This window comes from Haloarcula terrestris (genome assembly GCF_031624315.1).
Lineage (GTDB): Archaea > Halobacteriota > Halobacteria > Halobacteriales > Haloarculaceae > Haloarcula > Haloarcula terrestris.
In genome coordinates, this window is record NZ_JAMQOM010000001.1 from 550,789 (window position 1) to 605,422 (window position 54,634).

General features: G+C 65.3%; 59 protein-coding genes and 1 tRNA gene (2 of these 60 running past the window's edge). 29 read left to right on the forward strand and 31 right to left on the reverse strand.

Annotated elements, in window-relative coordinates:
• From NDI54_RS02970 to NDI54_RS02990, 5 genes are all read right to left on the reverse strand, one after another.
• A protein-coding gene (locus NDI54_RS02970) for a DUF7855 family protein (RefSeq protein WP_310894990.1) crosses the window boundary here: on the reverse strand, positions 1–16 show its 5' portion. It extends 317 nt beyond the left edge of the window; 16 of the gene's 333 nt are visible here — the first part of the coding sequence; the start codon lies at positions 14–16; its stop codon lies beyond the left edge, outside the window.
• Between the two features lie 168 nt (positions 17–184).
• Positions 185–457: a DUF7854 family protein gene (locus NDI54_RS02975; protein WP_310894991.1), complete on the reverse strand. Its 273-nt coding sequence runs from the start codon at positions 455–457 to the stop codon at positions 185–187.
• Position 458: 1 nt separating this feature from the next.
• Complete coding sequence (locus NDI54_RS02980) at positions 459–3,986, reverse strand: LAGLIDADG family homing endonuclease (RefSeq protein WP_310894992.1); 3,528 nt, start codon at positions 3,984–3,986, stop codon at positions 459–461.
• Between the two features lie 164 nt (positions 3,987–4,150).
• Positions 4,151–4,223, reverse strand: a tRNA-Pro gene (locus tag NDI54_RS02985).
• Positions 4,224–4,278: 55 nt separating this feature from the next.
• Positions 4,279–6,153 (reverse strand): SLC13 family permease, encoded by a 1,875-nt coding sequence (locus tag NDI54_RS02990; RefSeq protein ID WP_310895144.1) that lies wholly within the window; start codon positions 6,151–6,153, stop codon positions 4,279–4,281.
• Between the two features lie 140 nt (positions 6,154–6,293).
• Here NDI54_RS02990 and NDI54_RS02995 point away from each other — a divergent pair, with 140 nt between their 5' ends.
• Positions 6,294–6,467 (forward strand): hypothetical protein, encoded by a 174-nt coding sequence (locus NDI54_RS02995; RefSeq protein ID WP_310894993.1) that lies wholly within the window; start codon positions 6,294–6,296, stop codon positions 6,465–6,467.
• Positions 6,468–6,500: 33 nt separating this feature from the next.
• On the opposite strand, the gene NDI54_RS03000 is transcribed toward NDI54_RS02995, so the two are convergent.
• The 3 genes from NDI54_RS03000 to NDI54_RS03010 form a co-directional block, all read right to left on the reverse strand.
• Positions 6,501–8,639 (reverse strand): midas domain-containing protein, encoded by a 2,139-nt coding sequence (locus tag NDI54_RS03000; RefSeq protein WP_310894994.1) that lies wholly within the window; start codon positions 8,637–8,639, stop codon positions 6,501–6,503.
• Positions 8,640–8,717: 78 nt separating this feature from the next.
• The gene (locus NDI54_RS03005) at positions 8,718–10,763 is read right to left on the reverse strand and encodes a DEAD/DEAH box helicase (protein WP_310894995.1); all 2,046 of its coding nucleotides are present in this window, start codon (positions 10,761–10,763) and stop codon (positions 8,718–8,720) included.
• A 139-nt stretch (positions 10,764–10,902) separates the two neighbouring features.
• Positions 10,903–12,585, reverse strand: coding sequence for a histidine kinase N-terminal 7TM domain-containing protein (locus NDI54_RS03010; RefSeq protein WP_310894996.1), 1,683 nt, complete (start codon positions 12,583–12,585; stop codon positions 10,903–10,905).
• A gap of 125 nt (positions 12,586–12,710) precedes the next feature.
• On the opposite strand from NDI54_RS03010, the gene NDI54_RS03015 reads away from it, so the two are divergent.
• On the forward strand, positions 12,711–13,064 hold the full coding sequence (locus NDI54_RS03015; RefSeq protein WP_310894997.1) for a hypothetical protein: 354 nt from the start codon (positions 12,711–12,713) through the stop codon (positions 13,062–13,064).
• A gap of 221 nt (positions 13,065–13,285) precedes the next feature.
• Here the strand turns inward: NDI54_RS03015 and NDI54_RS03020 are convergent, their stop codons facing one another.
• Genes NDI54_RS03020 through hisH form a run of 3 tightly spaced genes read right to left on the reverse strand, consistent with a single transcriptional unit; the run spans position 13,286 to position 15,095 of the window.
• Positions 13,286–13,594 (reverse strand): hypothetical protein, encoded by a 309-nt coding sequence (locus NDI54_RS03020; RefSeq protein WP_310894998.1) that lies wholly within the window; start codon positions 13,592–13,594, stop codon positions 13,286–13,288.
• Positions 13,578–14,423, reverse strand: coding sequence for an SDR family oxidoreductase (locus NDI54_RS03025; RefSeq protein ID WP_310894999.1), 846 nt, complete (start codon positions 14,421–14,423; stop codon positions 13,578–13,580). The genes NDI54_RS03020 and NDI54_RS03025 overlap by 17 nt, the downstream gene beginning before the upstream one ends.
• Positions 14,424–14,447: 24 nt before the next feature.
• Positions 14,448–15,095 (reverse strand): imidazole glycerol phosphate synthase subunit HisH, encoded by a 648-nt coding sequence (hisH, locus tag NDI54_RS03030; RefSeq protein WP_310895000.1) that lies wholly within the window; start codon positions 15,093–15,095, stop codon positions 14,448–14,450.
• A 170-nt stretch (positions 15,096–15,265) separates the two neighbouring features.
• Here hisH and NDI54_RS03035 point away from each other — a divergent pair, with 170 nt between their 5' ends.
• Positions 15,266–15,631: a hypothetical protein gene (locus tag NDI54_RS03035; RefSeq protein ID WP_310895001.1), complete on the forward strand. Its 366-nt coding sequence runs from the start codon at positions 15,266–15,268 to the stop codon at positions 15,629–15,631.
• Positions 15,632–15,658: 27 nt separating this feature from the next.
• On the opposite strand, the gene NDI54_RS03040 is transcribed toward NDI54_RS03035, so the two are convergent.
• The 3 genes from NDI54_RS03040 to NDI54_RS03050 form a co-directional block, all read right to left on the reverse strand.
• Positions 15,659–16,246, reverse strand: coding sequence for a uracil-DNA glycosylase (locus NDI54_RS03040; protein ID WP_310895002.1), 588 nt, complete (start codon positions 16,244–16,246; stop codon positions 15,659–15,661).
• Between the two features lie 65 nt (positions 16,247–16,311).
• Positions 16,312–16,863 (reverse strand): endonuclease dU, encoded by a 552-nt coding sequence (locus NDI54_RS03045; RefSeq protein WP_310895003.1) that lies wholly within the window; start codon positions 16,861–16,863, stop codon positions 16,312–16,314.
• Positions 16,860–17,045: a DUF5786 family protein gene (locus tag NDI54_RS03050; RefSeq protein ID WP_137683272.1), complete on the reverse strand. Its 186-nt coding sequence runs from the start codon at positions 17,043–17,045 to the stop codon at positions 16,860–16,862. The genes NDI54_RS03045 and NDI54_RS03050 overlap by 4 nt, the downstream gene beginning before the upstream one ends.
• A gap of 154 nt (positions 17,046–17,199) precedes the next feature.
• Here NDI54_RS03050 and NDI54_RS03055 point away from each other — a divergent pair, with 154 nt between their 5' ends.
• Together NDI54_RS03055 and NDI54_RS03060 are read left to right on the forward strand one after the other, a co-directional pair.
• Positions 17,200–17,811 carry an MBL fold metallo-hydrolase gene (locus tag NDI54_RS03055; RefSeq protein WP_310895004.1) on the forward strand — a complete coding sequence of 204 codons (612 nt, stop codon included), beginning with the start codon at positions 17,200–17,202 and terminating at the stop codon, positions 17,809–17,811.
• Positions 17,812–17,860: 49 nt separating this feature from the next.
• A complete protein-coding gene (locus tag NDI54_RS03060) occupies positions 17,861–18,766 on the forward strand; it encodes a hypothetical protein (RefSeq protein ID WP_310895005.1) in 906 nt (301 codons plus the stop codon).
• Between the two features lie 51 nt (positions 18,767–18,817).
• On the opposite strand, the gene NDI54_RS03065 is transcribed toward NDI54_RS03060, so the two are convergent.
• Positions 18,818–18,967, reverse strand: coding sequence for a 50S ribosomal protein L40e (locus NDI54_RS03065; RefSeq protein ID WP_004960523.1), 150 nt, complete (start codon positions 18,965–18,967; stop codon positions 18,818–18,820).
• Between the two features lie 206 nt (positions 18,968–19,173).
• Here NDI54_RS03065 and NDI54_RS03070 point away from each other — a divergent pair, with 206 nt between their 5' ends.
• Positions 19,174–20,247: an enolase-like domain-containing protein gene (locus NDI54_RS03070; protein ID WP_310895006.1), complete on the forward strand. Its 1,074-nt coding sequence runs from the start codon at positions 19,174–19,176 to the stop codon at positions 20,245–20,247.
• 169 nt (positions 20,248–20,416) lie between these two features.
• Here NDI54_RS03070 and NDI54_RS03075 read toward each other — a convergent pair whose 3' ends face one another.
• The gene (locus tag NDI54_RS03075; RefSeq protein ID WP_310895007.1) at positions 20,417–20,932 is read right to left on the reverse strand and encodes a DUF367 family protein; all 516 of its coding nucleotides are present in this window, start codon (positions 20,930–20,932) and stop codon (positions 20,417–20,419) included.
• A gap of 87 nt (positions 20,933–21,019) precedes the next feature.
• Here NDI54_RS03075 and NDI54_RS03080 point away from each other — a divergent pair, with 87 nt between their 5' ends.
• The gene (locus NDI54_RS03080; RefSeq protein ID WP_310895008.1) at positions 21,020–22,738 is read left to right on the forward strand and encodes a redoxin domain-containing protein; all 1,719 of its coding nucleotides are present in this window, start codon (positions 21,020–21,022) and stop codon (positions 22,736–22,738) included.
• Complete coding sequence (locus NDI54_RS03085) at positions 22,735–23,115, forward strand: nuclear transport factor 2 family protein (protein WP_310895009.1); 381 nt, start codon at positions 22,735–22,737, stop codon at positions 23,113–23,115. Before NDI54_RS03080 ends, NDI54_RS03085 begins: the two co-directional genes overlap by 4 nt.
• Before the next feature lie 30 nt (positions 23,116–23,145).
• Here the strand turns inward: NDI54_RS03085 and NDI54_RS03090 are convergent, their stop codons facing one another.
• From NDI54_RS03090 to NDI54_RS03100, 3 genes are all read right to left on the reverse strand, one after another.
• Positions 23,146–23,853 (reverse strand): class I SAM-dependent methyltransferase, encoded by a 708-nt coding sequence (locus tag NDI54_RS03090; RefSeq protein WP_310895010.1) that lies wholly within the window; start codon positions 23,851–23,853, stop codon positions 23,146–23,148.
• Positions 23,854–23,964: 111 nt separating this feature from the next.
• Entirely contained in the window at positions 23,965–25,347 is a 1,383-nt protein-coding gene (gene serS / locus NDI54_RS03095) for a serine--tRNA ligase (RefSeq protein ID WP_310895011.1), read from the reverse strand.
• 83 nt (positions 25,348–25,430) lie between these two features.
• Positions 25,431–25,874: a universal stress protein gene (locus NDI54_RS03100; protein WP_310895012.1), complete on the reverse strand. Its 444-nt coding sequence runs from the start codon at positions 25,872–25,874 to the stop codon at positions 25,431–25,433.
• 107 nt (positions 25,875–25,981) lie between these two features.
• Here NDI54_RS03100 and NDI54_RS03105 point away from each other — a divergent pair, with 107 nt between their 5' ends.
• Together NDI54_RS03105 and NDI54_RS03110 are read left to right on the forward strand one after the other, a co-directional pair.
• Positions 25,982–26,890 carry an MBL fold metallo-hydrolase gene (locus NDI54_RS03105; RefSeq protein WP_310895013.1) on the forward strand — a complete coding sequence of 303 codons (909 nt, stop codon included), beginning with the start codon at positions 25,982–25,984 and terminating at the stop codon, positions 26,888–26,890.
• Positions 26,891–26,925: 35 nt separating this feature from the next.
• Complete coding sequence (locus NDI54_RS03110) at positions 26,926–27,873, forward strand: mechanosensitive ion channel family protein (RefSeq protein WP_310895014.1); 948 nt, start codon at positions 26,926–26,928, stop codon at positions 27,871–27,873.
• A 47-nt stretch (positions 27,874–27,920) separates the two neighbouring features.
• Here the strand turns inward: NDI54_RS03110 and NDI54_RS03115 are convergent, their stop codons facing one another.
• Positions 27,921–29,168, reverse strand: a complete 1,248-nt coding sequence (locus NDI54_RS03115; protein WP_310895015.1) for a magnesium transporter — start codon at positions 29,166–29,168, stop codon at positions 27,921–27,923.
• Between the two features lie 176 nt (positions 29,169–29,344).
• Between NDI54_RS03115 and NDI54_RS03120 the strand changes: the two genes are divergently transcribed.
• The 3 genes from NDI54_RS03120 (at position 29,345) to NDI54_RS03130 (ending at position 32,675) form a co-directional block, all read left to right on the forward strand.
• Positions 29,345–31,252, forward strand: coding sequence for a cation:proton antiporter domain-containing protein (locus tag NDI54_RS03120; RefSeq protein ID WP_310895016.1), 1,908 nt, complete (start codon positions 29,345–29,347; stop codon positions 31,250–31,252).
• A 275-nt stretch (positions 31,253–31,527) separates the two neighbouring features.
• The gene (locus NDI54_RS03125) at positions 31,528–31,995 is read left to right on the forward strand and encodes an NUDIX hydrolase (protein WP_310895017.1); all 468 of its coding nucleotides are present in this window, start codon (positions 31,528–31,530) and stop codon (positions 31,993–31,995) included.
• Between the two features lie 281 nt (positions 31,996–32,276).
• Positions 32,277–32,675, forward strand: a complete 399-nt coding sequence (locus tag NDI54_RS03130) for a hypothetical protein (RefSeq protein ID WP_310895018.1) — start codon at positions 32,277–32,279, stop codon at positions 32,673–32,675.
• 96 nt (positions 32,676–32,771) lie between these two features.
• Here NDI54_RS03130 and NDI54_RS03135 read toward each other — a convergent pair whose 3' ends face one another.
• From NDI54_RS03135 to NDI54_RS03145, 3 genes are all read right to left on the reverse strand, one after another.
• Entirely contained in the window at positions 32,772–33,905 is a 1,134-nt protein-coding gene (locus NDI54_RS03135; RefSeq protein WP_310895019.1) for a thiolase family protein, read from the reverse strand.
• Positions 33,906–34,027: 122 nt separating this feature from the next.
• Positions 34,028–34,498: a pyridoxamine 5'-phosphate oxidase family protein gene (locus NDI54_RS03140; protein WP_310895020.1), complete on the reverse strand. Its 471-nt coding sequence runs from the start codon at positions 34,496–34,498 to the stop codon at positions 34,028–34,030.
• 102 nt (positions 34,499–34,600) lie between these two features.
• Positions 34,601–36,211 carry a YegP family protein gene (locus tag NDI54_RS03145; RefSeq protein ID WP_310895021.1) on the reverse strand — a complete coding sequence of 537 codons (1,611 nt, stop codon included), beginning with the start codon at positions 36,209–36,211 and terminating at the stop codon, positions 34,601–34,603.
• Between the two features lie 91 nt (positions 36,212–36,302).
• Here NDI54_RS03145 and NDI54_RS03150 point away from each other — a divergent pair, with 91 nt between their 5' ends.
• The 4 genes from NDI54_RS03150 to NDI54_RS03165 all read left to right on the forward strand — a co-directional run bounded on the left by NDI54_RS03150 (position 36,303) and on the right by NDI54_RS03165 (position 39,290).
• Entirely contained in the window at positions 36,303–37,652 is a 1,350-nt protein-coding gene (locus NDI54_RS03150; protein ID WP_310895022.1) for an ATP-binding protein, read from the forward strand.
• A gap of 84 nt (positions 37,653–37,736) precedes the next feature.
• The gene (locus tag NDI54_RS03155; protein ID WP_310895023.1) at positions 37,737–38,012 is read left to right on the forward strand and encodes a hypothetical protein; all 276 of its coding nucleotides are present in this window, start codon (positions 37,737–37,739) and stop codon (positions 38,010–38,012) included.
• A 44-nt stretch (positions 38,013–38,056) separates the two neighbouring features.
• Positions 38,057–38,932, forward strand: coding sequence for an MBL fold metallo-hydrolase (locus NDI54_RS03160; protein ID WP_310895024.1), 876 nt, complete (start codon positions 38,057–38,059; stop codon positions 38,930–38,932).
• A gap of 61 nt (positions 38,933–38,993) precedes the next feature.
• A complete protein-coding gene (locus tag NDI54_RS03165; RefSeq protein ID WP_310895025.1) occupies positions 38,994–39,290 on the forward strand; it encodes a hypothetical protein in 297 nt (98 codons plus the stop codon).
• A 21-nt stretch (positions 39,291–39,311) separates the two neighbouring features.
• On the opposite strand, the gene NDI54_RS03170 is transcribed toward NDI54_RS03165, so the two are convergent.
• Entirely contained in the window at positions 39,312–40,262 is a 951-nt protein-coding gene (locus tag NDI54_RS03170) for a DUF5787 family protein (RefSeq protein WP_310895145.1), read from the reverse strand.
• Between the two features lie 232 nt (positions 40,263–40,494).
• Here NDI54_RS03170 and NDI54_RS03175 point away from each other — a divergent pair, with 232 nt between their 5' ends.
• The 5 genes from NDI54_RS03175 to NDI54_RS03195 are packed head-to-tail and all read left to right on the forward strand — an operon-like array spanning position 40,495 to position 43,418.
• Positions 40,495–41,724: a translation initiation factor IF-2 subunit gamma gene (locus tag NDI54_RS03175; RefSeq protein ID WP_310895026.1), complete on the forward strand. Its 1,230-nt coding sequence runs from the start codon at positions 40,495–40,497 to the stop codon at positions 41,722–41,724.
• Positions 41,724–42,101 (forward strand): twitching motility protein PilT, encoded by a 378-nt coding sequence (locus NDI54_RS03180; RefSeq protein WP_310895027.1) that lies wholly within the window; start codon positions 41,724–41,726, stop codon positions 42,099–42,101. The genes NDI54_RS03175 and NDI54_RS03180 overlap by 1 nt, the downstream gene beginning before the upstream one ends.
• A gap of 3 nt (positions 42,102–42,104) precedes the next feature.
• Positions 42,105–42,683: a DNA-directed RNA polymerase gene (locus NDI54_RS03185; RefSeq protein ID WP_004516007.1), complete on the forward strand. Its 579-nt coding sequence runs from the start codon at positions 42,105–42,107 to the stop codon at positions 42,681–42,683.
• Positions 42,683–42,880 carry a transcription elongation factor subunit Spt4 gene (gene spt4, locus NDI54_RS03190; protein ID WP_310895028.1) on the forward strand — a complete coding sequence of 66 codons (198 nt, stop codon included), beginning with the start codon at positions 42,683–42,685 and terminating at the stop codon, positions 42,878–42,880. Before NDI54_RS03185 ends, spt4 begins: the two co-directional genes overlap by 1 nt.
• 1 nt (position 42,881) lies before the next feature.
• Entirely contained in the window at positions 42,882–43,418 is a 537-nt protein-coding gene (locus NDI54_RS03195; RefSeq protein WP_310895029.1) for a GTP-dependent dephospho-CoA kinase family protein, read from the forward strand.
• A gap of 20 nt (positions 43,419–43,438) precedes the next feature.
• On the opposite strand, the gene NDI54_RS03200 is transcribed toward NDI54_RS03195, so the two are convergent.
• Both NDI54_RS03200 and NDI54_RS03205 read right to left on the reverse strand, forming a co-directional pair.
• Complete coding sequence (locus NDI54_RS03200) at positions 43,439–43,594, reverse strand: rubrerythrin-like domain-containing protein (RefSeq protein ID WP_004590163.1); 156 nt, start codon at positions 43,592–43,594, stop codon at positions 43,439–43,441.
• Positions 43,595–43,682: 88 nt separating this feature from the next.
• On the reverse strand, positions 43,683–44,714 hold the full coding sequence (locus NDI54_RS03205) for a THUMP domain-containing protein (protein WP_310895030.1): 1,032 nt from the start codon (positions 44,712–44,714) through the stop codon (positions 43,683–43,685).
• An 87-nt stretch (positions 44,715–44,801) separates the two neighbouring features.
• On the opposite strand from NDI54_RS03205, the gene NDI54_RS03210 reads away from it, so the two are divergent.
• Both NDI54_RS03210 and NDI54_RS03215 read left to right on the forward strand, forming a co-directional pair.
• A complete protein-coding gene (locus NDI54_RS03210; protein WP_310895031.1) occupies positions 44,802–45,191 on the forward strand; it encodes a DUF7473 family protein in 390 nt (129 codons plus the stop codon).
• 113 nt (positions 45,192–45,304) lie between these two features.
• Positions 45,305–45,559 (forward strand): HalOD1 output domain-containing protein, encoded by a 255-nt coding sequence (locus tag NDI54_RS03215; RefSeq protein ID WP_310895032.1) that lies wholly within the window; start codon positions 45,305–45,307, stop codon positions 45,557–45,559.
• A 30-nt stretch (positions 45,560–45,589) separates the two neighbouring features.
• Here the strand turns inward: NDI54_RS03215 and hisG are convergent, their stop codons facing one another.
• Positions 45,590–46,438 carry an ATP phosphoribosyltransferase gene (gene hisG, locus NDI54_RS03220; protein WP_310895033.1) on the reverse strand — a complete coding sequence of 283 codons (849 nt, stop codon included), beginning with the start codon at positions 46,436–46,438 and terminating at the stop codon, positions 45,590–45,592.
• A 66-nt stretch (positions 46,439–46,504) separates the two neighbouring features.
• Complete coding sequence (locus NDI54_RS03225; protein ID WP_310895146.1) at positions 46,505–47,647, reverse strand: MFS transporter; 1,143 nt, start codon at positions 47,645–47,647, stop codon at positions 46,505–46,507.
• Between the two features lie 213 nt (positions 47,648–47,860).
• On the opposite strand from NDI54_RS03225, the gene NDI54_RS03230 reads away from it, so the two are divergent.
• The 3 genes from NDI54_RS03230 (at position 47,861) to NDI54_RS03240 (ending at position 51,625) form a co-directional block, all read left to right on the forward strand.
• Positions 47,861–49,159 carry an amidohydrolase gene (locus NDI54_RS03230; protein WP_310895034.1) on the forward strand — a complete coding sequence of 433 codons (1,299 nt, stop codon included), beginning with the start codon at positions 47,861–47,863 and terminating at the stop codon, positions 49,157–49,159.
• A 139-nt stretch (positions 49,160–49,298) separates the two neighbouring features.
• On the forward strand, positions 49,299–50,303 hold the full coding sequence (locus NDI54_RS03235) for a hypothetical protein (protein ID WP_310895035.1): 1,005 nt from the start codon (positions 49,299–49,301) through the stop codon (positions 50,301–50,303).
• 44 nt (positions 50,304–50,347) lie between these two features.
• Positions 50,348–51,625, forward strand: coding sequence for an adenosylhomocysteinase (locus NDI54_RS03240; RefSeq protein ID WP_310895036.1), 1,278 nt, complete (start codon positions 50,348–50,350; stop codon positions 51,623–51,625).
• Positions 51,626–51,939: 314 nt separating this feature from the next.
• On the opposite strand, the gene NDI54_RS03245 is transcribed toward NDI54_RS03240, so the two are convergent.
• Positions 51,940–52,092 carry a hypothetical protein gene (locus NDI54_RS03245; protein WP_310895037.1) on the reverse strand — a complete coding sequence of 51 codons (153 nt, stop codon included), beginning with the start codon at positions 52,090–52,092 and terminating at the stop codon, positions 51,940–51,942.
• Positions 52,093–52,337: 245 nt separating this feature from the next.
• On the opposite strand from NDI54_RS03245, the gene priL reads away from it, so the two are divergent.
• Positions 52,338–53,414: a DNA primase regulatory subunit PriL gene (gene priL / locus NDI54_RS03250; protein WP_310895038.1), complete on the forward strand. Its 1,077-nt coding sequence runs from the start codon at positions 52,338–52,340 to the stop codon at positions 53,412–53,414.
• Here the strand turns inward: priL and NDI54_RS03255 are convergent.
• Complete coding sequence (locus NDI54_RS03255) at positions 53,411–53,620, reverse strand: DUF7472 family protein (RefSeq protein WP_310895039.1); 210 nt, start codon at positions 53,618–53,620, stop codon at positions 53,411–53,413. The genes priL and NDI54_RS03255 overlap by 4 nt on opposite strands.
• Before the next feature lie 128 nt (positions 53,621–53,748).
• On the opposite strand from NDI54_RS03255, the gene NDI54_RS03260 reads away from it, so the two are divergent.
• A complete protein-coding gene (locus NDI54_RS03260) occupies positions 53,749–54,387 on the forward strand; it encodes an SWIM zinc finger family protein (RefSeq protein WP_310895040.1) in 639 nt (212 codons plus the stop codon).
• 29 nt (positions 54,388–54,416) lie between these two features.
• Here NDI54_RS03260 and hjc read toward each other — a convergent pair whose 3' ends face one another.
• Positions 54,417–54,634, reverse strand: partial view of a Holliday junction resolvase Hjc gene (gene hjc, locus NDI54_RS03265; protein WP_310895041.1) — the end only. The gene runs 301 nt beyond the window's last position; only the last 218 of its 519 coding nucleotides appear in the window; its start codon lies beyond the right edge, outside the window — the gene reads right to left on this strand; its stop codon occupies positions 54,417–54,419.

The following is a 54,634-nucleotide window of genomic DNA, read 5'->3' on the forward strand; positions in this document are numbered from 1 at the left end:
TAACGACGAGTAGCACTGGCTGATGGTTGTTATTATTACTATAAAATTTTACTGAATTGAATGAGATCTAGTGTGAATGTATAGTGGTGTGTGACAGAAAATAAGGTACCACCCGAACTCAGCAGTTAGGACCGGGGCAGAATATTATACGGGGCATACCGACAGCGACCACAGCGGAAAAATCCTATTCGACGGCCGCGACGGTGAATTCCCCGGGGTCTGAGACGAGGTCCCGCACCCGGTCGCGGGCCGCTGTCTCGGACGGCGCGAGGACGACGAGCCCGTCCACGGCGTCCCCGCCACTGGCCCGGTAGGCCTGGAGGTCACCCTCGAACTCGGTCGCGTAGGTCCGCAACGTTCCGCGAACGTCCCGTTCGAGGTCAGCTAGCGACTGCGACCCGGCCTCGAACTCGGCCAGGGCCGCCTCGATGTTGCGGAGCGCGGAGATCCGGTCCATCTCAGGTCGTCCGGAGGTGGTCCGTCCGAGGCTCGTACACCTCGCCTTTCTGTTTCAGCTTGTCGATCTCGTGTTCGGCCTTGGACTCGTCGATACCGACCTCCTCGGCGCGCTCGATGACCACGTCGGCGGGCGCGCCCTCGTCGTACTCGTCCTCGATGTCCGCGATGATGCCCTTGATGTTCTGGATACGGTCGCGCTGGGTCTTGGACTGCCCCGTCTCGACCACGTCGGCGTCGAACTCACCGGTCTCGGGATCGACGCCGATCTCCTTCAGGCAGTAGTGGGCGATGTCGACTGCGCGGTCGGCGTCGGCCTCGTCGACGGTGTCCGACAGCCGAATCCGGGCTGACGCTTCTGCCAACCGGACCAGCGCCTCCAGTTTCCGGGCGGTGACCGGTACTGGCGCGTCCTCGTCCTGCCCCTTCATCCGCAGGTCCACGTAGAAGTCCTCGATACGGCTCTTTGCCTCCTCCGTCATCGTCGGGAAGCAGTTCCGCTTGGCGTAGGCGACGTACTTCCGGAGGAGGTCCGGTTCGATGGTCGGCGCGACCTCCTCGGTGACAGTGCCGACCTCCTCCTCGCTGAAGTTCGAGGTCGGGTTCTCCGTCCGGTGGGTGTGGAGTTCGCCGGCGTAGTTGGTCTGGATGATGTGCTCGGCGAGGTTGCGGTCTTTCTCCTCGTCGGGCTTGTCCGTCACGGTGAAGATGAGGTCGAACCGGGAGATGAGCGCCGGTTCGAGGTCGATCTGCTCCCCGATAGGTTCGTACTGGTCGAAGCGGCCGTACTTGGGGTTGGCCGCGCCCAGCAGCGAACAGCGGGATTTGAGCGTCGCGTTGATTCCGGCCTTCGAGACGCTGATACGCTGTTGCTCCAGAGCTTCGTGCATCGCGGACCGGTCCTCCGGACTCATCTTGTCGAGTTCGTCGATAGCGGCGATCCCCTGGTCGGCGAGCACGAGCGCGCCCGCTTCCAGCGTCCACTGCTGGCCGTCGCCGAAGTCGTCTCTAACAGCCGCAGCGGTAAGGCCCGCACTCGACGACCCTTTGCCTGAGGTGTAGACAGAGCGTGGCGCGATATTCTCGATATATGATAACATCTGGGAGTTATGCGAGACAACGCCGTTAGTGAGGTAGTTGTGTGTGCCCTCGATTTCGAGGTCGTAGACCCACTTCTCATCGTGTTCGACGGGTTCTATCGATTCGATCCGGTCCCATGCGATATCACCTTCGACGAGTGCAGTGAGTGCATCCAAGTCTCGCCGGAGTGAACCCGTTCCGCCTCCGTCGCTAACCGCAGTGTCGCTGAGTGGCGTGTCACTGTCCATTTCGGCCAGTCGCGTCTGGAACGTGTCGAGAACCGATTCGAGACTGTCGCGGCTCGGGTTTCGGCGTCCCCGCTCGTAGTGTTGGTACGTCGAACGCGGAAGGCCGCACTCGGATTGTGTCAGTCCGAGTGCCTCCCGGATGCGACGGAGCTCCGGACCTAGATTGGGGACAGTATCGAGGTTCGTATTTCCGCGTGTGCCCTCGAATAGCTGGCATGCCTCGGTCTTTCGCTCTGTAACAAACCCGATCTTTTCGGCGTAGTCGTGGACGGAGTTCCCGGAGATTCGAAGCCGATAGCTGCCGTTGTTCCGGGGTTGGAGCTGTGCCGTAATTCCCTGTGTGACGAGCAGGGTTCGAACGTCTTCCAGCAGCGGTTTACTCATCGAAGCAACGGTAATCTCCCGCTGTGATGTCGAAACGTGTCCCTCTCCCTCGATATATCCTCGAACGAATCCGATGACAACCTCGTCGCTCGCACGCATGATGTCTGGCGGAACACGTCTCTCAGCCGATGACGCGAGCAACGTTTCGTCCAGAGATGCGAGGAAGCTCACGAATTCGCCTGCCGAGCACGACAGTTCGCGGGCAGTCTTCCCCTCGTGTGACTCTCGTTCTGTAACGTTGAGATTCAGTGTCTCCAGAACGGATTTCGCGTCATCGAGCACTTCGCGGTCGTTATTGGTTATCGAAACATACCCTGTGTTATCCGGACGCTGTTCGACGTACCCCTCGGCAACAATATATCCGATCAGCCGGGCCAGTTCGGGCGTCCACTGCCCTGGAAGCTCAAGATCGATTCTGTTGTGGGCCTGTGATTGCCGGAACGTGACATCCAGTTCGTCACATGCATCTGTGGACAGCTTCCGTGGAACTGCGATGTGTGTCCCGCTCTCTAATGTCTCGGCTTTCCTGGCCTGGAACCGGCCGTCAGATTGGACGAACAGTGGATGTGACGGAGTTACATCGAGTTCACGACCGGTCGTGGTTCGTATCCGATACAGCGTCTCCGGTGCGTCGCGCTTCCAGACCTTGGTCGCGTTTTGGGTGGCTATTGTTCCATCGGGTTGGAGTGACGGGACATCGAAATCAACAGTGTCCCACACCCCGTCGTCGACTGGTTTGGGATCATCTAAGTTCGATTCGACGACCTCTCGTATCGGCCGTTCGCGGCCGTCTGCAAGTGTCACCCGCGTATCACCACGGACGCATTTCCCTGTTCCTGGGTCTCCTATCAGCAACATATGGAGGTCGCCACGTATCCGTGAACCGTCAGGAAGCTCCTTGGTCACGCCCGAAAAGAGCTGGAGCATCATCGCGAGCTTCTCCTTCTCGTAGCCATAGATGGAGGGCGCGATAGCCCCGACCATCTTGTCGTAGATGTCGGCTTCGTTGGAGAGTTCGACGATCTCTTTCTTGTCGGCGTCGGTGATCTCCATGTCCTCGAACTGCTCATCCTCGATTTCGACGCTGACGCCCTCCATGTAGATGTCGAACATCGGGGACTTCTCGTTGTCGTTGCCCCGCTGGTCGAGCTTGAGAACCCCGGTCACGCGGACGTGGTCGCCAGCGGTGACGTGGCCGGTGATGTCGTCCTCGATATTGATGTCGATAGACTGGGGCGTTTCGCCGCCGCGCAGTCCCTCGGGGGACTCCTGCACGCGGAGCTTCTGGGCGTCGATGAACTGGGACTGGTCGGTGTTGAGCCGGAACGGCCCCTGGCGTTCACAGCCCTGGCAGTCGTGGGGTTCCTGGAAGTCGCCGGCGGTCTGGGGGATGCGCGTGAGCGTGCCACAGCGCTGACACTCGAAGGCCGCCTCGATGACCTTCGGCCGCACGTCGGTCGCTTTCCGGATAATGCCCCGGATAGCGACGAGATTACCGTGGTGTTCGTGGCGCAGGTCGCGGATGTCCTCCGATTCGGGGAGGTTCCGGACGCGGACGTGGGCCTGCCCGAGCGACACGTCGACGGGGAGGTCGTACAGTCGCAGGGCCTCCTCGGCGTACTCCTGAATCTGCTCGGGCTTCGTGCGGTAGTCGTCGGCCAGGTCCGGGTCGAAGCGATAGAGGTCGTCCCAGTCGATGTACAGCGACTTCTGGTCGTTGGGATATTTCTGGGCGAGTTCACCGATCTCGTTGCGGTAGTAGTTGCGGTAGAACTCCTCGAAGCGGTCGATGAGTTCGGTGTTCTCGGCGGTCGCCATCTGAGTGGACAGTGGTTATGCCCACTGGCCTAAGAAGGTTCGCAAACCGGGGTGGAACTGAAGCGCCGACCCATCGGGTCGGGAGACGGCAGTCGAGTCGGCTGCGAAACGAAGGGGTGAGCAGAGGGATGCGACTGGTCGAACGGTGGTCGGAGAAAACGCGATGGGATCGCCCAGATTTGAACTAGGGGCGCGGGCACCCAAGGCCCGAAGGTTACCAAGCTACCCCACGATCCCGTATCACCCACTCGACCCGACAGCGAGTAAAGCGTTTCGTTGCGAACCGCCCGTGTCATGCGGGAGCGAGGCCCCAGAAGTACGCGATGCCGAGTGTCGTCACGACGGCGAAGACGGCCTGGAGCGGCGCGCCGACCCGCAGATAGTCGGTGAAGCGGTAGCCGCCAGGACCATAGACGAGGAGGTTCGTCTGGTAGCCCACCGGCGTCATGAACGCCGTCGAGGCGGCGAAAGTCACGGCGAGGACGAACGCGAAGGCGTTGGCGTTCAGTTGCTGGGCGGTCTCGATGGCGACGGGGATCATCAGGACCACGGAGGCGTTGTTCGAGATGATGTTCGTCAACAGCGCCGTGACGAGGTACATCAGTCCGAGGACGACGGCGAGGCCGCCGCCGGCGGTGAGGACGCTGCCGGCACCCATGACGAACAACTCGGCGAGCAGGTCGGCACCGCCGGTCTCCTGGAGCGCGATGCCCAGCGGGATAACGCCGGCAAGGAGGAAGATCACGTCCCACTGGACGGCGTCGTACAGTTCCTGCGGGCGGAGACAGCGGGTGAGGACCATCGCGAGCGCGCCGCCGAGCGCCGAGATGACGATGTGGATGGGTGTCAGCGCCGCAACGCCGACGACGGCGGCGACGATACCGACCGCGACGGGGATCTTCGACCGCCGGAAGTCCGGCCGCTGGACCTCCTGGGCGACGATGAAGTCGTTGTTGCGGTTAAGTCGCTCGATGCTCTCAGGGGTGGCCTGCACCAGGAGCGTATCGCCGATGCGGAGTGTGACGTGGTCCATCCGCTGGCGGTAGAGTTCCTGGCCGTGGCGAAGCGCAAGCACCGTCGCGTCGTAGCGCTGGCGGAAGTTCGTGGAGACGAGCGTCTCGCCGATGAGCGCCGACCCGGGGGCGACGACGACCTCGACGAGGTTCGTGCGCTCGTCTGCGGTCTCCAGTTCCGCGTCGTCGACCTCGACTTCGGGAATCACGTCCAGCCCTTCGACATCGAGGAGGTCGACGAGCGTGTCCCGGCCCGTCCGAACGGCGAATACGTCGCCGGCCCGAATCGCTTTCTGGCCGAACGGTTCGAGGAACGTGCGTTTCTCGCGGACCAACTGGACGATGTCCACGTCGAACTCAGAGACCCTGAGCGCCTCCTCGACAGTCTGCCCGATGAGCGGGGAGTCCTCGCGGACGACGACCTCGGTGAGATACTCGCCCATCTCGAACTCCTCGGTGAGGTCCTCTTTGGCCGCGATACGCGACGGGACCAGATAGCGTCCGACGGTGAGTAGGTAGATCGTCCCGACGATGGTCACGATGATCCCGAGTTGCGTGAACTCGAACATGCTGAACGGGCGACCGATCAGTTCCGCCGAGAGCTGCGAGGCGAGGATGTTCGTCGAGGTGCCGATGAGCGTCAGCATCCCGCCGAACATCGAGGCATACGACAGCGGCAAGAGGAGTTTCGAGGGGGAGAGCTTCCCTTTGTGCGCGATATCGGTCACCATCGGAAGGAGGATGGCGACGGCGGCGGTGTTGTTGATGAACCCGGAGATTGGCGCGACCAGCCCGACGGTCGCACTGAGCTGTTTCGTTTCGCTGTCTCCGGTCAGCGAGGCGATTTTCGCACCGAGAATCTGGACGATGCCGGTCCGCTGGACGCCGTCGGAGAGGATGAACATCGCAAGCACCGTTATCGTCGCTGTCGAGGCAAAGCCAGAGAGCCCGCGGTCCAGCGGCGAAACTCCGTCGCCAGCCTGATGTAACACGTACACCGGCTCAGCAAGCAGCCCGACATCGGCCGCGAGCATCGTCACCGGTTCGGCCAACATCAAGGAAACCATGACGCCGATGGCGGTCACGTCGACGGGTAGCGCCTCTGTCGCAAACAGCACCAGCGCAGCGACGATGACCGCGAACACGAACAACATCCCCGGCGTGACAGGTGGCAGCGACACGTCTGGCACCTGCGCCCCCAGTGACAAAAGGATGGGTCGTTTGCGAGCGGTGGCGGTTCACAGCCCGCCGCTGGCAGCCGACGTTTATCCCCCTGCGGACCGAACGAGCAGTAATGAGCCTCTTCAACGACCTCGGCCGCAAAGTCGAGGAGCTGAAACAGGAGGTCGGGAACGCCTCGGACGACGAAGCCACCCACCGGTGTCTCGAGTGTGACACGCTCCTCTATGCGGACCACGACGAATGTCCCGAGTGTGGGAGCACGTCGATCCTGGCCCGATCTGACTAACAACAGCGAGGACCCGCGCCGGAGTCATGTCGCTCACCGCGTCGGCCCGTCGCGTCCAAGGTCTCCGAGCAGAGCGTCGTAACTCCGGCCGAACACCGCCTGCTTTCTGAGGGACGTGATCGCGACATCGAAGACGGGGACGGCGAACTGTCCGGCCGGGCCGCCGACGATGACGGCCGCCTCGTGGTCCGTCTCGTCGGTCCATTCACCGCCGAGTTGCCGGACGAGGACCTCCCCGAAGTAGCCGCCCAGTTCCCGTACGACGCTCGTGAACGCGCGGTCGTCAAAGGAGTCGTCGCTCCCGAACGTCGTTTCGGCGAAGCGCTCGTCGTCCCACTCTGCATCGACCAGATCGTCGAGGCGCGAAAGCGAGGCCGGCGAGAAATCCAGACCGTGCTCGCCCCAGAAATCGGCGAACTCGACGGCGGTCTCGGCGTGTTCTGCCCGGGTGGTTCCGGGGTCCCACGACTGGCCCGTCGAATCGCCGCCAGGTGGGTCGGACCGCTCGCTGTCGTCAGGAGTCACGGTAGCAGCCGTTTCGTCGCCGGTGTCCGGTGGCGCTGGCTGCTCGCTGCTGTCGGGCATAGCACTGTCGTCGGTAGGGGATGGAGCGGCGGAATCGCCAGCCGACGGTTCCTCCGTGTCGGACGCCGCTTCGGCGGTGTCAACGGCTGCCGGTGCGTTGTCCGGCTCCGTCGCATCGGCAGTCCTCGCCGCGTCCCTCGTGTCTGTAGCCGAGTCGGCACCGTCGGTTTCTGCGGCCGGCTCCAAGTCCGAGTCTGGAACTTCGGTCGATGACTCAGCCGGCGAGCCAGCGAGCGCCGATTCGTCGTCAGCGGGTTCTTCGGCCGCCCCATCGTCGGCTGTGTCGGTCGTCGCTTCCCCAGCAGTTGTGTCGATAGCTCGGTCCTCGCCGCGGAATCCGTCGGCTGGCTCCTCGGGCGGTGTCTCAGGTGCCGGCGCTGCGTCCGATGGGTCCGCTGTGACCCCTTCCAAGGCCCGCTCTGGGTCGTCGGTCTCAGTAGCCCCGTCGTCGTCCGTGGCTGTCTCAGCGGTCTCATCGGCAGTCGGCTCGGCAGCGTCGGCCGCGTTGGCAGCCGATTCATCGTCAGAGACATCGGCTGCTGACTCCGTAGCTGGCGCCACACCCGGTGATTCCTCGCCGGCAGTGTCATCGGGAGACTGTTCGGCAGTCTCCGCGTCGTCCGAGTCGCCAGTCGATTCCTCGCCGGCGGTTTCAGCACCCGATGGTTCGATGTCGTCGGCAGCTGAACCAACCGTATCGGGATCTGCATCCCCATCGCTCTCAGCGTCCGAACCGTCGGCCGACGGCATTTCGTCCTCCGTGACCCGACTGACGACGGGCGTGGGAGCAGTGTCCTCGGGCCGGTCGTCGCCGTCCGATTCGGGTTCGACTCGGCGGACAACGCGGGTCGGCTCTGTCTCGATATCCTGAGACGGTTCCGAAGCATCGGTGTCGGTGGTAGCCGCCTCCGCTTGCTCGTCTGTCGCCGTCGGTTCGGAGGCGTCGGCAGGCTCGTCGGCTTGTCCGTCGTCGACGCGGCGAACGACCCGCGTCGGCTCGGAGACGGCGCTGTCGGCGTCGGTCTCGTCCGTCTCCATCTCTCTGTCCGGCCCCGCTTGGTCATCGCCGTCGCTCTCCTGTACGGTATCGAGTGCCAGGTCGGACTCCAGACGCGTCACGACGGCCGCAAACACCGGTTCGCCGCCGAACGAGCGCGCGGCCACGTCGAACACCGCGACGCCCACCTCGTCGTCCGGGCCGGCAACGGCGACGCCCCACCGGCCGTCTGACTGGACCCACTCGCCGTCGTACGCCCGGACGAGGAGTTCACCGAGATAGCTCCCGAACCGAACCGTGTTCTCGGTGTAGGTCGTCACATCCGCGTCGTCGCCCGCGGTTTTGCCGTCGTAACTCTCCTCGATAGCCGTATCGAGGCGCGCGAGCGCATCGGGATCGAATGTCAGCGGGTCCGCGCCCTCGACGACGCGCTCGGCGTACTCGCGGAAGGTTTCCGGGTCGAGCGTCGCCGTATCAAGCAGTTCCGGCCCGTCGTCTGACGGCCGGTCGTCCCCGGCCGCCTGCTCGTCTCCGTCGGTCGACGAGGCATCGCCACCGACGGCGCGACGGATCGTATCGAACAGGCCCATGGACACCGGAAGTACGTGCCGCTACAAGAATGTACGCCGAAAGGATACTCGGCCGACAGGTCTGTGGGACGATCCCCGCTAGTGCTCGTCGCGCAGTTCCATGTCGGCGACGATTTCGTAGGGATGTTGCCCCTTGCGGATGCCGTCGAGCAACTGGAACGCCTCGTCCGGTGCGAGGAAGTGCCGTGTCACGGCCCGGCCGAGCGGCGTCGGCGAGAGGCCGTCGATGAACTCGTACTCAAGCAGTTTCCCCAGCGCGTGCTTGGTCGGTACTTCACCGACCATCCGGTCGTTGAGCCGCTTGGCCTCTTTGCCGGCGACGGTGACGTTCGCCAGCGTTTCCTCGACGGCCGCGCCCTCGTCGTAGCGGGTGATGACCGGCTCCATCTCGCCTTTCAGGAGCTTGAACGCCACCTCGTCCTCGGTCATCTCCATGCTGTTGTGGTACGAACAGTCCGGTTCGACCAGCATGTAGACGGTCCCTTTGTCGTGGTAGTCCGGGCGGCCGGCCCGGCCGAGCATCTGGCTGAACTCCTGGACGGTGAGCCACTCGATCCCCATCGCCAGCGAGTCGAAGATGACCTGCGAAGCCGGGAAGTCCACCCCGGCGGCCAGCGCCGCCGTCGTGACGACCGCTGCGAGGTCCTGGTCGGCGAACTGCCGCTCGACCCGCTGGCGCTTCCGGTTGTCCAGTCCGGCGTGGTACGGCGCGGAGCTGTACTCCAGCTTCCGTGAAATCTGGTGACAACGCCGCCGGGAGTTGGTGAAGATGATGGTCTGGCCGCGATAGCCTTTGCTGGATTTGTTGTCGAAGGCCCGCTTGACGAGCTTCTTCTCCGTCTCGATTTTCTCGCGGCCGTCGGCGAACGTGACGTGCCGTTCGATAGGGACCGGCCGCTCCTCGAACTCGATAAGCGTCGCCCGGAGCTGGTCGGCCAACTGTCCGGGGTTGCCGACCGTCGCCGAGAGGTAGATCCACTGCGTGTCGCCGCTGTCGGGCGCGCCGCCGGATTCACAGTAATACTTCAGCCGGGAAATCAAGCCATCGAGCCGGTGGCCCCGCTCGTCCTCGCCGAGCGTGTGGACCTCGTCGATGACGACGGTGCCGACCGTGCCGAGATCCTTGCCGGTCCGGAGCGCGTGATCGATCCCCTCGTAGGTCCCGACGATGACATCGGCCTCGGGGTCGAAGCGACCGCCTTCGTCGGCGATGCGGCTCGCGCCGACGCGCAGCGACACGTCGACCATGTCGCCGTAGCGGTCCTGGAACTGCTCGTACTTCTGGTTCGCAAGTGCGACCAGCGGGACGAGAAACAGCATCGTCCCCTTGTTGTTCAGGACGCGGTCGATGCCGGCCATCTCGCCGATGAGCGTCTTCCCCGTCGCCGTCGCGCTCACGACCAACTGGTCGCGGCCCTCGGTTGCCCCGTGCTCGACGGCGAGGCTCTGGACCGGCAGCAAGGTCTCGAACCGGGATTCGAGATGCTCCTGCATGCCGGGATGGAGGTCAAGCGAATCCACCCGAACGGGGTCGACCTCGTCGACGGTGGCCGAAATCTCGTCGAACTTCGTCAGGTCCGGGTCCAGTTGGCCCGACAGGAGGTTCGTCACGCGGTCGAGGTCCTGCACTTCGAGCAGAAGGTCTTCGAGCCGGTCGCGGGCGTCGCCGCTGATACTCCCTTTGAAGGCGAGTTCGCGGTCGAGCTGCTGGCGAGCGCACTCCGGGCAGATGGTCTCGTCGTCGGCTTCGATGGCCGTCTCACTCGTGATCGGCGAGTAGCGCCCGTCGGAGGCACACAGTCGGCAGGACCGGACGACCTTTGCCTCGATCTGGTACGCGTCGAGCATCTCGCGGATGCGTTCGCGAGCGAGCGGGGCAGTCTGCTCGGAGATGCGAATGCGGGCCGCACGGCGGGCGATCTCGACGAACTGGTCGGGGGAGCGAAGCTCCTCGCTGGTCCCGTCCTTGATCCGGAGGCGACGCGGGCGGGGGCCGGCGTCGGTCTCCTTGAGTTCGAGGATGCCGTGGAAGAGCCGGTCGCCGTCCCGCTGGGCGACGACGCGGAACTCCTCGCCGTGTTCGTGGAGGAACAGCGTCTCTACCTGTGCGGCCTGCTGTGACACAGTCGTCTAGAGGCGACTGCGGTACTTGAGCGGTTCGGACTTGCGTCGGATGATACTATCCCGGCTACGGTTACGAACGCCCAGCGTCTCGCCCCTTTCGGTCCGGTCGGCAGGCCGGCTGTCTCCGCAATTGCCCTGTTCACGCTGTCTCGGCGGCTGTCCGTTCCCGGGGTAGTCGAACGGTCACCGTCGTCCCGTCGCTCGTATCGAACGCGAGGTCGCCCTCAAGCGTCGTGGTCGTCCAGCGGACGAGCCAGAGGCCGATGCCGCTGCCGTGGTTCAGGTCCGTCTCCCGGCCCCGTTCCAGTACGCCGAGTTCGTGTTCCGGAACCCCGGGGCCGTTGTCGCTGACGATCAGGACGACATCGTCGCCGTCGATTGTCGCACTAACGGTGACGGCGGCGTCCGGGACGTGCTGGAGGGCGTTTTCGACGAGATTCGCAAGCAGAATCTCAAGCAGCGCGGGCTGGGTCGTCAGTCGGAGTGCGTCGGGCATCTCGATGGTGACCGAGCCGCCGTACTCGTCGCGGGCGGTCGCTACGACTTCGGCGGCGAGGTCGGGAAGCGCGACGGATTCGAGACCGGCATCGTCAGAGCCTGCTTCGGAGAGCGTCCGAGCCTTCTGGCCGGATTCGACCAGGCGATTGACCGACCGCTCGATGGTCGCCGCGTGGTCGGCCTGCTCGCCGTCGAGTTCCCCCGCGAGCAGCTCCGCCCGGGCCTGAATGACGACGCTCTCGTTGCGGACGTTGTGCCTGAGGAAGCGATTGAGCACTTCGAGGCGGCGCTCGCGGCGGATCTCGTCGGTGATGTCCTGAAAGACGACCGTGTATCCCAACTGCGTGCCGGCCTCGTCGCGCAGCGCCGTCTGTCGGACCTTGAACTCGCGGTGTCGACCACCGGTCTCGATGGTCACCCGCGAACTCCCGCCGTCGGGGGCGATGTCGTCACCGGACAGGAACCCGTTCAGTGACTTCGTCAGCGCCGCATGCTTGTCGACGGCGAGCATCCGTTCTGCGGCGGGGTTGAGGTTCACGATGCGGCCCTGCTCGTCGACGATGGCGACCGGCGTGGCGATGTCGTGGATGGCCGCCCGCTCGCCGGCCCGGCGAGTCGCCGGGTGGAACTCGAACATGTCGCTGCGAACGAACGCGTACAGGTCCAGTGCGACGTGGGGCAGGAACAGCAGCGTCGTCAGGTTCACTGTTGGCATCGGCCCGATGCCGCCAGCCCACAGCAACACCGCAGCGCCGGGCGGTATCGGACTCAGGCCGACCGCCAGCGCCTCGCTCCGATACAGCGGGCCGTAGCTGACGACTGTATCGAACACCAGCAAGGTCCCGAAACTGACGAACAGCATTGCGACGATAATGATGAGCAGCCCCGCCGGCAAGACGGCGTACTCGGCCCCGGCGCTGCCGGCGGTCGGCACGATCTGGAACCCCCGCCAGATCACGGTGTGGATCGGATTCGTGACGACGAGGGCCGTGCCGGCGAGCGGCAGCACCGCAAGTCCGCGATACCAGGTGCTTTCGAGCACGTTCGTCCGGCCGGTGTATCCCAGCGCGAACGAGAGGAAACAGAACCCGATCCAGATGATCCCCAGCCAGGACACCATCTCCAGCGCGAGGCGGAGCGTCGGGTCAAATACCAGCAGCGCCGCGCCGTAGCTGAAACACCAGACTGTCTGCGTAACGATGGTCGCCACGAACCACCGCGCGCCGGGCTTGTCCCAGTGCGTCCGCAGCTGTGCCAGCAGGTACAGCGATCCGACCCCCGAGGCGAACGAGCCAAGCGCCAGCCACGGGAGGTCGAGGTCCATGCCGGAACAAATCTGTACTCCGTGTTTATCCTTCTGGGCACAGTACAAGCATTGATAACTTCCCCTGTCGGCTGCCGGGACGTGGCTGCTGAAGCCGACGCCGTTTTGTCACCCCTTTCCGTAGCATGGTTGTGACCGCAGTCGAGGAGTGGGTGGCCGACCTCGAAGCCGCCGGGGAGCTGACCCCCGATGCAGTGTCGGCTATCGTCGACGTGCACGATGATCGCGGCCACCAGGCCATCGAAGCTGTTGGCGAGAGCCGCGTCAAGCAGTACCGCGATTTCACCGTCGTCGTCGGCCACGACGACGAGTACATCGTCGAGGACGGCGGCTGCACCTGCGCCGACAGCGAGTACAACCTCGACCCCGAGGACCCCGACCAGCTCTGCTGGCACGCCATCGCCGTTCGCATCGCCGAAGCCATCGACGCCGTCGACGACCACGACATGTGGTACTCGGAGGTCCGAGAGTTCCTCTAGACCACCTTTTTCAGCGTCGGGTTCGAGTCGCGCTCTCCGAGCGCGCTCGAACCACTCCTTGAAAAACGTGGGCGAAAAAGGCGCGAATCGCTCCGCGATTCGCGTGAAACCGCGCGCCGTCGGCGCGCGGTATACTTGCACCACAGTTTCCGAATCGCTCAGCCATTGTTCTCCTGTGCTACTGGTATCGTTTCCGCCTCTCCTCCTACTGTACCGCCCCGCTACCGCCCCACTGGTCGTCCAGCGCCGTACGTAATCTGGCCCGCCAGCGAGAACCGAAGCACTGACCGGGTGCCGAGATCCAGCGAGCGGAGCGTGTCAGCCCGCTCGTGGTCGCCCAGGTCAACCTCGACGCGTTTGCTCAGCGGTGCAACCCCCAGTTTCCCCTGGAACTCGACTGGCGTCCGTTCGAGTCGACCCTCCCGAACCGCGTAGCTCTCGGTCGTTTCCCGGCGCTCCCAGGTTCGGGGCCAGTCGATGCTGGCTCTCGCGATGGGGTCGCCGTCGGTCGCGTCACAGCCACCGCCCAAGGAACGCACTCAGTCGGCCGAACCCGCGGTGAATCGGGTCCTGCAGTCGGGCCGGCAGCCAGTGGGTCCACCGGACGAACGTGGCGAAGGCACCCACTGGATAGCGGGCCTTGGGTGCGGCATCGGTTGCTGCGGCGAGGACCGTCGCGGCGACAGTTTCCGGCGTCGTCGCCAGCGGCCCGCCGGTGAGCGTCCATCCGGTTTCGAGCGCGTCGTACGTCCGGTCGTAGGCCGGCATCCGGTCCCCGTCGGGTAGGCTCCCTCGCGCACTGTCGGAGAAGCCGGTGTCGACCCACGCCGGTTCGACCAGCGAGACGTGGATATCGTCTTCTCCGGCGACTTCGATCCGAAGCGCGTCGGTCAGGGACTCGACGGCGGCCTTGCCGGCCGAATACGCGCCGAGTCCGGGTGAGGCGGTGTGGCCCAGCACGCTGGAGACTGTGATGATGCGCCCGCCGTGCTCGCGCATCTTGGGGAGTACTGCCTGTGCGAGGCGGTGCGGGCCGTGGACCAGCACGTCGAACTGCTGCCGAACGGCGTCGCTGGCTACGTCCTCGATGGGGCCGGCGACGCCGTAGCCCGCGTTGTTCACCAGGCAGTCGATCTGTCCCGCCTCTTCGATGATTCGGTCGATGACCGCCTCGATCTGTGCGTCGTCGGTCACGTCGAGTGCGAGACAGCGACAGCGCTCGCGGATGTCCGCTGGAAACTCGCTCTCGATGTCCGTCGCATAGACGGTCCACCCGTCGTCGGCGAACGCCCGCGCCGTTGCCGCTCCGATACCTGACGCTGCGCCGGTGAGTAAGACGACAGAATCCTCTGTAGACATACGAACGAATCCCGAGTCCAGAACTCAGCGGTCGAGGCAGTAGTTGACGTAGTTCCGGAGGATACGCAGCCCCGTCTCGCCCGACTTCTCCGGGTGGAACTGCGTACCGAAGACGTTGCCGGCGTCATTGGCGACGATGGAGGCGAAGTCGGTCCCGTAGTCCGTCGTCGCCACCGTCGCACTCTCGTCGTCGGGGACGGCGTAGTAGGAGTGGACGAAGTACGCGTACTCCCCGTCGACACCCTCGACAAGCGGGTGGTCCCGCGTCACGTCGAGTTCGTTCCAGCCCATGTGTGGCACGGTCTGGTCGCGGCTGAACCGGACGTTCTTTCCGGGGATGAGGTCCAGTCCTTCGGCGTCGCCCTGTCCCTCGTGGTCGGCCTCCTCGCTCGTCGTCAGGAGCATCTGCATCCCGAGGCAGATGCCAAACAGCGGGGTGCCGGCCTCGGCCTGTTCGACCAGCGCCTCGCGGAACGGGCCGGCGTTGTCCATCCCCTCGGAGAAGGCCCCGACGCCGGGCAGGACGATGCCGTCGGCTGCGTCGAACTCCGCGGGGTCCTCCGAGAGGGTAACGTCAGCGCCGGCCCGCTCAAGGCCGCGCGTGACGCTCCGGAGGTTCCCCAGTCCGTAGTCGACGACGACCACGTCCGCGGTCGTCTGTCTCACACTCATACCGTTCCTTTCGTCGACGGCCGATAAGTGACTTCCTGTTCGCGCAAGGTTCGGCACAGACTCCGCTGGTGCGTGGGTCCGACTCCAGTCTCAGGTCCGCCCGCGACCGTGCATATCAATTCTGAGAATAGCCTACCCCAGTTTTATTCACCTACCGCATACAACCGTTGATGGTTGATATTGCAGAGGTCCTGTATGTCGACGGTAACGTTATCATCGCTGAGTTCCCCGAAGAAATGGAACTGACGGATGAGACGTTCGCACAAGTCAACGAACGGTTCGAAGAACTCGCCTCACAGCCGGCGGTCGATACGCACATCTCAAATCTCCAGATGGAGGCGTCACTGAACGACGACGTGTTCACGCGAGCCAAGGAGGCCGCGGAGGTGGGCAAGGAGTTCGGTATCACGGACTGGGTCATCGTCTCCGAGGGGATCAAGAAGATGGCACTCAAGAGCCAGGTCGGCGATATTCCGGGTGTTGACATTTCGCTGGTCGACACGAAGGCAGAGGCGATGGACACCGTAGCGAACTAACGGTCCCGAGCGCACTGTCCGACGCTTCTAAAACTCGCCGAGTCGCGACTGGCCGCTCTGGGCGTCAGTGAACTCCGCGGCGGTCGCAAGCGCCGCCTCGAACGTCTCGCGCTGGCTTGGGTCGTACAGCGTCGCCGCCGGGTGGACGGAAACGAGAACGCGCTGGGGCTGGCCGGCGACCGTAACGTCGAACACGTCGCCCGCTTCGCCGGTGACGGCCACGTCGCGCTCCAGCAGGTGTTCGGCCGGGACTTTCCCGAGCGTGACGACCACCTCGGGATCGACCCGGTCGATCTCTGTCTCTAAATAGTCACGACAGTTCGCGAGTTCGCCGTTTCGCGGGTCGCGGTTGTCCGGTGGACGACAGCGCACGCAGTTCGTGATGCGCACGTCGCCGCGGTCGAGGCCGGCGTCGCGCAACCCATCGTCGAGCACGTCGCCGCTCCGGCCGACGAACGGCTCGCCCTGTTTGTCCTCGTTCGCGCCGGGGGCCTCGCCGACGAACAGCAGGTCCGCGTCCGCCGGCCCGACCCCGTTGACGATCCGCGAACGCGAGTCACAGAGGTCGTCACAGCGCTCACAGCCGACGACATCGAGTCCGTCCATCTGCTCCATGCCCCGTCGTTTGCGCTGGGGGGTTTCAAACGCAGCGGTCCGCTTGGACGCTCGGAACTGGTCGGCTACTCCATCTCCACAAGGCCCCGCGCCGCCAGCCGGGCGACTCGGAGCGGCTCCGGACGGCCGCCCTCCGGCGTGAACGCGCGGACGACATCCGCGGCGGCGCTGTCATCGAGGCCGACGCTCCGGACGTACACCGTCTCGTCGTTCACCGACACCGGTCGGCGCTCCGGCTGGGCGCGGTAGGTCGCCAGCCGGTCCCGCACGATGTCGCGGTCATCGAACGCCTCGCGGATGGCCCCGTCCAGTCCCGGCGAGGACTCGAAGGTGACCGAGACGGCCGGCAGGTCGGTGTAGTCGTGAATCCGCCGGAGGTCGAGCACGTTGAACCACGCCGGTGCGATACCCGCCACGAGCAGGTAGCGGATGTCCTCGCGGTCCAGTCGGTCGACCATCCTACACACCGTGTCGGTCGCGTCGCTCCCGCCGACCGTTGCCGTGCTAAAAACAAAGCCGTCGGCCACTCGGCTGGCGCGAACGACGGCACCAGCGAACTGACTGGTTTCGTCCCGATACGACTCCGCAACGCCGAGGGCCCGTGCCCCGGATTTCACGTGTTTTCGTTGTCTTTGATATCCTCCAGTCTATCGAGTAGCTCATCGTTCGACGCCGTAAACTCGAACTCGATATCGCCCTCGTGGGCGTTTTCTTCAGCATCGAGGCCGTCCTCGTCCTCGAAATCTGTGTCGTACTCCTGGTTGTCTTGTTCCGATTCGTCGTAGCTCCCGAACCCCATGGTACGTGTACAATTATGACGTACATAGTAAAAAATCACTCGGCGACGCTATCGTATTTGATAATTGATACATTTCCCACACCTACGGCGTGGCGGGTTCCGTTTCGGGAGAGCGGACAGTACACTCAAGCGGACCGCGCCACAGGGTCCGTGTATGGACGTTCACAACGTCACCGCCGAAGCCGAGACGTTCACCTGTAACGCCTATCTCGCAACCGGCGAGCGGACGACGCTGGTCGACGCCGGGGCGATGGACGGCGTTGTCGACGTAATCCGCGAGCATACCGACGCGCTCGACGCCGTCGTGTTGACCCACCAGCACGGCGACCACGTCCAGCAACTCGACGCCGTTCTCGATGCCTTTGACGCACCGCTGTACGCGTACGGGTCCCACCCACGCCGGGACCACGAACTCGGCGACGGCGACACCCTCACAGTCGGCGACGAGGAATGCGAGGTCGTCTACACCCCGGGCCACGCCGACGACCACGTCTCGCTTCTCTCCGAGTCGTCGCTGTTCTCCGGCGATGTGGTCGTCCACGACGACGGCGCGTTCGACGACGGCTCCTTCGGCCGCACCGACCGCCCCGGCCAGTCCCGCGAGCGTCTCATCGAGAGCGTCGAGACCCTGCTCGACCGCATGCCCGAGGGCGTCGAACACATGTACTCGGGCCACGGCGGCGTCTTTCACGGCAATGTCCGCGAGGTCGTTGAGCGCGCCCTCGAACGGGCCGAACGCCGCGAACCGAAGTACCCCGACGAGTGACTGCTCGTCGCGGCGTAACGCTCTACTTACCAGGACGATATTCGGGCGCATGAACCGACAACTCGTGACCGGAGCGGCGCTGGCGCTCTTCGGCGTCGTGCTGGCCGGGATTCAGGTTCTCCACGCGGTCCAGCAGACACGGATTCCGGTGGCGGTCGCGGTCGATGCGCTCCCCTTCGCAGCCATGGCGCTCGCAGTAGCGTACGCTGGCGTGTGGCTCGCTCGGGACACGACGTTCGAGGGGGCCACGTCCCGGGTGGCCGCCTGGGCCGCCGGTGGGATGGTGGCGTTCGCTGCTGTGGCCGCGTTGTTACTGTTTAGCCAGCGCGTGACGACCGGGTCGCTTGCCCGAGCGTCGTTTCTAACCGTGGACCTCGTCACTGTCGGTACGCTTGCCGGCGTTCTCGTCGGCCTGTACGACGCCCGGAGTCGGGGCCGACTCCGCGAACTCGAAGCCGAGCGCGACCGTATCGAGGCCTTCGCCGGGAAGGCGGCGGACGTGAACAACTACGGGCGCGCCATCGCTAGCGCGCCCAGCGTCGACGGCGTCGCCGCGTTCGTCGTCGAGGCGTTCGGGACGTTGACCGGCATGGACGAGACGGCTGTGGTCCGCATCAGCGACGACAACTCCGCGGCGCTCGCAAACACGGTTCGCACCGCGCCGGTCGACATCGTCGGCGCGTTCGCGCGGGCGGTCCGGACACAGCAACAGGGCGAGATTGCCGTCCACGACCCGCCGTTCCCCGTTGACTTCCCCGAGTCCGTCGCCGGTTGCGTCTCGGCGGTCGTCCTGGACGACGAAGATGCGACGACGGTCGTTATCTCGCTCGCAACGGACGACACGACCGTTGGCGACGAGGACGAAAAACTGCTGGAACTCATCGTCTCGCACGCGTCGGTCCGTATGGCGACGCTCGACGGCCGTTCGGCTGACGAAGGCGACACCGGGCGGTAAGGAACTGGCGATGAACTGCCACCGGTTGCCGGCGGCAATTGATCCCGAAAATCAGGCGCTGCGGGTCTCTTTCGCCTTCGGACGCAGGTTGCCGTAACCGCACTTCCGGCACTGCTGGGCGCGCTGTGGGTTCCGCGCGTTACACCGCATGCAGATCTGCTTGTTCAGGAGTCGGTCGGACGCAGTCTCGAAGCTAGCCATGCGCGGATGTTTCCGGTGCGCGCGTTTAAGCTTTGAGTTTCGGTCTGGGACTCCGCGTGGCGGATCGGCTTCGAGTATCAGTAGCCGGACGGTCCCACCCGGTAGCGGTCTGGCCAGCCAACACGGGAGGGGCTTTCTGGCTGTTTGAACACAGCGACATCTCAAGTCGCCGCCGCCTTTAGATGCCTGAGCGGCGAAGTCCGGGTATGTACGACCAGGTGGCGGACCTGTCGGTCACCGTCGAGAGTTGTGCGTTCGAGCGGCTGGAGCGGGCGACCTCCAGCGGGTTCGACCGGGCCACGACCGTTATCCACCTCTCGGGGGCTGGCGAGACCGGCCGCGGCGAAGACGTGACGTACACGACCGAGGCCCACGACGCGCTGCAGGACGCCGACGCGTTGCAGGGCGAGAACTCCGCGCTGGCCGGCGAGTACACCGTCGACTCGTTCTCGGCGGCGCTTTCCGAGGCCGACCTGTGGCCCGAGCCACCCGACGAGGACCGGTTTCGCCACTACCGGCGCTGGGGCTTCGAGAGCGCGGCGCTTGACCTGGCGCTGAAACAGGCCGACACGGACCTCGGGGCGGCCCTCGGCCGGCAGTACGACCCGGTGCAATTCGTCGTCTCGACGCGGCTCTCAAACCCGGACGACGACGCGCCGCCGACGGCCGACCGGCTGGCGAGGCTGTGCGAGCGCTACGGCGAGCTGGCGTTCAAACTCGACCCCACGCCGTCCTGGAGCGAGGGTCTCGTCGACGACCTGGCCGACTACGACGTTCGCGTGCTGGACCTGAAAGGACTGTACGAGGGGACGGATGTCGATGTTGAGGCCGACCCCGAGTTCTATCGCCGCGTCGTCGACGGCCTCCCGGACGCACTGGTCGAGGACCCCGACCTGACCGAGGCGACCCGGTCGATCTTCGACGGGCAAGAAGCGCGCGTGACCTGGGACGTACCCATCACCGGCGTCGAGAGCATCGAGGCGCTGCCGTTCGAACCGGCGTGGCTCAACATGAAGCCCTCGCGCTGTGGCACCGTCGAATCGGTGCTTGCGACCATCGACTACTGCGAGCGCAACGACATCGACCTGTACGGCGGCGGCCAGTTCGAACTCGGCGTCGGCCGCGACCACATCCAGGCGCTGGCGTCGCTGTGCTACCCCGACGGCCCGAACGACGTTGCGCCCGGTGGCTACAACGACCCCGACCCGGATGTGGACCTGCCGACAAGCCCGCTCACCCCGCCAGCGGCCCCGAGCGGCATCGGAACGGAGTTTTCGTAAGCGCCCTTAGACGTGAAGGCGAAGCTACAATATTGTTCGAATACTAACTAGTAGTATGCGGTGTCAAGCATGCGGAGAACGCATCGAGGACGTGTTAGAGGCCCACGCACGGCGGGCCTGTCCTCACTGTGATGCGCCGCTCCACGAGAAGCCAGCAGAGCCCCGGTGACTACTCCTCGGCGAGATAGTCGTCCTGTACGTCGATCACGTCGCTCGAATCCTCGCAGTTCGCGTACCGTTCCAGTGGCTCCGCGTTCAGTTCCAGAAAGGTGTGGCCCCAGGAGAACGTCGAGAGGATGCGCTCGGCGTGATCGCGCTCTCCGAGGATGACGAGCGCGCCGGCGAAGGCCTCGACCGTGTTCAACTGAAAGGCGGTCCCGTAGTTGACCGGATTGCCGGCGACGAGGAAGGGGAGCGAGCGGTGAATGCCTTCGAGATCGAACGCTTCCCGCTCGGCGGTTTCCCAGGAGCAGTCGAGCGCGACCAGTCGGCTGTGGCGAGCGCCGTCGCCGGCGGTCGGTCGGTCCGCGGGAGACAGCGCCTGTTCGGCGAAGGGGTTGAGCACGATGCCGGGCGGCGTCGACCGGGTTGCGCGGTGGAGTTCGGCCTCGTCCATCCGGGCCAGTTTCCGCGCGCTACATTTGTCGGGATCGTCGTCACCCTCGTACCGGACGTGCAGTTCCACGGCTGAGGTATGACCGTGGCAGATAAAAGCGACTCGTTCCGTGACAGTGTGCAAACACTGTTATAGGCGGACTCGGTTGTATAAGATGTGCTTTCAGAGGGGACGGCGGCACCACTGTTCGAACTGCCGGCGCTGGTCGACGGCGAGCGAAAGCGGGTCGGGTTGTCCGACTATCTCGGCGAGGACGTGGTCATCCTCGCGTTCTACCCGGCGGATTTCAACCCGGCCTGTGACGACACCGCCTGTGATCTAGACGAACTCGATCTCTTTACGATGCAAAAGGACGTAACGATCCTGGGCATCAGCACGGATTCGGTGTACAGCCACCGGGCCTTCGCCGACCGCTACGACCTGAAAATCCCGCTATTATCCGACACCGACCACGACGTTGCCCGCGAGTACGGTATCGACTTCGTGGATGACATCGGCCAGCAACTCATCGAACGGGCCGTCGTCGTCATCGACCACGACGGCGAGATCCAGTACGCCTGGAGTACCGACGATCTCCGGCAGCTGCCCCGCGTCGAGGAAATCAAGGACGCCATCGCGGACACCGGCGGCGACGACACCGCGTTCGCCCGCTACCGCGTCGGCCACGCCCACTACACGGAGGGCCGGCGGGCGTTCACCGCGGCGATGGGGGGCTTCCAGGACTCGGAGTGGATGGTCGCACAGGGCGACTTCCAGCAGGCCCGCGAGGAGTTCGAGGACGCCGCGGACCACTTCGACACCGCCGTCCGCTTCGTCGACGACGAGGCCCTGAAGCCCATCTACGAGGACGCAAAGACCAAGGCGAACTCGCTGTGGCAGGCCAGCGACTGGCTCGCCCAGGCCGCCAGCGCCTACTCCAGCGGAAGCGGGGCGGAGGGGCAGGCGCTCCGGGACGACGCCGAGCGGCCGCTGGAAACGGCCCGTGGCTACGAGGAACCCCCCGACCCCGACGGTCCGTGGCCGCCGGAATTGGAGACGCTCGAAACGGAATCGGACGACGAGCGCCCGGCCTACCTCTCACAGGACGCAGAGGAGGGAGACACCTCTCTCGATGTGGACATCGACGCGGCGGTCGAACGGACCGCTACCGAACTGGCGGAGACGGCGTCCTCGGCGGGCGAGTCGGCGCTGGATTCGACATCGTCGACCGACGCCACGGACGCCACGGACGCAGCCGACGGAATCCGAGAGGCGGCCGACGAGACGACGGGATCAGCAGCCCAGGAGGCGACGGCAGCGGAGCCAGCCGAACAGTCGTCGAAATCAGCGGGATCGCCCGGCGAAGCGACCACACCTGCGGATCAATCGACACCCGACGAACCGGCGGCCGACGACCCGCCGCCGGACTCGGTGTCGTCGCCCGACGGAGAGGGTGAGCTTTCGGAGGTCGACGACACCGATATCGAGGAAATACAGGCCGAACTGGCCGAAAGCGAGGCCGAGAGCGAGTCCTCGGATTCCATAGAGGAGGCCCCGACAGCGATGGTCGAAGCGCCGCCCGAGGCGGTCGGCGGCGCGGATGCCGACTCCGCGACACAGGACACGCCAGACGGTGACCAGTCGAGCGTCGACCAACCGTCGGACGCAGACTCCTCGTCTGGGTCGGAAACCAGCGAATCAGCCGAACTAGACCTGACTGATCCGACGGCTGCTGCTGACGCCGCGGACGAGTCGGCGGGCGACTCCGGCCCGAACGACGCTTCGGACCCGGAAACGGACGGCAGTGCAGGCTCGGAAACAGACGGCAGTTCGGACCACGATTCCGGCCCAGTGAGCGACAGAGACACAACCGACGATTACGAACGAGACACGTGACGCGATCTGCTCTCCTTCAGCATACACGGGCCTACTACGATGCCATCGACGGCGGCGACTACGACCAGTTGACCTCGCTGCTGGCCCCGTCGTTCGTCCACGACCGACCCGACCGGACCATCGAGGGCCGGGAGCGGTTCGTGCGGTTCATGCGCGAGGAGCGACCGCAGACGGACACCACACACCCGCTGGATGGGCTCTACTGCCCGCAGGACAATGGTGGGGCAGAATCAGCAGGTGGTGATGGTACGGAGACAGCGGAAGTCGTCGCCCGTGGCCGCCTGCTTGATGCCGACGGCGAGCGCATCGTCGGCTTCGTGGACGTGTTCACCTTCGCCGGCGACGACATCGAGCGCATCGAGACGTACACGCGCTGAGGTCCGACCGCTTGCGGATTTGCTGTTTCGCTATTCTGGCAGCGAAAGTTGGACACCGTAGGCCGAGCCATCGACTTCAGTCCCGACGAGTCCGTCCACGGTCCACGGGGTCTCGCCGACCGCGGCGCGGAACTGCGACGGCGTGACCAGCAGCAGGTCGGTCCACGGCCCGGCCAGCCCGTCGTATTCGACGCGGAAGGTCCGGTAGGCAACACCGGGCTGGACGAGGTGGGCAGCCTCGGTTTCGGGGTCTGCCCGGTCGAGCGTGTCCATGTCAGCGATGAGACGGCCGCCGGGTCGCGTCACCGCCGCTAGTTCGGCAAGCGTCGCTTGGAGGTCGGCCAGCGAGCGCCCGAGGCCGAGTTGCTTGCCCAGGACCGCGACCGTGTCGAACCCGTTGCCGGGCGGCCGCCGGAGGTCACCGACCACAGCGTGCGTGACCCCGCGCTCCCGAGCGACCGCGACGGCTCCCGGACTCCGGTCGACCGCCAGCACGTCGTGACCGCGCTGCTGCAGGGCGAGCGCGTGTCGGCCGACGCCACAACCGGCGTCGAGGACTCGCCCTGTCACCGCCGAGAACAGGGTCCGTTCGATGGGATGCCACGCCGATGGCGGCTCGAAGTAGCCCGCCAGATGCGCCTCGGTCAAATCGTCGTCGTCGCGCCGATAGCGGGGCCGTTCGGCGAGGTCGTCGCGGTGGAAATCCCGTACCATCTGCCCGAAGGCGTCGTCCGGCATACCTTGACGGACCCGACGGGCGAATATAATGGTGTGCTGAAATATGGTGCCGTATAACGTACCACATGCAGAAACCCGTAACTCTGGTCGAGCGACAGAGAGCCCGGTGAGCTACTCTTTTTCGCCGGCTCCGACGGCGCTCTCGCCGACAGGTTCGTGGCCCTCGATGACTTCCTGGCCGCCCATGTACGGGCGGAGCGGCTCGGGGATGGTAATGGTCCCGTCGTCGTTCTGGTAGTACTCCATGATGGCGACGAGGACGCGGGGCACGGCCAGTCCGGAGCCGTTCAGCGTGTGGAGGTAGTCGGCGGATTCGTGTCGCTCGGGGCGGTAGCGCAGGCCGGCCCGCCGGGCCTGGAAGTCCTCGAAGTTCGACACCGAGGAGACTTCGAGCCAGCGGCCGCCGCGGTCCGGGCCGTCCTCCATGTCGTCGCCGGGAGCCCACACCTCGATGTCGTACTTCTTGGCCTGGGTGAAGCCCATGTCGCCGGTACACATGTTGAGCACGCGGTAGGGGAGTTCGAGGCGGTCGAGCACTTCGGCGGCCTCGTCCAGCAGGCTCTCCAGCCGGTCGTAGCTGTTTTCGGGGCGGACGAAGTTGACGAGTTCGACCTTGTGGAACTGGTGGACGCGGACGTAGCCCCGCGTCTCGGTGCCGTGCTCGCCGGCTTCGCGGCGGAAGTTCGGCGAGAACGCCTGGTGTTTGACCGGGAGGTCGTCGTCCAGCAGGATCTCGTCGCGGTACATGTTGGTGACCGGCACCTCCGCCGTCGGCAGCAGCCACAGATCGTCGCTGTCGTAGTCGTCGTCCTGTCTGGCCCCGACGCGGTAGGCGTCCTCGGCGAACTTGGGGAGTTGGCCGGTCCCTTCCATCGAGTCGGAGTTGACCGGAATCGGCGGCAGCACGTCGACGTACTCCTGCTCGCGGTGCACGTCGAGCATGAACTGGATGAGTGCGTGCTCAAGGCGTGCGCCATCGCCTTTGACGAACTGGTAGCCGCCGCCGGACACCTTCGCACCGCGCTCGAAGTCGAGCAGGTCCAGGTCCTCGCCGAGGTCGTAGTGCGGAACCACCTCGTCAGGCAGGTCCCGCAGGTCCTCGAACCCCTCGCGGTAGCGCTCGACGTTATCGGCCTCGTCCTCGCCGGTCGGCACCGACTCGTGGGGGACGTTCGGCAGTTCAAGCAGGGCCGCCTCAAGCTGGGACTCCAGTTCGTCGGCACGCTCCTCGACTGCCTGTAGCTCCTCTTTGAGTTCCTGAGAGCGCTCGATGGCTTCCTGTGCCTCTTCTTCCTCGCCTTCCTGTTTGAGCTGGCCGATCTTGCTGGACACTTCGTTGCGCTCCTGTCGGAGGCCGTCGCCTTCGGCTTTCAGTTCCCGCCACTCCGCGTCGATTTCCAGGATCTCGTCGAGGTCAACGCCCGTGACGCCCTTCCGCTCGATGGCGTCGCGGACCGTCTCGGGGTGCTCCCGGACGAACTGTCTCGATAACATGGACGACGGTTCTCGACGGCAGAAATTAGGCGTGTCGGTCCAGTGGTGAGTCTGTCCCTGATTGTCGGCCTGTTCGTTTCCCGCTACGCTTCGCCACCGACCTTGACCGCGAGCACCGGCACCGGCGAGGCCCGAACGACCGATTCGGTGACGCTGCCGATGAGTTCCCGAGAGGGGCCGGTCCGTCCCTCCGTTGCCATCACAACCACGTCGATGTCGTGGCGCTCGACGTAATTCACTACTTCCTCGTGAGCGACGCCCTGCTCGACCGCCGTGGTGACGGTGTCGATGTCGCTGGTTTCGGCCTGTTCGCGTAGGTCGTCGACAGCCTGCTGGCCGGCGTCGGCGAGGCGGTCGAAGATGCTGCTATCCTCGAAATCCGGAATCTGGTCGACCACCTGCTCGGTTTCGAGGACGTGGAGCGCGTGTAGCTCTGCGTCGTGGCGCTCTGCGAGGTCGATGGCGTGTTCGGCCGCGGTGGCGGACCCATCGGAGCCGTCGGTCGGAACAAGCACGGCGTCGTACATACAGTACTCTTTCTGGTTCCGGGTGAACCCTTTTGCCCTACCTGACGATCTGCTGTCACGACAGCCGTGGCACAACGGTTTTGCCCCCGCCGGTCCGGAGAGGGAGTATGGGAATCGGCGACGTTTACGAGGTGACGGTCGGCGACTGCACTGACGTTCACTACGTCGACGTCGGGATGTACGACGTGGCCGAGTACGGGCCCGTCTACATAATCGACGCCGAGCGACCGGCGCTGGTCGACACCGGCACCGGCGCGCGACACGAGACCATTCTCTCGGCGATGGAGTCGGTCGGCATCGCGCCCGAGGACCTCGAAGTCATCGCGACGACCCACGTCCATCTGGACCACGCCGGCGGGGCCGGCTACCTCGCCGAGGACTGCCCGAACGCGACGGTGTACGTCCACGAGTCCGGGAAGCGCCACCTCGTCGACCCGGAACGGCTCTGGGAGGGGACCAAACACGCCGTCGGCGACCAGATACAGTACTACGGCAAGCCGATTCCGGTCGCCGAGGACCGCATCGAGACGCTGACCGACGGCGACGTAATCGACCTGGGCGACCACTCGCTGGAAACCCTGTATGCACCGGGTCACGCCCCCCACCAGGTCGTCTTCTACGACCCCGTTATCGACGGCGTGTTCACCGCCGACGCCGCTGGTATCTACAACCCGTCGACCGACGAAATGCACGTCACGACCCCGCCGGTGAACTTCACGCTCGACCAGGCGCTCGACGACGTGGCGATGTTACAGGACCTCGACCCTGACATCCTCATGTTCGGCCACTTCGGTGCCGCCGAAACCGGCGACAAACTGGCGACCTACGCCGAGATTCTGCCGGAGTGGGTCGCCGAAGTCGAGCGCAAGCGCGCGGAACTGGACGACGACGAGGCGGTCGTCGACTACTTCGTCGAGCGGGCCGACACCGAGACCTGGGGCGAGCGCAAGGGCCGCGCCGAGATGCGCCTGAACGTCCGCGGCGTCCTCGTGGCGCTCGACAACCGCGAAGAATAGGTGGGTTTCTCAAGGCCGGGCCACAGTGTCGTGGTATGCGCCGAACTGGCTACGTGTCGCTGCTCTGTGCGGTCGTCCTGTATGCTGGCTCGCGGTTCGTGAGCCGGTTCGGCATCGACGAGCAGATTCCCGGGGTGGAACTGGAGCCGCTCACGCTGCTGGCGCTCACCCTGGCATCAATTTTGCTCGCGACGTACGGCAGTTACATCATCAGCCGGACGTACCTCATGGACCACACCCAGAACAAACGCCGCCAGCACGACGTGCGCAACGTCCTCCGGCTGACCTTCGGCATCCTCGGGATGGTGGCGGTGTTCGGCGTCGTCACCCGGGAGTGGGTGAGCGTGTTGTTCTCCCTTGGTGTGCTCGGGTTCGCGGTCACGTTCGCGCTCCAGCAACCCCTGTTCTCGCTCATCGGCTGGCTCTACATCATGACCAAGCGGCCCTACCAGGTGGGCGACCGTATCGCTATCGAGGAGATGCGTGGTGACGTGGTCGCGGTCGATTTCTTCGTCACGGAGGTGTGGGAGATCGACGGCGACCTCGTCTCATCGAACCAGCCGTCGGGCCGCATCGTCACAGTGCCCAACAGCACGGTGCTGTCCTCCCGCGTCGTCAACTTCTATGGCGAGGGCGTCCAGTACGTCTGGAACGAACTCTCGATACAGGTCGCCTATGAGACCGACCTGCAGTTCGCATCCGAGGTGATGATCGACGTGGCGACCGACCACCTCGGCGACGAGATGGCCAAACAGGTTCGGGAGTACCGCGACCGCCTCGCGGAGACGCCGGTCGAACTCGACGTGAACGAACAGCCGACGGTCAACATCACGCAGGGGGAGTCGTGGGTGGAGCTTCGGCTCCGGTATCTCGTCCACCCGCGCCGCGGCACCCGGATGCGAAACGCGCTGTACGCGGACATTCTGGAGCGGTTCAACGAACACCCCGACCGCGTGAAGTTCCCGGTGAGCCGGAACCGGTGAGGGTGGGGTTGCGCGGGGCGGACCGTCTCTGAATCCACCAACCGCGCTCAGAGGACGCTCTGGGCCAGCCCGAGGAAGATGAAGAATCCAAGCACGTCCGTCGCGGTGGTGATGAAAATCGTTGCGGAGGTCGCGGGGTCCTTCCCGATTTTATCCAGCACTAGCGGGATGATAGTCCCGAAGAAGCCCGCGATGACGAGGTTCAGCACCATCGACACGCCAAGCACCAGTCCAAGCAGCGGGCTCTGATTGAACACGGTGGCGATTATTGCGACGAGGATTCCAGTGATAGTCCCGTTCGCTGCACCAGCGATGGCCTCGTTGAGGATAGCTCGGCTCCCGGTTGACAGTGAAATCTGGCCGAAGGCGAGCCCGCGGACCGTGACGGCCATCGACTGCGTGCCGGCGTTCCCGCCCATCCCGGCGACGACGGGCATGTACACTGCGAGCAGGGTGAACGCCGCGATGGTGTCCTCGAAGAAGCCGACCATGCCGGCCGCGAGAAACGCCGTCCCCAGGTTGATGATAAGCCACTTGTACCGGTAGCGCACCTTCGACAGCGGCCCGTCGAGGACGCTCTCCTCCTCGCGGACGCCCGTGAACTCGTACAGCGTCTCGCCGGCCTCCTCCTCGATGATTCGCAGGAGGTCCTGTGCGTAGATGACGCCGAGGATGCTTTCGTCCTCGTCCAGCACGGCGACGGAGCGCTCGGGGTTGGCCCGGAACACGTCGACAACGTCGGTGTCCGGTCTGTCGAACCGAACCGCCGGCGTCGCGTGGACGTGGTCCCGCAGCGCGACCGAATCTCCGTCCGTCATCGCCAGCGTCTGCCCGGGGAGTTCGCCGAGCAGGTCGTCACCCTCGGTGACGAAGATGGTGGGGAACCGACCGGTCCGTGCCTCGTGGCGCTCGACGCGGCGGGCGACATCGGATAGGCTGCGGTCGACATCCACGGTCACGTAATCCAGATGCATCAGCCCGGCCGCGCTCTCGGGGCTGAACTCAAGCAGAAATGCGGCCTTCTCCCGGCGGTCCGCATCGAGGTGCTGGAGGACGCGTTCGCGGGTCTCCTCGTCGGCCAGCCCGAGCACGTCCGCCACTTCGTCGGGGTCTAGCCGCCGGACGAACCCCTGTAGCTGGTCGCGGTCCATCTCTGCGACCAGTGACTGCTGGGCCGTCTCCGGAAGCTGGAAGAACACCGTCCGCTGTCGGCTGCGTGGCAGTTCGCGGAACTCGGCGGCCGGCGTCGATGAGACGGCAATCGCCTGTGTGGCATCCGCTACTGACTCTTCCATACGTGTCACGCAAGTGCCATCCTCTAATCAGTTGGGACGCTTTTCCACGGCCGTGTTTCTCCGACCCGGTACGAGATTTGGCTCCCGCCGCCGGGTGATTCCGGCTCCGATGTGTCCACCAAGTGAGTGCGTTTATACGAGGTCGATACGTTAGGCTGGACAGATGGAGGCCAACTGTGGCTGGTAGCTCGGGGCTACTGATTCCGCTCGTCGCTGGCATCATTGGACTCGGCGTCCTTGCACAGGTCCTCGCCGCACGGCTGCGCGTGCCCAGTATCATCTTTTACCTGGTGGTGGGCGTCATCATCGGCCAGCCCGGACTGAAGATCATCGGCGATGGGACCTTCGGTGGGGCATTGTCGGCAATCGTCGGCTTAGCGGTCGCAATCATCGTCTTCGAGGGGGCCTACCACCTCCGGTTCGACCGGTTGCGCGAGGCCCCGGCCGCGACGTTCCGGCTCGTTACCGTCGGTGCGGCTATCGCACTGGTGGGCACCGCCATCGCCGTCAAGTTCGCGTTCAACTCCGCGGCCGTCTCCTGGAACCTCGCGTTCCTCATCGGTGCGCTCCTGGTTGCAACCGGGCCGACGGTTATCACCCCGATTCTCAATGTCGTCCCGGTTCGGGACCGCGTCGCCGCCGCGCTGGAGACGGAGGGGATCGTCAACGACGTGACCGCGGCGATCATCGCCGTCGTCATCTTCGAGACGGTCAACCCGGTGGCGTCGAGCGAGGGCCTGTTGCGGGCGTTCGCGCTTCGACTGGGGACGGGGCTGCTCGTCGGCCTCATCGTCGCCGGCGTGGTGTACTACCTCCTCCAGTACGTCGACCTCTCGCCCGGCGACGCACCGCGGAACTCCCGACTGCTCGTGCTCGCCGGGGCACTCATCGCCTACGCGGGTGCGAACACGATAGCGACCGAGGCCGGCGTCGCCGCCGCTGCGACGGCAGGGATGGCCCTGGGTAATGTTGACCATCCCTACGAGGAAGACATCGAGGAGTTCAAAGGCGATATCACGCTGTTGGTGCTGTCGTTCGTGTTCATCGCACTGGCAGCACAGTTGGAACTCGCCTCGCTCATCGATGTCGGGCTGGCGGGCATCATCGTCGTCCTCGCCGTCGCGCTGGTCATCCGGCCGCTGCTGGTGTTCGTCTCGGCCGTCGGCGACCGGTTCACGACCAACGAGAAACTGTTCGTCAGCTTCGTCGGCCCGCGCGGGATCATTCCGGCCTCGGTCGCGACGCTGTTTGCCGTCGAACTGAACGCCGCGGCCGAAGAGGTCACCGGGGCACAGGCCGAACTGCTGGGAACGCAGGCGGATATCCTGCTGGGGACCGTCTTCCTGGTCATCTTTGCGACCGCCCTGTTCGAGGGCGGGCTGGCGCGATTCATTGCGGAAAAACTGGATGTGATACCAATGCGAGTCATCATCGTCGGCGGCGGACAGGTGGGCCGAGCGCTCGCCGCACGCCTCGAAGACCGAGGCGAGAACGTCGTCATCATCGAGCAGGACGAAGAGATCGTCGAACGAGCCCGCAACGACGGCTATGCCGTCGAAATCGGTGACGGAACCGACACCGACACGTTGCGGTCGGCCGGGGCCGAAAACGCAAAGACCATCGTCGCGGCGACCGGTGACGACGACGCGAACCTGCTGGTGTCACAGCTAGCGAGTTCGAAGTTCGGCGTCGAGCGCGTCATCGCCCGCGCGAACAACCCGGACAACGTCGAGGCCTTCGAAGACCTCGGCGTCCGGACCATCTCCTCGGCGATGGCGACGGCCTGGGCCATCGACAACCAGATCGAGCGCCCGGCCATCGCCCACTGGATGACCGATGTCGGTCGCAGTGGCGACGTGCAGGAGGTCGAGGTCAAGAACCCGGAGCTCATCGGCAAGGCCATCCGCGAGGTCGGCCCGATGTTGCCTGACGCCTGTCTGATCGCGCTGGTCAGCGGCGAAAGCCACGAGCACGCGGAGGTGCCGACGGCCGACTACATCCTCGAAGCGGGCGACATGGTGACGCTGCTTGGCCGTCGGGAGTCCGTGCGGGACGGTATGAAGATGGTCAGTAACGGCGATTAATCGTCGCCGGTCAGCTGTGTTAGTCCGATTTGTCGACGCCTTTCGTCCACGGCGACTCGCCACGGTCACCGTCAGTGTACTCAATCAAAAACCCGCTGGAAAACACTGCTATGAGGGCTATATACCAGTTCGGTAGCGTTACTTGATCGTTCTTCCTGACACGCTTTCGGGCTTCCCCCCACATCTGAGTACACCTTTCTGCCTTCCGATGACCTAATATGATTCTAGGCAGATATGTGGGTACTACTATATGTCTACCCCAGATACACGAATGTATGCAACCACAGCGGGCCACTTACGTCAAGAAAGCCTGCGCCTACATCACCAGGAATGGATCGGAACTCCTGGTGTTCGAGGGGCCTGGCCACGACGGGCTGCAGATCCCGAAAGGGACCGTTGAACCGGGCGAAAAACCGCGGATCGCCGTCCAGCGCGAGGCCGTCGAGGAGAGCGGGCTGGCCTCCTTTGAGCGTCTGCAACACATCGCTACCGATGTCTGGACGCGCCGCGAATCGCCCCCGAAGCGGTACGTGCGGTCGTTCTATCATCTGCCCGTTCACGAGTCCCGGGACCACTGGGTACACACTGTCACCGGAACGGGCGAGGAGCGCGGTGCGGAGTTCGAGTTCTCGTGGGTCGACCTCCCGACCGACGCCACCTTCGCACTCGACCTCGACGACTACACCCACTCGTTGACGAGTCCCGCCGAGGCGACGACAGCCGGCGATATCGCTGCTGACTAGGCCCACCTCTGTCTTCTCTGGAAACCCCGCTCCACGGGAGCGACGCCGCTTGCGAGGAACGCCACGACGAGCAGCGGTTCGACGTGTGCCGTGGCGATACTCGATGACTTCAACGCCCTGCTCGGACGGTGTGTGACGTGCTCGAACGGAGCACCGAACAGTCGCGCTCGACCGTTGCTGGAAACAGAAACCGCCAGTACAGGTGTGAGAGAACGCCCTCGAAGCGCAAAAGCCGGCAATACTTATGTGTTTGTAGACTAACACTTACATGGTAGTAAATAATGGATACCGAAACAAGTTCACAGAGCAAAGACACAGAAGAGGTTGAGTTCTACGTCCCGGCAACGTTCCAGTTTTCAACAGAACCGGGAGCGATCGAGCGAGTACTCGTTGGATTGTTCCACGATCGGAGCGACCTGGAGGCGAGAGTCGTCGCGGAAGAGCCCACGAAGGAGTTCTATACCCCTGCCATGTTTCAGTTCTCTACTGATCCAAGTCGTATCGAACGGTTCCTCAAAACGGTGTTCAGGGAACGCGGCGAGCAGGAGTTCAGGACCGTCCCCGACCAATTCGTGGACCTCTTCTATCTGCCTGCAACCAGTTCGGACCGATTCCGGCAGCGCACCGACCCCTCGCTTGCCCCTGCAGCAGAGGTCCTCCAAGAGACGCCACCGGACTGACGACCAGAGGGCCAATAGAGGTCAGCAGAATCATTCAGCGGTCGGAGCCACACCCCAAACGCAAAACTGCAACCGCTCGCACGGATAGCTGATCAATCAGGGCAGCCGGAACTCGATAGCCGCGCCCTGGCCGAAGCCGACACATTCGGTCGCCAGGCCAAGTTCCGCGTCGCGGCGGTTCATCTCGTGGACGAGCGTCACCGGGAGGCGCGCGCCGGAGGCCCCGAGCGGGTGACCGATGGCGATTGCGCCGCCGTTGACGTTGTAGATCTCGTCGTCGAAGCCGAGTTCGCGCTGACAGTACAGACACTGCGAGGCGAAGGCCTCGTTGAGTTCCACGAGGTCGTAGTCCTCGGTCTCACGGTCAGTGCGTTCGGTGAGCTTACGGACAGCCGGCACCGGGCCAATACCCATCACGGTCGGGTCGACGCCGGCGACCTCGTGGGAGCCGATTTCGGCGAGTACGTTGAGTCCGCGGTCGTCGGCGAACTCGCGAGAGGTGACCAGCAGCCCCGCCGCGCCGTCGGAGACCTGAGAGGCGTTGCCGGGTGTGACCGTCCCGTCCGATTTGAACACTGTCGGCAGGCCCGAGAGCTTTTCGAGCGTGGTGTCGCGGCGGATGCCCTCGTCTTCCGCAAGCCGCCCGTCTTCGGTATTGATAGGAACGATTTCGTCGTCGAAGCGACCCGAGTCCGTCGCGTCGGCGGCGCGCTGGTGGCTCCGGAGCGCGTACTCGTCCTGTTCCTGGCGAGCGACCGCCATCTCGTCGGCAACCTTCTCGGCTGTCATCCCCATCTGGAGTTCGCCGATGTTGTAGTGTTCGGCCAGCCGTGGGTGGACGTTGTGGGTGTTCTCGCCCATGTTCACGCGGGACATCGATTCGACGCCGCCGGCGATGAGCACGTCGCGCTGACCGGCCGCGATGGCGTCGGCAGCCCGCATCAGGGCTTCGGCTGAGGAGGCACACCAGCGGTTGATGGTCGAGGCGGGGACGCTCTCACCGAGGTCCGACAGCAAGGAGATGACCCGGGCCATGTTGTTGCCCTGTTCGCCGCGCTGCTGGGCACACCCCCACAGCAGGTCGTCGACCTCGTCGGACTCGACGCCAGCCGAGGCGAGCAGCTGATTGACCAGCGGCACCGAGAGGTCTTCGCTCCGGACGCCGGCGAGCGCGCCGTCCTCCTTTCCCTGGGGCGTTCTGACCGCATCTACGATAACGGGCGTGGGCATGGACAACGGAACGTCGCCGCCTGTGTTAAAACCTCACAAACTCCGGACAGCGGGGGAACTGTTGTCGACCGGTGGTGTGGGGCTACGACGGGAAACAACCCCTCGGGCTGTCACCTGCCCGGTCACTCCGGTTCGAACCCCGGCGGCAGGCCGGCGTGTCTGAGCCCCTCCCGCTCGTCGATGTGGAACCGGTACACTGCGATGTCACCGCCCTCGATTGCGTCCTTGAACATCTGTGGCCGCCACGCCGTATCCAGCACCGCCGCGAGTTCGTCCCACTCGGACTCGGGGACAGCCTCGATACTGCCCTGCAGCAGGACGCTCTCCCAGTGGAACATCGATTCGACCTTGTACACGAGCACGGCTGCGTCCTCTGCCGCCTCGGTCAACTGTTGTTTGCGGCTCATCGACCCGCCAACGAAGGTGAAATACAGCGAGCTGTCGCCGTCGTAGCCGAACGACAGGGGGATCATGTACGGGCCGTTCTCGGTCGGCAGCCCGAGCACGCCGACCCGCTGGTTCGACAGAAACGCCGCGATGTTGCTGTCGTCCATGCGCGTGAGTCCAGCCGCTTCGAGCGAATCTACTGTCATATATGTATAACTTCAGCCGAAACCTGTTTAATTAATTCGGCTATTCTACACTTTGGAGAATCGGTGTCTCGCTGGCTGGAGGCGAAGACCGCGTCGACGATTCTACGTTTCTTCTTCGGGGGCACCGGGCGCGTGACGCTTGACCCGCTCGATGGCGGCGATGGCTTTGTTGCGCTCGGCGTAGCCCTCGCCGGAGTCGGCGATGATCTCGCCGTTGCGGTGGCGGAGCCGCCAGCGCCACTCCTCGCCCTTGTCCTCGTACACCTCGAAGGCCGCGCTGCCGATGGCCAGTAGGTCGGCGTCGGCGGCGTAGGACTGGACCCGCTCGACGGCGTCCATCGCCTTCGACCGGTTCGCATACCCTTCGCCGCTGTCCGCGACGAGTTCGCCGTTGCCCGCCCGGAGCCGCCAGCGCCACTCCTCGCCCGCATCCTCGTACACCTCGAAGCCGTCGTCGACCGCGGCGTCAGGCGCGAGTTCGCTCACCCGTCGGGCCGCCCGCCGGGCGTTCGACCGGGAACTGTACCCTTCGCCGCCGTCGGCGAGGATGTTGCCGTTGCGGTGGAGGAGCCGCCAGCGGAACTGCCCGGCGGCGTCGGCGTACACCTCGTACGCCACAGGATCGATCTTGAGGTAAGCCGCGCCGGGGACGTAGGACTTGACGCTTCGCAGCGCCCGGCGGACGTTCGATTTCGAGGCGTAGCCCTCGCCGCCGTCGGCGATGATGTTGCCGTTGTCGTGGCGCAAGCGCCAGCGGAACTCGCCAGCGTTGTCCTCGAACAGTTCGAACGCGGCGTCGCTTTCGGGAGCCGGCACGACCGGCACGTCCTCGGCGGTGTCGTCCTCGGTCGCGTCCTCGAAGAAGACGACGGCCCCGCCGGCGGCGTTGGACTGGACGCTGCGGAGCCCCTGCATCGCCTTCTGGCGCGAGGAGTACCCCTGCGCGCTGTCGGCGATGACGTTCGAGTTCCGGTGGCGGAGCCGCCAGCGGTACTTGCCGCCGGCGTCTTCGTACAGTTCGAACGTCGCCTTGCTGTCCATCGCGGCCGCGATGGTGGCGTGGGCCGCGGCGAGTTCGGCCTCAGTCGCCTCCGTGACCGTTTCCAGCTCCTCGCGGGCGGCCTCGTTGGTCGCCAACTGCTCGGCCAGCGTGTCGCGCTCGCGGGTTGCCTGTTCGGCGACCTGGGACTGTTGGCTGGCCTTCTGTGACGCCCGGTCGGCGTCTGTCGACGCCTGCTCGGCCAGTTCAGTCGCTTCCTGTGCCGTCCGCACGGCTTCGTCGTACGCCTCCTTCCGGCCGGTCAGTAGCGGGGAGACGACCGCCCCGACGGCCATCAGTCCGAGGCCGACGATGTACAGCGTCACCGCCGGGTTCCCCTCGGGGCCGTTCCAGCTCGACGGGTAGAACGTGGTGAACCACACCATCGCGACCAGTCCGACCACGGCACCGAGATAGGTGAGTATCAGGCCCCGGCGTGTCAGTGGGAGCCTAATCGTCGGTCCCGCAAACAGCAGTATGAGCCCGATAGCCCCCAGCAGATAGCCGAACTGTCGCGGCGTGCTGCGGGATGCTGTCAGATAAAACAGCAGTAAACCCACGATACCGAGCACGATACCGATGACGAACAGCCAGTACCCGTATGCCTCATCGTCGGTCGTCGGATCGCCGATGCGGTTCCGGTATACCGAAATTAATGCATTATCAGTTGCCACGTTAGAAATACACAGAGGGGGTATATTACCCTGGTGTCGGCCACCGGGGCTTCGAGTGACTTATACCGGTCGCGTGGTAACATCAGTGGGAATGAGCAATCCGGAACTGGATGTCGTCGAGTTTCTGCTGACGGCCACTATCTACAGTGAGCGGCGAGACTTCGAGCCGGACGACCTGCCGGCGGGGTACCGCTCGGTGTTCTGGAGCGACGGTGAGATCGAACGGCCCCTGTCGGTCACCAACACGACCGCGAGCGAGGCCACCGGCGTCGAGCGGCCCTGGGCGGCCATCTCCGGCCTGATGTTCACCGACCGCGACGACTTCTCCGGGAGCATCTCCATGACGGACCGCGACCTCGCCGAGGAGTGGTTCCTCGAACGGGTCGACGCCGCGGATCTCGAAGACAATCCGGTCTTAGCGAAAGCCTTCGAGGACCAGGTCGAGGGCGCTGACTACGAGCGCGCCCGCGAACGGAACCGGCCATCCCGTGCCGACCGCGCGTTCATCGACGCCAAACTGGAGGAAGCCTTCGACACCGACGACGAGGACGACGAGGAGATGCTCGACCTCGTGGACGTGCGCGCCCCCGAAGAAGTGGAGATGACCCTGGCAGACCTGGTGTTGACCACCGACCAGGAAGACGAGATACAGAAGATCGTCAAGGCCATCGAACACCGCGACTACCTCGCCCGCATCGGCCTGCGGGAGATCGGGAAGCTCCTCTTCGTCGGCCCGCCGGGGACCGGCAAGACGAGCGTCGCCCGCGCGCTGGCACACGACCTCGACCTCCCCTTTGTCGAGGTGAAGCTGTCGATGATTACCAGCCAGTACCTCGGCGAGACGGCCAAGAACGTCGAGAAGGTGTTCGAGGTCGCAAAGCGGCTCTCGCCGTGTATCCTCTTCATGGACGAGTTCGACTTCGTCGCCAAGACCCGCTCCTCCGACGAACACGCCGCCATCAAGCGCGCCGTCAACACCCTGCTGAAGAGCATCGACGAGATTTCACTGATTCAGGACGAAGTGCTGCTCATCGGTGCGACGAACCACCCGGACCAGCTCGACGCCGCCGCCTGGCGGCGCTTCGACGAAATTGTCAACTTCCCCAAGCCGGACCACGGGATGCGCGCGGACATCCTCCGCATCGTTACCCAGCAGATGGAGATCGACGACTTCGACCCCGAAACCCTGGCGGAGCTGACCGAGGGGCTGACCGGGAGCGACCTCCGGCTCGTGCTCCGAGAGGCGGTCCTCAACGCCCTGACCGAGGAGCGAACCACGCTCACACAGCAGGACCTCGAAGACGCCATCGTCGACTTCGAGGAGCGGGACAACCTCAAGAACATGGACATGATGGACGGCGACGCCGACGCCCTGGTCGCCGGAAGCGGCGGCTTCTCCGGCGACGGCGACAGCGGGCACGACCACGATCACGACCACTGAGGGTCGTTTCGACCCCTCGAGCGGTGGGTATCGCCGCCGCTGTCAGCGAGCTACTTATCAATACGGGGAACATTCGCTGTACGCATGGCTGAGGATGACGTGTTCACCGAGACAGACGACCCCGCCGAAGCGTGGGTCGACGTTCGCATGACTGATCCCGAGGAAGGCGAGTGGGACGTAGATGTTGTAATCGCGGAAAAGCAAGTCGAGTACGTCGACCTGCGAATCCGGCCGGCGTTGCTCGAAGGCTTTCTCGACTGCCTGTTCGATGACCTCTCCGACGAGCGTGCCCAGTCCCTGCTGGCGGCGACGCTGGACCGACAGGGCGTCGACCCGTCGGACCTCGCCGACACCCAGTAACGAAAGCGAGGGGCTTAGGCGAGTCGCCTGCTGAAAGGACAGTAATGGAGGTCACGCTGCTTGGGACCGGCGACACGACGGGGACGCCGACCGTCCAGTGCGACTGTGACACCTGTGAACGGGCACGCGACCCCGACGCGGAACTCCGCGCCAGCGTCCGCGAGCGCGGTATCGACCCGACAGGGGGCATCGAGCGGTCGCGGTTCTCCGTGGCCGTGGCGAACGACGAAACCGGGGAGTCGCTGCTCATCGACCTGAGCCCGGACTTCCGGCATCAGTTTCTCCGTGAGTCGGTCCCGCTGCCGGACGCGGCGATCATCACGCACGTCCACTTCGATCATCTCGACGGCCTCGGCAACGCCTATCGCCTGTTCGACGAACTGCCGGTCCACGCCGCCGACGAGACGGACCCGGTGACCGGCGAGAGCGTCGCCGAGGGCGTCCGGAGCCGCTATGACTACCTCGATACGGTGTCGGTCCACGCCCAGACGCCGTTCGAGCCGTTCACCGTCGCCGGCTTCGAGGTGACGCTTGTCCCCGTCACGCACCCGCCGCTGCTGTGTTACGGTCTGCGAATCGAAGAGCCCCAGACCGGGGCAGTGTTGTCGATTTCCGGGGACACCTGCTATGACGTGCCCGAGCGCTCGAAAGCCGTCCTGACCGGCGCTGACCTCGCACTCGTCGAGGGCATCGTCCACCCGGAGGCCTGCGAGTTTCACCCCAAGGGTGGGGACCACTTCACGGAAGACGGCGTTCCCCGGACCTTCGGCACGAAACACATGACGTTGCCCGGCGCGCGGGACTTCGCCGCCGACATCGAGGCCGACGACTACCGCATCGTCCACACTGCGCACTACGTCCCCGCAGACAGGGCCTTCGCCGACGACATCGGACTCGACGGCGAGCGGTTCACGCTCTGAGGACGATTCGGCTGCGTGAAACGGGCCGTACCTTATAGAACATGGCGAGCAACACCTCTGTATGGACAGGCGCGGTATCGCAGAGATCGGCGGGCTGTCGCTGGCCGGCGGTGCCCTCGCAATTGTCACCCAGCAGGTCGTCGTGGGCGGTATCGACTGGGTGCCCGTCATCGGACTGGTGGCCTGCATCGGGATCGCGGCCGCGGCGAACTACCAGGCCAGAACGAAACACGCGGCGCAAGTCGCGACCGAGGCACCGGCGGTGACCGAAGACAACTACGAACAGCACGGCCGCCCGACAGCCGGCGACGGGGGCGTTTCGCCGGCGGACGCGCCCCCAGAGGACGGCGACCGGTAGCCCGCTATCCACTCTCTCGGATTATCTGAACTGGTCCAGTCCTGACTGGCGACGCCGGCGTCCGTCGGGGTCTGCCCGCCACGGCGTCCGCTCGGCTCGGAGCGACTCGCCGTCGACGGCCGGTGGGTCAGCCGCCGCGTACCCCTCGCAATCCGGCCCGCACTCGTCGCTCGCACGGACGGCACGGTCCTTCCACTGACAGTAGGGGATGCCGTCGGCGTCAGGCGAACAGCGCTCACATGACGGGTAGTCGAAGCTCCGCCATCCCTTGCCGTAGGCACGCTCGGCGAGCTTTCGACGGGCACGGGCCTTCTCCGCGGCGCTGACTATCCGCACGTCTGCCCGGATCGGCCGCTCGTCCAGCAGTTCGACGCCCGCGCCGTCGGTCGGCAGCGGGGTCGCCTCCCGGCGGATATCGACTGTCCCGCTGTCGGGGTCGAACCGCCAGACGCCGACTTCCTCGGGGATGCGGTTGAGGTGGGCGCCGGTGACGTAGGAGGCCGTCGCCAGCACGACGCGGTCCGCAAGCCCCAGCGACACGTCGGTCCGCAACTGGGATTCCAGGTCGCCGGGCCGGCCCAGATCCGGCTTGTTCTCGATGGCGACGATTTCGCCGACCCAGTCCGGATACCGCGCGGTCTGGCGAACGTACGTCCGGCCGCCCCGTCGCTCCCGCTCGAAGAATCCGCGCTCGACCGCCAGCTCGACGGCCCGCTCGGCGCGGTCGGGGTGGCAGTCGAAGGCGTCCTTCCAGTAGCGGGCGCGGCCGGGACCGACATCGCTCTCGATAGCCGCCGTCGGGAGTCTATCGGGGGTGATTGCCGCTCGCTCCTCGAACTCGGGACCGGGCTCGACGACGACGGTATCGAGTACCCGTCGGCCGTGGACTGCCCCGCCAAGCTGGCGGCTCACCAGGCGGCCCTCGCGTTCGAGGTGGGCACACAGCGCCAGTTCGAAGTCGAACTCCCGCACGGCAGAGGACAGGGCCGGGACGGGCAAAAGCCCCGCGCCCGGCCACTCGTCGCCTGCGTCCCAGGGTGTGGCGTCTCTGCCAGAGCGGGCCGACCACCGCCAGTACGACGAACTCCCGGCCCACATCAGGGAGCAAAGCGGCGACTGAACCGGGTTCGGCGGGGGTTCTCCGGCCGCAAACAGTAGGTTTATCAGTTGCACGCGGCGAAACTCCACCAAGATTACTCTCGAAATGACATCGAACAAACAACCGGAGGTGAACATCGGACTCGTCGGACACGTCGACCACGGGAAGACGACGCTCGTACAGGCGCTGTCCGGCGAATGGACCGATCAGCACTCCGAGGAGATGAAGCGCGGTATCTCTATCCGACTCGGCTACGCCGACGCGACCTTCCGTCGCTGCCCGGAGGCCGAGGAGCCGGAGGCGTTTACCGTCGACGAGCACTGCGAGGACCACGATGTCGACACCGACCACCTCCGGACGGTGTCGTTCGTGGACGCGCCCGGCCACGAGACGCTCATGGCCACGATGCTGTCCGGCGCGGCTATCATGGACGGGGCTGTCCTCGTCATCTCGGCCACTGAGCCGGTCCCGCAGGCCCAGACCGAGGAGCACCTGAGCGCGCTCGACATCATCGGCATCGACAACATCGTCATCGCCCAGAACAAGGTCGACCTCGTCGACGAGGACCGGGCGATGCAGAACTACGAGCAGATCCAGGAGTTCGTCGAGGGCACCGTCGCCGAAGGCGCACCCATTGTCCCCATCAGCGCGGGCCAGGAGGCCAACATCGACCTGCTCATCGAGGCCATCCAGTCCGAGATCCCGACGCCCGAACGGGACCCAGAGGAGGACGCCCGCATGATGGTCGCGCGCTCGTTCGACATCAACCGTCCCGGGACGACCTGGGACGACCTGATGGGCGGCGTGCTCGGCGGCTCGCTCGTCGGCGGGCAACTCGAAGTCGACGACGAGATCGAGCTCCGCCCCGGCCGCGAGGTCGAGGAGGGCGGCCAGACGGAGTGGCAGCCCGTGACGACGACGGTCCGCTCGCTGCAGTCCGGCGGCGACTTCGTGGATACGGTCACGCCCGGTGGCCTGCTCGGCGTCGGCACCGGACTGGACCCGTCGATAACGAAAGGCGACGCGCTCGCCGGCCAGGTCGCCGGCCCGCCCGGCAGCCTCCCGCCGGTCCACGAGACGTTCACGATGGACGTGGACCTGCTCGAGCGCATCGTCGGCGACGACGGCGGCGAGGTCGAGGAGATCTCGACCGGCGAACCGCTGATGCTGACTATCGGCACCGCCACCACGGTCGGTTCGGTCACGAGCGCGCGTGACGAGGAATGCGAAGTCGCGCTCAAGCGCCCGGTCTGTGCGGCCTCGGGCTCGAAGATCGCCATCAACCGCCGTGTCGGCGCTCGGTGGCGGCTCATCGGCGTCGGCACGCTGCGGTGATGATCGTGTTGGACACGAACGCGCTGATGATGCCGGTCGAATGCAACGTGCGGCTGTTCGAGGAACTCGACAGGGTTCTGCCGGACACAACGGAGTACGTCGCGCCCGCCGCTGTCCGCGATGAACTGGCGAAACTGGCCGACGGAGCCGGTGCGGAAGCGACTGCCGCTTCGGTCGGACAGGACCTGCTCGACCGCTGTACGGTTCGGGAGACGACGGCCGACTACGCGGACGACGCCGTCCTCGAACTGGCACAGGCAGACGATGCGACACACGCGGTCACGAACGACAACCCCCTCAAACGACGCCTGCTGGACGCGGGCGTTCCAGTAATTAGTTTAAGGGGCCGGAACAAACTGGGTATCACTCAACCATAACACATGTATAAACGGGTACGCCTACGCGATACGGTCGAAGTCCCGCCACGCTTTCTGGCGGAGGTCAGTCCGGGGCTGGTCAAACGGCTCCTGCAAGAGAAGCTCGAAGGTCGAATGGACGAGGACGTGGGCAGCGTCGTCTCCGTCATCGAGGTCCACGACATCGGCACCGGCGCCGTGCTGCCGAACAAGCCCGGCGTCTACTACGAGGCCGAGTTCGACGCCCTCACGTTCGATCCACAGATGCAGGAAGTGGTCGACGGGGAAGTCGTCGAGGTCGTCAACTTCGGGGCCTTCATCGGCATCGGGCCGGTCGACGGCCTGCTCCACGTCTCCCAGATCTCTGACGAGTATCTGGCCTACGACGAGGAGAACCAGCAACTCGCTTCGCGGGAATCCAACCGGACGCTTACCGTCGGTGACGCCGTCCGAGCACGTATCGTCACCAAGAGCATTGACGAGCGCAATCCCCGCGACTCCAAGATCGGCCTGACAGCCAAGCAGGTCGGGCTGGGCAAGCACGGCTGGCTCCAGGAGGAGCGCGAACGGCGCGAAGGCACGGCGGAAGCCGGTGATAGCTGATGGCGGACCGACTCGTCTGTCGCGACTGCCACCGCGTCCAGGGCGCGGAGATCGAGAGCCAGTGTGAGGCCTGTGGCGGCACCGCGCTGACCGAAGACTGGGCCGGCTACGTCGTCATTGCGCATCCGGAGCGGTCCGAGATCGCCACAGAGATGGAAGTGACCGAGCCGGGCAAGTACGCGCTGAAAGTCCGCTAACGTGTCCGACGCCGTTCTCGAACTCCCGAGCGACCTTCGGCACGAGCTGAAAGAGCCGCTGGGACGGATTTATACCGACACAGCGGCGCTACTGGCCGATGCCGGCGACCCGATCATCGCTGTCGGCGACATGGTCACGTACCACCTCATCGAGGCCGGTCGGACGCCGGACCTCGCGCTGGTCGACGAGCGGACCAAGCGCTCGGCCGTTGACGCGGACGTGTCGGCGGCCATCGAGGGCTTCGACCGGACGCGCTCGGTCGACAACCCGGCCGCGACCCTCACCGCCGCGCTGCTAGAAGCACTCAGGGACGGCATCGACAGCGACGAAACCACGCTGCTGGATGTCGAGGGCGAAGAGGATCTCGCCGCGCTCCCCGCAGTACTGGCCGCACCGGCCGGTGCCAGCGTCGTGTACGGCCAGCCCGACGAGGGGATGGTGCTGGTCGACTGCGACGAGACGGCCCGAACTCGGGTCAGAGACCTGCTGGAGCGGATGGATGGCGACACTGAGCGTGCGCTCTCGCTTCTGGACTAGCCCGCAACCCTGGGACGCTCTTACTCCGGCCGCGGAACGCTGAGGTTCTGCATCTCTGTCTCACAGCGGTCACAGGTGACTGTCGAGCGCTCGCTACAGAGGCGCTTCCCGCAGTCCGGACATTCAAACAGTTGTTCGTCGTCGTCACATGGGGCCGGGTCTGACCACGTTGGCATACTTGCTACTGATTGGCACGTGTCATGGAATAAACCTTCCTCACGCCGCGACAAACCACACAAACGTCCAGAATAACTGGGCGAACGGTCACTCCAGAACGTGAACGTGCCTGACCAGTGACCGGTGAACCCGCCGCCTGAAGTAGTCGGTGACGGTCCAGCCCGTGCCGACAGCGGCCTCGCGCCAGTCGCGGTCGGCAACGAGGACACATCGCTTTGCGACGCGGTCGGCTTCGCCGAGCGCACCGGCGACGAGGGGAGCGAGTTCCCCCTCGATACGGGACTGGCGGCCGTAGGGGGCGTCGAAGACGACGGCGTCGACGGCGTCGTCGGCCACCGGTAGTTTGGATGCGTCCGACCGGAACAGCCCCCAGTCGCCCGGTTCCGGATAGGCATCCCTGTCGGGGTGGTCGTCGCCGTCGAGCGCGTACCGGAGGTTCTCGCGCGTGCCGTCGACCATCTTCGACTGGGCGTCGCCACCGACCACGTCGGCCCCGACCAGGCCCGCCTCCAGCAGGAGACCGCCGGTGCCACACATCGGGTCCAGTACCGTGGTTTCGGGGCCGGCCCCGGCGATGTTGACCAGCGCGCGGGCTTCTAGCGGGGCCATGCTGCCGGGCTGGAAGAACGGGCGGTCAGTCGGTTGCCGTCCCCCGAAATCACGGACGCTCTCGGCGGCGAGCCAGCCCAGCGCACAGCAGGCCTCGCCGGTCCCGCCTTCCTCGTCGCCGGCGGGGTCGGAGAAATAGGCATACAGGACGTGGTCTGGATCGTCGAGGTCGATGGGAAAGCCGCGGTCGGTGAGCGCGCCGCCCAGCGTCCGCTCGGCCTGCTGGCTGTCGATGCCGGTGCTCGCTCGCACGTCGACCGCCCGCACGGCGACGCTTCCCTCCCGCTCGATGGTCGCAGCCGACAGCATGGCGGCGGCGCTTTCGATGTCGGGGTCCGCGGTTCCGATCAGGTCACAGGCCCGGTGGGTGAACGCGAGATGGCGAACGCGGTCGCTGATACCCCGTGCCGTCGCCAGTCCGGGCGCGAGCGTGTCGACGGCGCTCGCGGCGCTTGCTGCTTCCCGCCGCGCGAACGCGTCGTCCTGCCCGCCGAGTTCGAGGACGTACACGCCCGAGCGGTGTGGGCGAGCGGCTATGAGCGTGCCGGTCGCGCCCGGGAACAAAACGCACAAGCGAGCGGCCGCCGAACCTCGGGTATGTTCCAGTCCGGGTTCTCCAGCCTGACCGGTGGTGGTATCCTCGCGGTCCTCGTGACTGTTCTCCTCACCTGGCTCTTCTATGCCGTCACGCTCCACCTGGCCGCGACGTTTTTCATCGGCGACGTGCCGAGCCAGCTCGCGGCGAAAGCCGCCGTCGCGCCGGCGCTCGTCTCGCTAATCCTCCAGCGCTGGGGGGTCGAATCAGGCATCGTCTCGGCGGACCTGGGCGTGCTGGTCGTCCTCGTGCTCACGATGCTGGCCGACGGTATCGCGATCAGCTACACGTACCGGCTGTCGACCCGTTCCACGGCCCCGCTCGTGGCGCTACATCTCGCCTTCGCTGCTGTCCTGGGCTTCGCGCTGAACAACATCTTCGACCTGGTGTAGGCGTCTCGCGGAGAAACTCCTCAGCGGGCTATCCAATGTTTCACCCGGATAATAACTAACACGCAGAACATGAAAACCAAAACTAATTAGATATCTTGAATTATAGGATAAGTATGATTAACCGTGAGATTCGACCCGCCGAATCGGTAAGCGAGGCGGTCGTTCAGGCCGTGAGTACGCTGGAGGGCTGTCATCCGCGGGCGCTCCCGTCGCTGTACGGCGTTGTCAATCCCGACGCACTGAATACCCTGTTCAGACAGGATACAGAGCGGGAATCCGGCCGGACGGACCTGGTCTCATTTCGGTTCAGCGATTCTCTAGTCACGGTCAGCGCGGACGAGTGTATCAGGGTTGAATCCACTCGATAACCGCACGAGGAGACACGTGAACTAATAGTCTTACTTGACTAGACGTTCTATCTCTGTCACAAGTATGTCATTTGCGCCCACGTCTTTGAGCGAGCTGATGGTTTCAAAGACAGCGCGCTCCTCGACGACGGCATGGACGGCCAACTGGTCGGAACCGGCAATATCCATCACCGTGGGGCCGCCCATGCCCGGAAGCACCTCTTTCACGTCGTCGAGGGCGTCCTCGGGAGCGTTCATCATGAGGTAGCGCTTGTCCTCGGCGGCGAGGACGGAGCCAAGCGCGGTGTTGACCTGCTTTACTTTCTCGTCGTCGGCGGTGTCCTCGCGGGCGAACAGGCGGACGGAGCTTTCGAGCACGTCGTCGACGACGGCGAGGCGGTTCATCCGGAGCGTGGTCCCGGTCGAGGTGATGTCGACGATGCCGTCGGCGATGTCGACGTGGGGTGTCAGTTCCGTCGCGCCGGACACCTCGGTCACGTCCACATCCACGTCAACCGTGTCGAAGTAGCGGCGGGTGATTTTGGGGAACTCCGTGGCGATGCGGCCGCCCTCGAAGTCGTAGACGGTCTCGATGTGGCTGTCCTCGGGCGCGGCCAGAACGAGGCGACAGCGGCCGAAATCGAGGTCGCGCAGTTCGACGAGATCGTCGGCGTCGGACTCTCGGACCTGATCGAGGCCGGTGATACCCACGTCGGCAGCACCGTCGGCGACGTATTCGGGGATGTCGGCGGCGCGGGCGTACAGGACGGTCACGTCCGGGTCGACGGTGTCGGCGTGCAGCTGGCGGTCGGCTCCGTCGACCAGGTGGAGGCCGGCCCGTTCGAGCAGTTCCTCGCTTGGTTCGTGCAGGCGGCCCTTGTTGGGGACGGCGATTCGCATACGCCTACTGGCAGGCCGCGGGGCAACTGTCTTTCCCCTCGCGCCGGAGGCCTGTGTGCGGCCCCGTCACACCCGGTCCCGGCGCGGCAGGGTGACAAAGACCCCCGCAGCCAGTAGCGTCAGCCCGGCCAGCCCGTAGAACGCGAGGGCGAACAGGCCGCGGTCGGCCAGCAGACCCACGGCCGTCGAGCCGAGCGAACTGACCGCGAAGAAGGCCGTCCGGAGCAGGCCCCAGCCGGTGCCTTCGGCGGCGTCCGGCAGCGTATCGACGATGTAGGCGTTCGACAGCGGCCCGGCGCTCATTCGGATCCCGATAGCCCCGGAGACGACAGCCAAGGGCACGACGCCCCGAACTGTCGGGACGAGCGCGAGCGGGACGGTGCTGACCAGTGCGACACCGGTCAGGACAACCGGCGTTCCGTACCGGTCGGCCAGCCGCCCGGTGACTGTCTGGGAGAGCGCGCCGCCGACGAACAGTACTGAGAGAAGCGCCCCGGCGGTCCCCTGCGAGAAGTCCCGGACCGTGACGAGATACGTCGTGAGAAACGCCGTCACGGCCTGGAAGACGAACAGCATGAGCGTCTCGCCGGAGACCGATAACACGAGCCGGCGGTTGCGGACGCCGGCGACGACCGTCCGGAGGTCCTGCCGGAGGCTCCGTTCGGACTCGACTGTCGGGCGGTCCGAGACTGACAGCCAGAGCGCGCCGGCGACGAGCAGGAACAGCGGGGCGACGCTGGCAAGCGCCAGCCGCCAGCCGTAGCGGGTCGTGACGAACGCGGCGACGGCGGGCAGGGCGGCCGCCCCGAGTGAGCCGGCGGCCATGACGACGCCGAAGGCGGTCCCCTCGCGGGCGTCGAAGGACCGCGAGAGGACGGTCCCGCGGGTCGGGCCGTACAGCCCCGTCCCGAGCCCGAACGCGCCCGTGGCGACCAGGAACAGCGAGAACACTGGCGCGAGGAAATAGCCCAGCAGACCTAGGCCCGACAGCAGCGCCGCGGCCACGAGAAGCGTCCGCTCACCGATCCGGTCGATCAGGGCCCCAGCGGGGAACTGCATCGCCGCGTACGTGGCCCAGAGGATCGTGACCGCGAGCCCGGCCTGGGTGTTCGAGATGACGAACTCCTCGCTGATGGTCGGCAGAATCGCCGGGACCACGAAGCGCATCCCGAGGACGAGGAACCAGCCGGCAGCGACGGTGAGCAGCATCCGGCTCCGGCTTCCGTGCCGCAAGTCGGTGAGCCGCTGTCGGATGCGCTCTGCCGTCGCCATTCTCTTGGCGGTCCGAATGCGCCGGAGCGGAAAGACCCCTGCGGAACAGGCACCCATTCGGGTGTGCACACAGCCACCGACGTGGCAACACGCCACACAGCGGCGCTGTGGACCCGGCGAACTAAGACCCGCGGTTGCGAAGCCCCGGCCATGAGCGAACTCCTCGTCACCGGCGGGCAGGTCCTCCGGCCGGATCTCTCTGTCGAGCGGGCGGACGTACTGATCTCCCAGGACAGCGGCGACATCGTGGCCGTCGACGAGGCGGGTGCCCTGGAGGGCGACGACGAACTCGACGCCAGCGACGGCCTCGTCATCCCCGGGCTGGTCAACGCCCACACGCACGTCGCCATGACGCTGCTGCGTGGCCTCGCCGATGACAAACCCCTCGACGCGTGGCTGCAGGAGGATATCTGGCCCGTCGAAGCGGAACTGACCGCAGAGGACATCCGCGCCGGCGCGGAACTCGGGCTGGTCGAGATGATCCGGTCGGGAACCACGGCGTTGTCCGACATGTACTTCGAAGTCGAGGAGATCGCGGGCGCGGTCGACCAGGCCGGGATGCGGGCGGTGCTTGGCTTTACCGCCGTCACCGTCGGCAAGGACGACGAGGGCGCGCGGGCGGACCTCCAGGAAAGCCTCGACGTGGCTCGACAACTCGACGGTGCGGCCGACGGCCGCGTTCGAACGACGTTCCAGCCCCATTCGCTGACGACTGTCGGCGAGGAGTACCTTCGTGAGTTCGTCCCGAAGGCCCTCGACGACGGCCTCTCGATCCATCTGCACGCCAACGAGACGCGCGACGAGGTGACGCCCATCGTCGACGAGCACGGAATGCGTCCGCTGGCCTACGCCGACGATGTCGGCCTGCTGGACGGCGACACCTACGTGGCCCACGGGGTCCACGTCGACGACAGCGAGATTGACCTGCTGGCCGAGACCGGCACCGGCGTCGCCCACTGCCCGGCCTCGAACATGAAACTCGCCAGCGGGATGGCTCCTGTCCAGGACCTGCTCGACGCCGGCGTCACCGTTGGAATCGGGACCGACGGCGCGGCCTCGAACAACGACCTCGACATGTTCGACGAAATGCGCGACGCGGCGATGCTCGGCAAACTGGCGGCCGACGACGCCAGCGCGGTCGACGCCGGGACTGTCGTCAAGATGGCGACCGAAAACGGCGCGTCCCTGCTTGGCTTCGACAGCGGCCGTATCGAGACCGGTGCGAACGCCGATCTGGCGGTCATCGACCTCGACGCCCCGCACCTGACACCGGCCCACGACCTCGTCTCGCATCTGGCCTACGCCGTCCACGGGAGCGACGTGCGCCACACGGTCTGTGACGGCGAGGTGCTGATGCGGGACCGCACGGTCGAGGTGTTCGACGAGCAGGCCGTCCGTGAGCGAGCGAGCGAGCACGCCGCCGCGCTGGTCGACCGGGCCAGCGACTGAGCAACGCAGAATAAACGCTGAGAACAGGTCTTAAACGGTATAACTATTTCTCAGACGGCGTTGCCGATTCTGCAAACGGCGTGAACGAGTTGAACGGGAGGGGGTGTTTATCGCTCTCTCGGCGAACGTACCGGGTACGATGCGCACCAAACTCTTTGCACTGTACGCCGCTGTCGGACTGGCCCTGCTGGCCGCCGGTCCGGGTCTGGCGGCCGCGGCGGACTCGGCCGGCAACACTGACACGGGGAACACACTCGCGGTGAGTGTCTCCCAGTCTGATGACGGCAGCGCGACGGTATCGGTCACACAGAACGACACGGGCGTCGAGAACGCCTCGGTCCACGTCGAAACGGCTGACAACGTCTCCTACGCCGGAACCGGCAACTACACGACTGACAGTGACGGCACGGTCGGGCTGCCCGCGCTGGAGCAAAACGTCACGGTCGACGTGACGGCGATGACCGACAATCACACCGCGACGACGGCGGCGGACCTGACCGTCGCGTCGATGAACGCCACCAACATGACCGAGTTCGACACCTTCGGACTCGAAGTGTCGGCCTACGTCAGCGACCTGTTGAGCGACGAGAACCGGACCGGCGGCATCGGCCCGGCCGTCGCCAGCTTTGTGACGGCAAACAACCCCGGTAACGCGCCGGACCACGCCGGCCCGCCCGCACACGGTGAGAACGAGTCCGACGACAACGAGACCCACCCCAGCGAGCGACAGGGTCCGCCGGCGGACATCTTCGGTGACGACGACGAAAATGAGACCGAGGACGAGAACGAAACGGACGACCGCCGCGGTCCACCCGAGGACGCGGGACCGCCTGAGGACCGCGGTCCAGACAGCGATGACGACGAGAACGAGACCGAAGACGACGAAAACGAGACAGACGAGGACCGCCGCGGCCCGCCCGAAGACGCGGGGCCGCCCGAGGACCGCGATGACGACGATTCGGAGAACGAGACTGAAGACGACGAGACCGAGGAGTCGGAAGACGAGAGCGACGATGACTCCGATAGCGGCGACGATGACAACGACAGCGATGACGATGACAGCGATGACGATGACAGCGATGACGACGACGGCGACCGCGGCCCGCCAGAGGACGCCGGCCCGCCGGACGACCGCGGTAACTGAGCGGCTTCGGTAGCGTTTTAGGAACTCTCTTCCTCTGTCGTGACATGACGACGCCTATTTCCGAGCGACTCGACGACCTCGACGAGGCTCGCGACTCCGGCCGCCGCAAGATGGACTGGGCCGTCCAGCACATGCCCATCTGCGGCGCGCTCCGCGAGCAGTTCGAAGCCGACCAACCCTTCGCTGGCGAGCGGATCGGCATGGCGATGCACGTCGAAGCCAAGACCGCCGTGCTGGCGGAACTACTTGCTATCGGCGGCGCGGAGGTCGCCATCACCGGCTGTAACCCGCTTTCGACCCACGACGACGTGAGCGCCGCACTGGATGCCGTCGACGGCGTCACCTCCTACGCCGAGCGCGGCGTCGACGACGAGGCGTACTACGAGGCCATCGAGGCCGTCATCGGCCACAAGCCGACCATCACCGTCGACGACGGGATGGACCTCGTCGCGGCCATCCACGAGGACTACCCCGAACTCATCGACACCATCATCGGCGGTGCGGAGGAGACCACCACCGGCGTCCACCGCCTGCGAGCGATGGACGAGGACGGCGAACTCGACTACCCCGTGTTCGCGGTCAACGACACGCCGATGAAGCGCCTGTTCGACAACGTCCACGGCACCGGCGAGTCATCGCTTGCTTCCATCGCCATGACGACGAACCTCTCGTGGGCCGGCAAGACCGTCGTCGTCGCCGGCTACGGCTACTGCGGCAAGGGCGTCGCGAAGAAAGCCAGCGGCCAGAACGCCGACGTGGTCGTCACCGAGGTCGAGCCCCGCCGCGCGCTCGAAGCGCACATGGAGGGTTACGACGTGAAGCCGATGGCCGAGGCCGCCGAGGTTGGCGACGTGTTCATCACGACCACCGGCAACCGCGATGTCATCGTCGAGGAACACTTCGAGGCGATGCAGGACGGCGTCCTGCTCGCTAACGCCGGCCACTTCGACGTGGAGGTCGACCTCGACGCGCTGTCGGACCTCGCCGCCGACACCTACGAGGCCCGCGACGGCGTCCAGACCTACGAACTGTCTGATGGTCGCCGCCTGAACGTGCTGGCCGAGGGCCGTCTGGTCAACCTCGCAACCCCGATTGCGCTGGGCCACCCCGTCGAAGTCATGGACCAGAGCTTCGGCATCCAGGCCGTCGTGGTCCGGGAACTTGTCGAGCGCGGGGAGGAGTACGAGGCCGGCGTCCACGCCGTTCCCGACCGACTGGACAAGGAAGTCGCGGAAATCAAACTAGAGGCCGAGGGCGTCGACTTCGATTCCTTGACTGATGCCCAGGCCGAGTATATGGATTCCTGGCAGCACGGGACATAGCGAGGTTCTTCGCTGCGCTCAGAACCTCGTACCGAAACGGGGAGCGAAGCGACCCGTGAGACGTAGGGAGGGGCGCGAACAGAGTGAGCGGCCCTCCTTCTTGCGAGCGGGGAGGCACGACCCGGGAGCAGCAGAGTGGTTCGAGCGGAGCGAGAACCACTGAAACGTCGAACGGCGAAGCCGTGAGACGTAGCGAGGCCGACCGGAGAAAAACTGACACCGATAGGCCATTTTGATACAGCAGACGCACGGTGCAGCACGTCTAGCAGAGAAACCCGCGCAGAACTAACAACAGGCGAGAAGCGACACGGAACTCACTCCGTCACGTCGACGGAGACCGTTGACTGAATCCAGGCGGACTGGTTCTCCGGGTCGCCGATGTGGGCGACCGTGCCCACGCCGACATCGTACTCTTCGAAGGTCGCTCTGATACCGTCCCGTGATTCGGTGTCGTGCTCGTGTGTCATCGGTGTGCTCGTGTCTCGTTGGGCAGTTACCGCGTCGACTGCACTGGTGCGGTTCGCCGACCGAACCACACGCAGTCACCGGCCCGCGTGTCCTTACCACATGCTGTCAATAGATGGGATCGGGCATCCGCTTGTCCGCTAGCTGTATTCACCTGCCGTTGCCGCGGTTCTATATGTATAGAACGAGACTCACACTCGTCCCGGTGACGGCAATTTTATTCGCGCCCGTCCGAAAGGTGGTGGCAATGGAACCGCTCCACGCACGCTACCCGTTCCTGGCACGGTCTCGGGAGGCCGTCGAAGCCGCGGCGGTGGACCTCGGTGAGGTCGTCGCCACGGACGAGGCGGTCACGGCACGCGCGCTGGAGCGGGTCGAATCCGCAATCACAGACGGGACTGTCGGCGAACCCCACCGGCGGACCCGCGTCGAACTGCTGTCGTATCCGGTCGCTCGCGTGCTGGTGTCGCTCGTCGACGTACACATCTGCACCCGGAAGTACGCACAGGCAGAGGCCGAGGCGGCCTACGAGCGCTTCACCGAGGAGTTCGCGACGACAACGGAGTTGAAATCGACCCAGCGCGAGACGCTCGACCGCGACGAACTGCTCGCGGAGTTCGACCTCGCAAGCGCCGTCCGGCAACGCGGCGACGGCTTCCGCGTCGAGGTCGGCGCGTATCTCGACCTGGCGGCCGACCAGCGGGGCGACGCCTGGCGGCTGGTCAACCGGCCGCTTTCCAATGGCGAGGTCAGGGTCACCGCCGAGGAACTGAACGTCCTGTTGAAGCAGGCGATCCGCCACCGCGTCACCGACGGCCTGCCGTTCACCGTCCCCGACGCTATCGCCGATGAACTGACGGAGGAAGTCGACCGCCTCGAAGAAGTCCTCTCGGACCTGGAACTCACCCGTGAGATCGACACCGTCGTCCCGGAACTGTTCCCGCCGTGCATGAAGGCCCTCCTCGATCAGGTCCAGAAGGGCGAACACCTCGAACACCACTCTCGCTTTGCCATCGCGGCCTTCCTCACCGGCATCGGGATGACGACGGACGAGATCGTCGACCTGTTCCAGGTCAATCCCGGCTTCGGCGAGGAGGCGACTCGCTACCAGGTCGACCACATCCGTGGGGAGACAAGCCCGACGGAGTACTCGACGCCGGCGTGTTCGACCATGCAGTCCTACGGCGACTGTGTCAACAAAGACGACCTCTGTGAGACGATTTCCCATCCGATGGGCTACTACGAGCAGAAGATAGATGACACCGACGAGGAGGAACTAGTCGACTGGCGCGAGGACGAGGGCGATGAGGAAGCCGACGCCTAGAACTGCTGGCGTTCGAGCCAGAGGCCGGCAGCGGTCATGAACACGACAAACAGTCCGATCGCGCCGACGAGCGCGTACCCGCCCGTTGGTGACAGGTTCGAATCGACCAGATACGTCTGTGAGACGGTGACTGCCGAGCTTATGAACAGCACGACCGCGACCGCTGAGATGACGATTTGTAGGAGCGTCTCACGCCCGATATCCATGTCCTGCGATTTCACAGGGCCGGCAAAAAGGGTATCGAAGCGCTGGAGCCCCTGGCCGAGACATTTACGCCCGTGTAGGACCTACGTTTCGACTGGACGCATTGGAAAATACAGCCGCGTCCGCACCTATGACGCTCATCGAGCCAGCAGCCGACCGGCACAGTACCGCACTTGCACCGGACCTCCGTTCCCTCCCGGAGCGGGCCGCCCGCGCCTGGACCGAGCGCATGGCCGTGCGCCCGCGAGCGGGCAGCACGTACGCCGTGACGACCGAAAGCGACAGCACGTATCTCGTCGACATCGCACAGCACTCCTGTTCCTGCCCGGACAACCGTATCCGCGGCGAGCACTGCAAACACCTCCGGCGCGTTGCCATCGAAATCACCGCTCGGCGGGTCGCACCGCCCGGCAAGGAACGGGCGATCTGTGACGCCTGTGGCACCGTCACCTTCGTCGCCGCGGACGCACGGACGCCGCATCTCTGTCGGAACTGCCGACTGGAGACCGGCGATGTTGTGCGGGACCGCGAGACGGGCGACAGACTCGTCGTCGTCGACGTGACAGACACGCCAGCCGCCGAGTGGATCATCGAAGCGACGGGCGAGACGGTCGCCGACTACGACACCAACGGGGGCTACCCGGTGGACGACCTCGTCGTGCTGGCGACGTACCTCTCCGAGGCCGTTCGGGCGACCGACCCGCGGGAGTACGCCTTCCCGCTGTCCCGGCTGCGCCGCGTCGAGGACGCCGAGCTGGTTGCCCCGTAAGCGCCCGTAGACAACTGTTTTGCCTGCCGCTATTCCAGCATTGCCGCGGCTTCCTCCTTGTCGAGGTCGCCGCGTTCGAAGGCCGACAGCACGTCCAGCACGCTCTGGTCGGGGCCGTTGTCGGCCACGTCATCGAGCGTGACTTTCTCCGAGTGGCCCACGAACTCGTCGAAGTCCGTCCCATCCGAGAGGGCCTTCTCCTTCTTGACGCGGTAGTTGCCGCCGCCGGTCGTGTGGAGGTCGGCCG

Excerpts from the sequence above, each read along its gene's own strand:
- NDI54_RS02975 (WP_310894991.1), bottom strand. The coding sequence starts at position 457 with ATGGACCGGATCTCCGCGCTCCGCAACATCGAGGCGGCCCTGGCCGAG.
- NDI54_RS02980 (WP_310894992.1), bottom strand. The coding sequence starts at position 3,986 with ATGGCGACCGCCGAGAACACCGAACTCATCGACCGCTTCGAGGAGTTC.
- NDI54_RS02990 (WP_310895144.1), bottom strand. The coding sequence starts at position 6,153 with ATGTTGTTCGTGTTCGCGGTCATCGTCGCTGCGCTGGTGCTGTTTGCG.
- NDI54_RS02995 (WP_310894993.1), top strand. The coding sequence starts at position 6,294 with ATGAGCCTCTTCAACGACCTCGGCCGCAAAGTCGAGGAGCTGAAACAG.
- NDI54_RS03000 (WP_310894994.1), bottom strand. The coding sequence starts at position 8,639 with ATGGGCCTGTTCGATACGATCCGTCGCGCCGTCGGTGGCGATGCCTCG.
- NDI54_RS03010 (WP_310894996.1), bottom strand. The coding sequence starts at position 12,585 with ATGGACCTCGACCTCCCGTGGCTGGCGCTTGGCTCGTTCGCCTCGGGG.
- NDI54_RS03015 (WP_310894997.1), top strand. The coding sequence starts at position 12,711 with ATGGTTGTGACCGCAGTCGAGGAGTGGGTGGCCGACCTCGAAGCCGCC.
- NDI54_RS03025 (WP_310894999.1), bottom strand. The coding sequence starts at position 14,423 with ATGTCTACAGAGGATTCTGTCGTCTTACTCACCGGCGCAGCGTCAGGT.
- hisH (WP_310895000.1), bottom strand. The coding sequence starts at position 15,095 with ATGAGTGTGAGACAGACGACCGCGGACGTGGTCGTCGTCGACTACGGA.
- NDI54_RS03035 (WP_310895001.1), top strand. The coding sequence starts at position 15,266 with ATGGTTGATATTGCAGAGGTCCTGTATGTCGACGGTAACGTTATCATC.
- NDI54_RS03040 (WP_310895002.1), bottom strand. The coding sequence starts at position 16,246 with ATGGAGCAGATGGACGGACTCGATGTCGTCGGCTGTGAGCGCTGTGAC.
- NDI54_RS03050 (WP_137683272.1), bottom strand. The coding sequence starts at position 17,045 with ATGGGGTTCGGGAGCTACGACGAATCGGAACAAGACAACCAGGAGTAC.
- NDI54_RS03055 (WP_310895004.1), top strand. The coding sequence starts at position 17,200 with ATGGACGTTCACAACGTCACCGCCGAAGCCGAGACGTTCACCTGTAAC.
- NDI54_RS03060 (WP_310895005.1), top strand. The coding sequence starts at position 17,861 with ATGAACCGACAACTCGTGACCGGAGCGGCGCTGGCGCTCTTCGGCGTC.
- NDI54_RS03065 (WP_004960523.1), bottom strand. The coding sequence starts at position 18,967 with ATGGCTAGCTTCGAGACTGCGTCCGACCGACTCCTGAACAAGCAGATC.
- NDI54_RS03070 (WP_310895006.1), top strand. The coding sequence starts at position 19,174 with ATGTACGACCAGGTGGCGGACCTGTCGGTCACCGTCGAGAGTTGTGCG.
- NDI54_RS03090 (WP_310895010.1), bottom strand. The coding sequence starts at position 23,853 with ATGCCGGACGACGCCTTCGGGCAGATGGTACGGGATTTCCACCGCGAC.
- serS (WP_310895011.1), bottom strand. The coding sequence starts at position 25,347 with ATGTTATCGAGACAGTTCGTCCGGGAGCACCCCGAGACGGTCCGCGAC.
- NDI54_RS03100 (WP_310895012.1), bottom strand. The coding sequence starts at position 25,874 with ATGTACGACGCCGTGCTTGTTCCGACCGACGGCTCCGATGGGTCCGCC.
- NDI54_RS03105 (WP_310895013.1), top strand. The coding sequence starts at position 25,982 with ATGGGAATCGGCGACGTTTACGAGGTGACGGTCGGCGACTGCACTGAC.
- NDI54_RS03110 (WP_310895014.1), top strand. The coding sequence starts at position 26,926 with ATGCGCCGAACTGGCTACGTGTCGCTGCTCTGTGCGGTCGTCCTGTAT.
- NDI54_RS03115 (WP_310895015.1), bottom strand. The coding sequence starts at position 29,168 with ATGGAAGAGTCAGTAGCGGATGCCACACAGGCGATTGCCGTCTCATCG.
- NDI54_RS03125 (WP_310895017.1), top strand. The coding sequence starts at position 31,528 with ATGCAACCACAGCGGGCCACTTACGTCAAGAAAGCCTGCGCCTACATC.
- NDI54_RS03130 (WP_310895018.1), top strand. The coding sequence starts at position 32,277 with ATGGATACCGAAACAAGTTCACAGAGCAAAGACACAGAAGAGGTTGAG.
- NDI54_RS03135 (WP_310895019.1), bottom strand. The coding sequence starts at position 33,905 with ATGCCCACGCCCGTTATCGTAGATGCGGTCAGAACGCCCCAGGGAAAG.
- NDI54_RS03140 (WP_310895020.1), bottom strand. The coding sequence starts at position 34,498 with ATGACAGTAGATTCGCTCGAAGCGGCTGGACTCACGCGCATGGACGAC.
- NDI54_RS03150 (WP_310895022.1), top strand. The coding sequence starts at position 36,303 with ATGAGCAATCCGGAACTGGATGTCGTCGAGTTTCTGCTGACGGCCACT.
- NDI54_RS03155 (WP_310895023.1), top strand. The coding sequence starts at position 37,737 with ATGGCTGAGGATGACGTGTTCACCGAGACAGACGACCCCGCCGAAGCG.
- NDI54_RS03160 (WP_310895024.1), top strand. The coding sequence starts at position 38,057 with ATGGAGGTCACGCTGCTTGGGACCGGCGACACGACGGGGACGCCGACC.
- NDI54_RS03165 (WP_310895025.1), top strand. The coding sequence starts at position 38,994 with ATGGACAGGCGCGGTATCGCAGAGATCGGCGGGCTGTCGCTGGCCGGC.
- NDI54_RS03175 (WP_310895026.1), top strand. The coding sequence starts at position 40,495 with ATGACATCGAACAAACAACCGGAGGTGAACATCGGACTCGTCGGACAC.
- NDI54_RS03180 (WP_310895027.1), top strand. The coding sequence starts at position 41,724 with ATGATCGTGTTGGACACGAACGCGCTGATGATGCCGGTCGAATGCAAC.
- NDI54_RS03185 (WP_004516007.1), top strand. The coding sequence starts at position 42,105 with ATGTATAAACGGGTACGCCTACGCGATACGGTCGAAGTCCCGCCACGC.
- spt4 (WP_310895028.1), top strand. The coding sequence starts at position 42,683 with ATGGCGGACCGACTCGTCTGTCGCGACTGCCACCGCGTCCAGGGCGCG.
- NDI54_RS03200 (WP_004590163.1), bottom strand. The coding sequence starts at position 43,594 with ATGCCAACGTGGTCAGACCCGGCCCCATGTGACGACGACGAACAACTG.
- NDI54_RS03210 (WP_310895031.1), top strand. The coding sequence starts at position 44,802 with ATGTTCCAGTCCGGGTTCTCCAGCCTGACCGGTGGTGGTATCCTCGCG.
- NDI54_RS03215 (WP_310895032.1), top strand. The coding sequence starts at position 45,305 with ATGATTAACCGTGAGATTCGACCCGCCGAATCGGTAAGCGAGGCGGTC.
- hisG (WP_310895033.1), bottom strand. The coding sequence starts at position 46,438 with ATGCGAATCGCCGTCCCCAACAAGGGCCGCCTGCACGAACCAAGCGAG.
- NDI54_RS03225 (WP_310895146.1), bottom strand. The coding sequence starts at position 47,647 with ATGCTGCTCACCGTCGCTGCCGGCTGGTTCCTCGTCCTCGGGATGCGC.
- NDI54_RS03230 (WP_310895034.1), top strand. The coding sequence starts at position 47,861 with ATGAGCGAACTCCTCGTCACCGGCGGGCAGGTCCTCCGGCCGGATCTC.
- NDI54_RS03235 (WP_310895035.1), top strand. The coding sequence starts at position 49,299 with ATGCGCACCAAACTCTTTGCACTGTACGCCGCTGTCGGACTGGCCCTG.
- NDI54_RS03240 (WP_310895036.1), top strand. The coding sequence starts at position 50,348 with ATGACGACGCCTATTTCCGAGCGACTCGACGACCTCGACGAGGCTCGC.
- NDI54_RS03245 (WP_310895037.1), bottom strand. The coding sequence starts at position 52,092 with ATGACACACGAGCACGACACCGAATCACGGGACGGTATCAGAGCGACC.
- priL (WP_310895038.1), top strand. The coding sequence starts at position 52,338 with ATGGAACCGCTCCACGCACGCTACCCGTTCCTGGCACGGTCTCGGGAG.
- NDI54_RS03255 (WP_310895039.1), bottom strand. The coding sequence starts at position 53,620 with ATGGATATCGGGCGTGAGACGCTCCTACAAATCGTCATCTCAGCGGTC.
- NDI54_RS03260 (WP_310895040.1), top strand. The coding sequence starts at position 53,749 with ATGACGCTCATCGAGCCAGCAGCCGACCGGCACAGTACCGCACTTGCA.